A 57671-nucleotide genomic window follows, 5' to 3' on the forward strand; every position below is an offset into this window, starting at 1 on the left:
TTAGATATTTTAGCAAAATTTATGATTGGAGCTTTTGATAGTGAATCATGGCCAGCAGGTCCTAACTTGCCCAATGTCTTTATTGGTAGTTTAGCATTATTTGGTTTCGGTGCTTTTTTTGCTAATAAATCCATTTCACGTAAACAAAAATGGGCAGCTGCTTTGGTAATGTTTGTGTTCTTCATTGCGATTGTCAATGAATTTTTCAATAAAGTATGGCATATGAGTCAAACACCAGCTGGATTTTTCTATCGTTTTTCTTGGATTATTTCATTCTTCATGGTGTTATTGAGTTATCGTGCTCTGCATAATTGGCAAGGAAAAAGTTGGCGATTTGTAAGTTTAGGTGCAGCATTCATCTATTTATCGGCTGAATGGGTGTTTCGTAATGAATTTTCGTTTTTCAATTATCGTCAAACGAATGAAATTATGTTGGTATTAGAAAATTATTTAGGTTTAGCGTTTCGATTGTTGATTATCTTATTTGCTTTTTCAGCCTTACAATATAAAGGTAACAAAGAAAAACGTAAACGGTATATCATTATCGGTTCGTCTGTATTAGTCTTTTTATTGATTAGCATTTTAAGTTATTTTAAAGTGCTGGTTACTTTGCAGACGCTATCTCTTGTGACATGGTGTGTGACTTTAATAGTATTGTCATTTGGTTTAAAACGTGTGACTTGGGCAATGATTTCGGCATTGACTATTTTTGAGTTAGGGTTTAATGCGTATGTTTCTCAAAGTCGCATGGGATATGATAATGCCAATCATTTCAAAGATGCACAAGTATCCGTTAAGCCAGTCATCGACCAAATTCGTCCGTCAAAACAAGGGGAATTTTATCGTATTAATAAGTTATTTGAACGTAGTAAAAATGACCCGTTCATGTATGATTATCCTGGTTTAACGCATTTTAGTTCCAATATGGAACGCTCGACATTGAGTTTTATGACGAATATGGGTGATTCAGGAAGTAATGCGTCTAGTTTTTATGGGAACGGAACAGCCTTTATGGATGCTTTTTATGGAGTTAAATATGTCGTTGATTTCCTAAATTATACAAATGATGATATGTTGAAATATCCAGAACGTCGTTTCTTTAGTCGCAATACTACTCGAACAGATTTAACCGATTATTATACGAAAATTTGGGAAAACGACCGTTATGCAATTTATGAAAATCCGAATGTATTACCAATTGCCTTTGGAGTTAATGCTGAAGTGACTGATTTGACTTTCTATGCGAATCAAATTGTGAAGACTTATAATGAGCTATTCTCAGCATTGAGTGGTCAAACGGAAGATATTTTTAAATCGGAACCATTAGCAGATGCTACATTGACAAATGTGGAATTAGTACAAAATGGTAATAGTAAGATTTATCGTAAAATTGATAAAACCCAAAATGGAACGATCGAGTTTAAAATAATTCCTAAAAATAATGATACGCACTATTTGAATGCACCACTGTCATTAAAACGTAAAAAGGGGGGAGCCATTGATATTCGATTAAATGGACGCTGGTACGAGTATCAACATTCATTTGACGGACAACAATTATGGAATATCGCTCATAAGCAACAAGGGGAAGAGATTATCTTTTCAATTACATTGGGTACGAGTGAAGAAGTTGATTTGACCGATTTATATTTAATTACGGCAAATCAACAATTGACTGAACCACTTATTCAAAAAAGAGCAGCACAAGGGATGAAAGTGTCCGAATGGGGTAATAATTTCGTTAAAGGTAATGTGAATATTACTGATAATAGCACTTATATGATGACATCTATCCCTTATAATTTAGGTTGGCATGTGCTAGTGGATGGTCAAGAAGTAGCAATAAAGGAAACATGGGGAGCATTTTTATCATTCCCGATTACGAGTGGTCAACATACTATTGAAATGAGATTTAAACCGGATGGTTGGACTGTTGGTTTATTATTAAGTGGTGTATCCATTGTATTGTTACTGGCACTTCATTTAATAGAAGAGCGATACAGACGAGGAGTTTAGTTCGATGCAAAAATTAATTCAACAAATCGTTAAATTTGGGATTGTTGGTGTGATAGCTACTCTGATTGATTGGGCTATTTTCTATTTTTTATTTGGCACCTTTCATATATGGTATTTATTAGCTAAAACGATTGCTTTTGCGATTTCAACGATTTTTAATTATTACTTGAGTATGAAGTATGTCTTTGTTAGTCGCTTTGAGGCAAAAGAACGTTCAAGAGAGTTTCAATTATTTGTTTTGTTAAGTCTTATAGGACTATTGTTGACTTTAGGATTGATGTGGCTAGTGGTGGAATTACTAGCAATTAATCCAGCGATTGCGAATATTTTAGTTGCGATTGTCGTGATGATAACCAATTTTGTTTTACGAAAATTAGTGTTAGAAAAACGCAATTAAGCAAAAAGGAGAGAGCAAGTGTTAGCTCTCTCCTTTTTTTGTTATTAAAATAGTATTGCATCTAAGTCAGATAATGTTGTAATCTCGTAATCAATTTTATAGTTATCAGGAGCTGTGACTTGATTAGGATTCATCCAACAAGTCGTTAATTGTACATTATTCGCTCCCTGAATATCAGATGTTAAACTATCACCAATCATAATGGCACTCTTTAAGTCAAAGTTATTAATTTTTGCAAAACTCTGTAAGAAAAATTCAGCGTTTGGTTTGGGTACTCCTATCTTTTCGGAGATAAAAAGCTCGTCAAAGTAGGGCAGTAAGCCAGTTTTTTCTAAGCGTGCCAGTTGTGTATGATAGACACCATTTGATGCTGCATAAATCTTTTTGCCAGCTGCTTTTAATTTTTCTAATATTTCCAAGCTACCTGCAATTAAATCACCTGAAACAGTCAATTGATGTCGATAATAATCATCTAAATTCTCATCGGGTAGCGTATCTGTATAATCTTTGAAAAAATTAGGGAAACGTTGAGCTAACAGGGCATCTTTTGTAATTTTACCTAGTTCAAGGTCTTTCCACAGTGCAACATTGTATTGTTCAAATTGTTGAAACAGTTCATCACTATCGGTTAATCCAAGTTTTTCAGTTAAGGCTTTAAACGCAAAACGTTGACTCTTTTTAAAATCAAAGAGAGTGTCGTCTAAATCGAAAAAGATATATTGATACATAAAATCTCCTTTATTTTGATTGTCTGTGCTTGTACTAATTGGATAACGGCTCCAACGAGCTGAAATGACGTCCAACTTCACAAAATTTCTCTGTGTGTTTCACACACGCCGTAATTTTGCAAAGTGATTCATTTTAAAACGCTTGTTGTCAATTCCGGTTCGCTTGGGTTGACTTGACGTCCACTTCTAAGACCTTTTCTCCAGTGATTCAAGTCAGAACACCCTCGCTCATACTATTTTTTACATCAGTGGTGCGAATATTTTTAGTAGCCAGCCAGTCATTTTTTGTGTGAATGAAATTTTTCTTAATTTGTCATATAAGATTAATTCACTTTGTTGAATGGTTTGGTCAAAATCTTGTTTAATATCTTTAATACAAGGCACTTTATATAAATATGTCCCACATTCAAAGTGGTGATATAAACTACGATAATCTAAGTTAATTGTACCGACGACTGCGGTTGTGTCATCACTGATAAACATTTTAGCGTGCATAAAGCCTGGGGTATATTCATAAATATCAATTCCGGCATTTAACAAGGACGCATAGTGCGTTTTTGCAATGGCATAAGGTATTTTTTTGTCGGGAATACCAGGTAAGATAATTTTAACATCTACACCACGTTTGGCAGCGAATGTAAGGGCATTTTCCAATTCGCCGTCCAAGATGAGATAAGGTGTCATAATATATACATAATCAGTCGCACGATTGAGTATATCAATATAGACACTTTCGCCAACTTTATCATTATCAAGTGGTTCATCAGCATAGGGGATAAGGTATCCTTGTTCTTCTTGCTCGCATGGATACGATACTAAGTAAGGTTCAAAATTCAATTCTGATTCATTAATACTCCATAATTGTAAAAACATCAATGTATAACTTTTAACGGCATCACCTTTAACCATAATTGCTGTGTCTTTCCAGTGGCCAAAGGGGCTATTAATATTGATGTATTCATCGGCTAAATTAACACCACCATTAAATGCAGTCCGTCCGTCAATAACTAAAATTTTACGGTGGTCACGATAGTTATAATGCGTTGATAAAAATGGTGTAATCGGTGCAAATGTTTTACATTGAATACCTAAAGCACGAATGCGTTCTTCATAGTCTATTGGTACTTTTGTAAAGGCACACGTTCCGTCATACATGACACGCACTTCGACACCAGCTTTTGCTTTTCTAGCTAAAACATCTAAAATACGGCCCCACATTTCACCTTCTTGAATAATGAAATATTCTAGGAAAATAAATTTTTCAGCTTTTTCTAATTCTTTTAGCATAGCTTCAAATTTTTCTTCACCAGAAGCAAAATAGGTGGTGTGGCTCTGATTATAGACAGGATAATTACCATTTAAGCGTAGATAGCGAGCTAAACTAGCGACTCCGTCATTTTCTTGTTTGAGAGATTCCATTACATTCGGTTGTTGAACTAGCAAATATTCCGTCTTGGCAATGAGTTGATTAATACGTTTGACTAATAGTCGGTGTCCAATATTGCTTTGAGTATAGGCATATAAGGCTGCACCAAAGATTGGAAAGGCAGTAATTACGGCTAGCCAAGTTAATTTTGCAGTGTAATTCATTTGATTGTTGACAATGTATAGCCCAATAACGTAAGAAAATAAAATGGATAAACCATAGATATGTGGAGATAAGTCACTGAACCAGCTAAAAGCTGCTATAAAAAATAATATCTGTAAAAAAATTAATAGTATCATAATACCAATTCGGCTAAACAGCATTCTAAAAATACCTTTTCGGCCCTTATCTTTCACAAGATATAATGCTCGTGAACTTTTTGATTTCATATAATCTCCTTTCATAATTAAAGAGTATTTATAAGCTTATTATACTGGTATAACAATATTCTTTTCAACTCTAAAGAAAAATTAATCTGATTGTAATACCTTTTTATTGCAAACTATTGTGATTTTTCATAAAATAGTAAGAGATAAAGATGAAAGAGGTGCAATATGGATATTTGGATTTTAGTTATTGCTTTTCTAGCGATTGCAATAGTATTGTTAATTGCGTCATTTTACGCAAGTGATGATAATGAAGTGCTAGAACAATTAGAAAATTTACAAACTCAACATTCACAAGAATTGTTTGCAATCAAAACAAGAATTTCTGAGATTGAACAAGAATTAAGTGAACCGATGATGTTAAATTTTGGTGGACAAGATTCTGAACCAGTTGAAGAAGTTCCATTAGAAATCATTGAATTAAATGAAATTTCAGATTTAACAAAAGAAGAAGTAATTCGTTTGTATTCACAAGGATTCACAATGAAAGAAATTGCTAATGATGTTACCTTAAATGTTAAAACCGTTCAATTGATTGTCGACGATTACATTGAAAATCGTTAGAAAGGACGGAAAGAGTATGAATAAAAAAACATTAAAGACATTAGGGATTGCTTTTTTATTGGCAGCTATTTTCACGGGAGCCTTTGCGATTTTTGGACAAGGGCATGTACCAGTTTCAGGTATTAAAGTCAATTCGTTATTTAGTCAATCTCAATCAAATGATGAGGAATTGACTAAATATCGTGACCAGATTAGTAAGTTGCAAGAAGAAAAGGCGACTTTAGAAAAAGAGCGTGATTCGCTTAATGAGAAATTGACAAAAAATAATAATACATCATCAAGTAATTCAATTGCAGCAACAAATGGTAGCGAAACATCTACAAGTAGTGATAATTCATCTGAAACACCTAGCGAGCCAGCTAAAGTCGGAACCTTTACTGTTAACAGTGGTGAAGCGTCGTCTGAAATTGCGAGTCGTTTAGAGTCAGAGGGATTCATTAAGAGTGCAGCTGAGTTACAAGAGTTAATCTCTCAATGGGATTTAGATTCGAGAATAGTGGCAGATAGTTATGAATTAAATTCAGATATGTCTATTCATCAAATCGCAGAAATCATTACAAATGGTGCTTATTACTATATTCCGTAAAATATAGAATGTAGTAAACCATTACTTTAAATACAATTTTTGGGTATGAAGTTCTAATTAGAGCATGATTTGCTGCTAGAACTTTGTACCCAATTTGTTTTATCAAAGAAAATTCAAATTTTTCGCAATATTGTCATGATTTTTTCGAAATTTAATTATATGATAGAATGGAGAACGATTGAAAGGTGGTGTCACTGATATGAGAGCGAATCGAAAAGGCTGGCGACATTATTGGAATGGTATAAAAAATGTGTGGCGATATTATCGTGGTTGGAAGTGGCTTATATTTATTGGCATGAGTGTGACATTAATGATGTCATCTTACTTAGTTTTAATCGCAAAGACGACAAGTGTATCAACATTACAAGAAGCGTTAAGGTCACATACAACGATTTATGATAACAGTGATGAAATGGCTGGTTCACTTCAAGACCAAAAAGGAACTTATGTTAGTTTAGAAAATATTTCACCTGCAATGCGAGAAGTAGTTGTCGCAACCGAAGATAAACGATTTTATCAGCATAATGGGTTTGATATTGTCGGTATGGGACGTGCAGTTGTCCGTTTATTAGTGAATCGTAATACATCAGGTGGGGGAGGAAGTTCAATTACCCAGCAACTTGCAAAAAATGCGTTTTTAACGCTGGACCAAACAATTCAACGTAAGTTAAAAGAACTTTTTTTAGCCTTAGAAATTGAAAAGCAATTTACGAAAGATCAAATTTTAGAAATGTACTTAAACCATGCCTATTATGGTAATGGTGTATGGGGAATTGAAGATGCTGCGTTAAAATATTTTGGACATAGTGCCAATAGCTTGGATTACGCTGAAAGTATGGTATTAACTGGTATGCTAAAAGGGCCAAGTTTGTATAATCCAATCGATGATTATGAGGCTGCGATTAAACGTCGCAATGTAGTGGCTGATTTAATGGCGAGTGAGGGCATTGTTAGTCAAAGCGATGCAGAAAGTATTAAAGCGACTAGTATTAATGTGTATGACGGTTATTACGAAGACCCTAGTCACGAATATCCAGCATATTTTGATGCTGTGATAACAGAAGCAGTGAATAAAATTGGCATCCCAGAAGAAGATTTATTATCAAAAGGATATAAAATCTATACTCATTTGGATACTGCATATCAAAATGTATTAGACAATGCGTATACGAATCATTGGATTTTTGGTGATGACGGAACGGAACCAGTGGTTCAAAGTGCGAGTGTAGTCGTCAATCCAAGTAATGGTGGAGTTATGGCGATTTATGGTGGTCGAGGCGAATATACTTATCGTGGCTTTAATCGTGCAACGGATATGCATCGTTCACCGGGGTCAACGATTAAACCTTTAGCTGTTTATGTGACAGCGTTAGAGCGTGGTTATACCATTCACTCGAATGTTCCTGACGTTGTAAAAGGATATGGCACGAATAATTATGCGCCGGAAAACTATGACCGTCAAACAGCTGAAAGTGGTGAAGTACCATTATATTATGCATTGGCTCAAAGTAAAAATACGTCTGCTGTTTATTTAATGGATAAATTTGGAATTGATACGGCTGTGAATAAATTGTCACAATTTGGTATTTCATTGCCAAATGAAGATAAAGCCTTAACATTAGCTTTAGGTGCACTGCAAAAAGGGGTGTCGCCTGTTCAATTAGCGACTGCGTACGCAGCTTTTGCAAATGACGGAATTCGTTATGAGAGTAGTTTCATTCGTAAAATTGAAGATGCGAGCGGTAAGGTTGTCTACAATAATGAGCGTCCGACTAAGTATAAAGTTATGACACCAAAGGTTGCAGCTGATATGACGAGTATGATGTTGGATACTTATGGTGGCTATGGTACAGCTTATGGTGCTGGACCAGATGCTGGTTTAATTGCCGGTAAGACTGGTAGTACCGAAGTGAGTGAGGGAAATATGCAAACTCGTGACAAATGGATGGTTGGTTACACACCAGATTTTACGATTGTCACGTGGGTTGGTTTAGATAATGTCAATGACGGTAATCTCGATGAATTAATGCCGACAGGTATGGGGAAATTATTTAATATTCAGACAACTAATTTGATGTATAATTCCCCACAAACAAGTTTCTCAGTTGGCATGGCATCACAAATGACCGAAGATACGAATCAGTCGATTGCGAATAATCTTGACTTCTCAAATTTATTTTCAGATTTTGATTTTTCATCATTTTTTGATAATGCTGGTAATTGGTTGGGTGAGAAAGCTGGTAATTTGAGTGACGGTGCTGGTCAGTTACTGCATGATGTTCGAGAGTGGGCAAGTACTTTACAATGGCCATTTTAAACATTGTTGAGTAGCTGAAAGAATTTTATAAATATTTTTACATTTTCATTGTAGAAATGGCATGATTTTGTTATGATGATTAATAGAGATAGACAAACATTTGCGTGCGATTAATTGTCTAGTTAAATCGTTTTATAAGACAATTTAAGATTTAGAAGACATGCAAAAAATATAGTGAAAACTAGAATAAGGAGTAGTATATGTCACAAAATAATATTTACGATACAGCGAATCAATTAGAACGAGATTTAAGAAATTTGGATGCTTATAAAACATTAGTTAGTTCAATGAAAGCTATTCAAGAAGATGAAGCATCAAATGCTTTGTTTGAAGAATTTAAACAATTAACACAATCATTCCAAATGAAACAAATGACTGGCGAACAACCAACCGAAGAAGAAATTAAACACTATCAAGAATTTTCTGAAAAAGTAGTGGCGAATGAATCCATTAAAAAATTAATGGAGAGTGAACGCCAATTAAGTCAAGTGATGGAAGATATCAATCGTATTATTACAGTACCATTGCAAGAAGTTTATGCAGGTACAAAGGATAATGCGTAGTTGTTAAGGAGGAGTATTCAGAGATAGTTTAAGCTGTCTACTGTCTATTTCACTGAACAGGTGTTTTGTACCAACTGTATGTTAATCGGTTTACGATTTACGGCAGTTGGTATTTTTTAAGAAATCAGCGAAAAAATTTTAGAGGAGGAAAAGTCGCATGAAGATTTTACACGTTGCAGATTTACATCTTGATACACCCTTTGCTGGCATAGCAAAACAAGATGCGACTTTACAGCAAATGCTGATTCAAGCTCCATTTTTGGCATTTGAACGATGTGTTTCCATTGCGATTAATCAAGCAGTTGATGTAATGGTGATTGTCGGTGATTTGTATGATGCAACGAAACAAACCATTGCAGCTCAACACTTTTTTTATCAGCAGATGCTGCGCTTAAAGCAAGCTGAAATTCAAGTTGTTTTGTCGCATGGCAATCATGATTATATTGATTTAGAAAAGGTGTCACCAAAATATCCAGAAAATGTTTATGTATTTGCTGATGAAACGATTCGTGCATTTGATTTTACTAGTAAAACAGGTGAAACGGTTCGATTCTATGGGTTTAGCTACACTAAACGTTGGATTAAGGAACAAAAGGCAAAAGATTATCCTGTAAATCCTTATGAAACGGATTTTACTATTGGTTTATTGCATGGAAATGTCGAAGAACAAGGTAATTATGCCCCTTTTTCAGTAGGAGATTTGGTTGGTAAGCAATATGACTATTGGGCATTGGGTCATGTACATCAAGCAAAACTATTATCATCTGTGCCATTGATTCAATATTCAGGCACGATTCAAGGGCGTCATCGTCTTGAAATGGGAGATAAAGGTGCGTATATCATTGAATTAACAGCACAACAACCCGTTCGCAGTGAGTTTATTTCACTAGCTCCAGTTGTGTGGGAACAGGCAAGATTAGAGAGTCAATCGAATTGGCAAGTTATGGATTTGGTAAATGAAATTCGCCAAATTATTGATAACTATCGCAGTGAATCGATTGGTACACAACAATCTTATTTGGTGACAATCGAGTTAACACAAGCCCAACGTTTGAGTGAAGAAATTTTAGCAGCATTAGCGAGTAAAGAAGTTATGGATTTCTTTGAGCAAGATACGGATAATAGCCATTTTGTTCAAATTATCAAAATTATTCAATCGAGTGATGTGTCGTTACAAGTGTTCAATTATGATGATGAACTACAAGAAAGCTATACGCAAGCTATCTCGGAATTGGAAACTGGGACACTTTATCAAGACGTTATGAGTGAATTATTTCAGCATAGTCTATTGAAAAAATATCAGCACGCTTTGCAATTAGATGAGCATTTGAAGCATGAAATGAAGCAGTCTGCTAAAAATTTATTGGTGCAGACATTTGGTATGGAAGAGAAAGGTGGTGAAGTGGATGAGAATTAAGACCCTAGATATTTATGGATATGGAAAGTGGGTCAATCAGCAATTCGAAATTAGTGAGCAATTACAATTGTTTTATGGTGCAAATGAAGCAGGAAAATCCACTTTACAGTCTTTTATCCGTAGTATCTTATTTGGATTTCCAACGAAACGCAAACGAGTCAATCAGCAAAATAGGTATGAGCCAAAGCAGAGCGACCGATATGGTGGGCGTATTTTACTGGTGGATACGCCGTATGGTGATATTTGGATAGAACGGACATTGCAAGGTTTATCCATTCAATCTGCAAATGGTGATGTGTATGAACCGGAATTATTAGATACTTTATTGTCAGGACTTGATGAAACATTATTTGATACTTTTTATGCATTTAATTTGAAAAATTTGCAAGAATTAGCAAAACTCGATGCAGAACAAATGAATGATTATTTTTTGAGTATCGGAACAGTTGGGAGCGACCAATTTTTAAAAGGTGCTAAACAATTTGAAAAAGAATCGGATGATTTGTATCGACCACAAGGACATAGCCGTCCACTTAATCAGTTGTTAGTCGAGTATGATGAGTTAGCACAGCGAGTTGAAGAAGTAAAACGGACTTTATCTAAGTATGACCAATTAAAAATACAACGTGATGAAGAAATTGCTCAAATTCAAGCACTTGATGAGCAGATTAAGCAATTGGATTTGCAAATGCGTGAACAAGACAAGTTAATTGGTCGTTATGATAGTTATTTAAAACATCGTGCTGCCACTCGTGAATTAGAGGGCTTGGTTTATACGGATATTCCAGTAGCTTTTCCGGAGCAATTAAAAAATGCTTTAGCAGAAATGAAAAAAAATGAGCAGGAAATAGCCCAATTAAAAGAAAAAATTACGCTGATTGAGGGCGAAATTGGCACGATGACACGTTATAATTGGGCAGTGAATCATGAGACAGAACGTAAAAAATGGTGGGCAGAAACCCAACAGGCGAAAGAATTACAATCGAAAATTGAACAATTAATCGAACGTATCTCTGAGCAAAAAACACTGATGAATGAGTTAGCCATACGTGGTCAGTTCTATCCAGAAAAAGTTTCGCAAGAGGCAGAGTATTTGCAAAAGGTCGAAACAGGATTGAATTTACAGGCTCAAAAATTGGAGTTTACTAAGCAGGAAGAAAATTTAAAAGCTGAACGTAAAGTTTATATTGAGCAACGTAAAGAGCAGCAAAATTACAGTGCTATCGTTCGTTCACAAGTCGCAAAACTTGAAAATCAAAGAATGAATGAAGAAGCAATCCTTTTTGAAGAAACTAGTTTAAATCATTACTTTTTAGGAGCTTTATTTTTTGTAATTGGTCTTTTTATCGCTGTTAGCCAATTTATTGCACAACATGATGAGTTAACGGTACTGTTTTGGGTCGGTATTGTAGGAATCTTTATTGGGTTAGCAAGTCTATTATCGATTTTTTATAATCATCGTAAAAAGTTTAACCAATTTCATAATAGTCCGATTTTGAAGAAAATCCATGAGCTGCGTGAAAAGGATATCGCGTATCAAGAACAAAGCAAATTAGTAGGCATTCAAATTAATCAGCGTGAAGAAGCATTAGAAGCGATTGTGTTAGAGCAAAATAATATTGAGCATCTATTAAAACAGTGGCTCGTAGGCATTGGTTTTTATCCTACTGCGGATGCAGAATGGGTACTGAAAACTAATCCAGTAAAAACTTATTTTGATGCTAAAAAATTACATGAGAAATTTGAATTGGAAAAAGAAGAGTTAGAGCAAAAAATTACACAGTGGCTGATTTTACTACAACCATTCTTTGAGCGATTTCCACCGGAAGAAGATAGCACAAGAGCGAAAATAAGATTTGTGGAAGAAATTGAAGCACAATTAAAAGTAACGCAATTACGAGGGCAGTCATTAAAAGAAAAAATTAGTGATGCACAACAACAAATCGAGCAATTAGTCGGAGAAACTACTGCACATCAGCAATTAGTAAATGAGATTTTAAATCAGACGGAATGTCAAAATGAAGCTGAATTTTCACAAAAAGTTTTAATCAATGAGCGAATCGAAGAATTGAAAGAAAAACAGGTGCTCTATCAAGACCAAATGGCTGGTTTCGAAGAGGCATTGGCATTGGTAGAAAACAAGCAAACATTGGTAGAGGATTATAAGCGTTTAGAATCTGCTTTAGAGCAAGCTCGTCTTCAATTATCGCCACATCATACGCAACGAGCTAATTTAGAAGTGGAAATTCGCTACTTAGAGCAAGACGGCACATATCAAAGTTTAATGCAGCAATTAGCGAATAAGAAAGAAGAAATTCAACGAGCTATTTTAATGTGGGGAACGAAACGTTTAGCGATGAATATTATTTACAAAACATTGCGACATGGAATTGATAATCCAGTGTCAACGATTGTTGAACGAGCGAATCAAATTTTTGAGCAATTAAGTTATGGTCGCTATAACCAAATTAAGTTGAATCAAACAGGTGTGAAAGTCATGCAGTTTAGTGGAATTTTATTTGAGCTACATGAACTTTCTCAAGGAACATTGGAGCAACTATATGTTGCCTTACGATTGGCATTTGTAGAAAGTGCTACGGCAATGGTAAAATTACCAGTAATGATTGATGACGCATTTGTTAATTTTGATGAATATCGTAAGACAAGTATGTACCAAGTTTTATTGGCGTTCAGTAAAACAACGCAAGTATTGTTCTTTACATTTGACCCACAAGCGAATGAAACATTTGCAGAGTTACCAGTCATCAAATTAGAGGAATCAATCGCTATTTCAGGAGAGGAGGTAAATTAGTGAGCTATTTATTGAAAGATGTTCAAGTAGGAGAAGAATTTGCATTATTTGTATTATTAAAGAGTGCAGATGTACGTGTTGCAAAAAATGGTAATCCATTTATCGCATTTAGTTTTCAAGATTCGTCTGCTACGATTGAAGGAATGTATTGGTCAGCGACTGAGGAAGAAATAGATCGCTTTAAAGCTGGACGTGTTGTCTTTTTACGTGGAGAAAAAGATTTATATCAAGGTAAGCCACAAGTAAAAATTAAGCAAATTCGTTTAGCTGAAGCAGGTGAGCCGGATGATCCTACTTTATATGTTGAACATATTGGTGTAAAACGTTCCGAAATTGAGAGTGAGATTAATGAAGCTATTTTTCTGATAAAAGAACCAAATATTATTCGAGTCGTACATAAAGTTTTGAAAATGGTGGATGAAGATTTCTATGTCTTTCCAGCTGCAAAACGTCATCATCATGCAATGGCTGGTGGCTTAAGTTTCCATACAGTTTCGATGTTGCGTATTGCACGTGCTTTGCTAAAAATTTATCCAGACCTTAATGCCAGCCTGTTAATTTCTGGTGTGATTTTACATGATATTGGGAAAACGATTGAGTTGAGTGGAGCGATTTCGACAGAATATACGTTAAAAGGCAAGTTAATGGGGCATTTAGTATTGATGAGTGAGCTAATCGACCGTGCTTGTACGGAGATTGGTATTAATCCTGAAATGGAATCCATTATTTTGCTAAAACATGTTGTGCTAGCGCATCATGGTAAACTGGAGTTCGGTAGTCCAGTTGTCCCACAAATTTTAGAAGCTGAATTGGTACATCAAATCGATTTAATGGATGCTAATATCAATATGATGTTAACAGCTGTCAATAAAGTTGAAGGTGGCGATTATTCAGAACCAGTTTATGCATTAGACAGACGCCAATTTTATAAACCAAAATTTAAATAAATAGTGCGACAATGAGCGCTTTGAAATGAACCACTGGAGAAAGTTTCCGGATGTGTGAAACGCATCAAGGGAACTTTTGAAGTGGATGTCATTTCAGCTCATTGGAGCCGGAATAAAAATAGGCGAACGAGAGTGATCAAAAAAAGATAGGAGTTTTAATTATGTCAACAGAAGAAACAAAACATCAACACGGTGAACATTGTCATTGTGGACACGACCACGGACACCATTGTCACCACGACCACAGTGAACATTGCTGTGGAGGGCATGACCATGGACATCATCACCACCATGAGCATGGTCATCAGTGTGGTTGTGGACATCACCACCATGAAGGACATCATCATCATGGTTTAACAATTGACTTTGACGGTGAAGTAAATGTTTCAGCTGATTTCTTGTGGAATATTATTGTGAATGAAACTGAAAAATGGTTTAGTGAGTTAGAGTGGACTGATTTCCGTGCAGGTGGAACGCTCGAATATCGAAGTGATGATGCAATGGCAGATTATATGATTTTAGATGTTGAAGCACCTGAATTAGTTGCTTTTACGTGGGACAATAGTACAATAGCAATTGAATTAATCGCAAGAGAAGAAAATGTGACGACATTGCGTTTCACTAATTGGATTGAAGCGATTGATGAGTCGACAGCTCACTATTTAACACGTTGGATGTTGGCACTCCAAAATTTAGCTGCCTATGCTCAAGGTGAGCCTGTAGAAGAAGATATGTTAAATGCGTATGAAGAAATATTACCAAAAATGCGTGAAATGCTTGAGATGCACCAAACAGATGTAGAGTTTGAGTAAGAGTGTCATTCTCAATGTAAATTAATCTCTAGGGGTAATACTTTTAACTGTATCATTCGTCAACTTATTGATTGCCTCGTATAGTCGATTAACAACATCGTTTAACGAGTTAAAACATTCATTTTTATATCCCATAGTTCGTATTTGTTCCAGATATGTTCTATGGGATTCCTTTCGGATGTATAGGGTGGTATGCGTGTAATACCAATGTTTTCAGGAATAACAAGGATTTTTGATTTGTGCCAAGTCGCACCATCGTAAACCAAAAAATGACTATTTTTCTATAGGAACTGGTCAAAGGTTGTAAATTCTAACAAATCGATGGATAAGATTGTTGATAAATCAGTATCTTTAATTCCAGTTGTTAAAATTTATGGACATTCTGCTTAGTTCCATGATTATTGTTTCCTGAATATGGAGCCTATACTTTGTCGAATTTTAGAAGTTTTCATTTACTTAATAAGACGTTTAGTATCAATGAATTAAAGGATAGATGATTGGAGGGGAAATATTGTTAATTGAGTTAAATAATGTAAATAAGAGCTATATAGATACTGAGAATCAATTAAAAAAATCTGTATTAAAGAGAATCTTCTCGAGGAAAATGAAAAAATTAATTATTGATGATTTATCATTCAATGTAAATTCAGGTGAAATAGTAGGGTATATTGGGGAAAATGGTGCGGGGAAATCCACTACAATCAAAATGATTTTAGGTATTATGCCTCCGGACTCAGGTTCTATTATGGTTTTTAATAAATTCCCTTTCATAAGTCGAAAAAAGAATGCCTTAAATATTGGAGTATTATTCGGTCAAAAATCACATCTTTGGTGGGATTTACCTCTAATTGATTCGTTTTATTTTTTGCAAAAAATTTATAAAAAGTATACTCAAGAAGATAAAGAATGGTTAAATTGGTTAATTGAAGAACTAGAAGTGAAAGAATTTGTTGAACAGCCAGTGAGAGAATTGTCTTTAGGACAGAGAATGAGAGCAGAATTTATATGTTCTATTTTACATTCTCCGAAGTTAGTCGTATTGGATGAGCCTACTATTGGTTTGGATGTGAAAACTAAACAAAAATTAATGGAAATTATTTTAAAAGTCAATCAAGCTAAAGGCACAACATTTTTAATTACAAGTCATGATTTTCAAGAAATTGAAAAAGTATGTAATCGAATTATTCTTTTAAGTGAAGGAAAAAATGTATTTGATGGAACTGTGTCGGAGTATAAAAATCGATATAGTTTCTATCGAAAGGTTACGATTGAGACAGTAGAAAAGTTTGAATATAGTTTAAGCGAACTCAAATTATTAACAGAAAATATTTCATCAAAAGAATATTATTTTGATGAAAGGGTTATTTCAGAAGAACAGGTAAGAAAATTAGTAGAGAAAATGTTTGGAGATAAGAAATTTGTTTTTGCGCCACTAACTTTCTCTGAAATTGTCATTATTACGAGGAGATAGAAGCATGAATCAAATTTGTACGTATGCTTATTACCAATTTAAAGTTAATATTCGGTACAAGATGAATAATATCTTTAGTATTATGAGTACTTTTGTAGCGATACTGGTACAATTTTATGTATGGAAATATGTTGAACAAGTTGAACATATAGACACAAATATTATTTCTATTTATACTTTATTCGCTTTAACCTTTTCAATATTGTTACCGATATTTTCCTCTGCTGATTTTATATCTAGTAAAATTTTAAAGGGAGATATTGCAATACTTTTACAAAGACCTCAAAGTCTATTATTTATGAATTTTGGTATTCAATGTGGTCATGTGCTGTATCGATTTTGTTATCGTGTTTTACCAATTTGGTTATTATATTTTGTATTTTTTTATAAAAGCATTTATTATTGGGATAATCCTCAATTTTCAATATTAATCATTTTATCATCACTGTTCAGTTGGATATTAAGCTTTATTTTAGGATACATTGTAGGTCTCCTTTCTATACAATTAATCAGTATTAGTGGTTTGAAAAGTTTAGTATCTGGATTACTATTACTATTTGGTGGCGGATTACTGCCAATTGATTTATATCCTGTATTCTTACAAAAAATCGTTTTATTCACACCATTTGCCTCCATCAATTATTATCCTGTAGCTATGCTTAGTGGAATTGCTACTTTTAATGCTATTACTGCAATAAAAATCCAATTATTTTGGCTGGCGTTTTTTTCTATCGTTTTAATTATAGTACATAAAAGCATTTATCAAAAAATTGAAATAATGGGAGGATGACTATGATTAAAGAAATTTGTTTTCATATTTCGCTATATAAATCGTTTGTGAGGATGGATATTAACAGAATAAAACTGTATCCGGTGGATTTTCTTTTAGGTAATTTAGGATTTTTTGTTGATACGATTTCTAATTTGTTTGTACTATATATTATTATGAATACGACAAATCTATTAGGGGAATTTAATGGGTATCAGATGCTGTTATTTTATAGTTTTATTATGTTATCTAATTCAATCTGGGAAATCTTTTTTGTAACAGTTTTGGAAATTCCTTATATGATTCATACCGGAGAGTTAGATATTTTCCTTTTAAGACCGCTAAACATATTATATCAATTTGTTATTTTTCAATTAGATGAAGAGTCGGTCTTCGAAGCGATTTTTTCTTTTGGATTATTAGTATTTTCACTCATTCAAATGAATGAAATAATCAATGCGATTTTTCTACTAAAATTAGTAATTTATTTAATTTCTGCAATTTTAGTAAAATACGCTATTTACTTGTTTTTGAGTAGTCTTTCTTTCTGGTGGCTTTCCAACGACGGTTTGAAAAGTATTATATGGGAAATTTCGCAATTAGCTAATTACCCTTTGTCAATATATCCAGCCTTTATTCGTAATTTATTAGTAATCATACCTTTTGGATTTATTGGTTATTTTCCTGTAAGAGATTTATTATTCAATGATAGGCTGATTAACACCTCATTTTTTATCAATAGTTTAGTAGGTATTGTATCTTTTGTACTAGTATATAAAACAATTTGGACTTTAGGATTAAAAAAATATAAGAGTGCAGGTGGATAAAAAGCTTTTTAGTGAATGGATATTGTGGAGTAAGGTCGTTTCATATAATTACAGTTATTGACACTTATTGAAATTATTCCAAAATAGACTGTTTAATTTAGATTATTAGATAATGTTCACAATTCAACTCGTATCTTGTGTTCTGTCAAACGCAGGCGAGTGACCAAAGTAGTCGTTGTAATTTTTATAAAAATAGGTTCGGTTGGAGTAACCGACTTGTTGCGCAATCTCATTAATTGGCAATTTTGTCGATTGAATGAGTAATTGCGCTTTTTTTAATTTCTTCTCATTAAGAAGTTCTGTAAATGTTTTGCCACTCTTATCTTTTATCAAATTACTCAAATAGTTTTTATTAAAATTAAGTATGCGAGCAGCGTCATTTAAGGTTAACTGAGCATATTGACGGTCAATTAAGTCCAATGCCTTATAAAACGGTTCATGTGTAGCCTGTTCAAATTGGTCGCTCGTTAATTCAGGTAAGTGACGAGCAATTTCATACAAGAGAATCGGAATATAATGTGAAATAATTGACTCTGAGAAATCAGACGGCAAGAAATATTCCGTCAGCAATTGCTCCATGATACGTTGAATTTGATTATCTTCATTTGCTCTGATTAAGGCAAAACGTTGTCTTTTTGACGATGACTGGTGCAGTAATGCTTGGTACAATAGACTGTTTTTACTTTTTAAATCCCCTAACCATTCTAAAGATAAGTGATTATTATGAAAGAGTAGATTACATAAAATATCCTGTTCGCCGAGTGGTTGTATGGAATGCGTACTTCCTGTATCCATTAAGAGTAAATCGCCAGCTGACAAAGTAATCGGTTCGCCATTAATAATTTGTTGGCATTCACCTTGAACCATGTAATTAAATTCTAAAAATTGATGTGAATGCTCTGGGTATGCAGCGTAACGGCTATGTTTACTAATAAAGACATCTTTATTTTGAAAGAATAAGGCATCTTGTAAAATCGGTACATGTCCAGTAGGAACATCTGAAATACCAGGTATATCCGGAATAAAGCGATTCAGACGTCTTTGTTCAATTTCATGTTGTGTGTTTTGTAATAAATAGTTTGTAATTGTGTTCATCATTCACCTGTATATTTGATACTTTTATACTGTTTAACTGATATTGTAACACAAATCAATTTGCGATTAAATAGATATATAGAAAGCTAGAACAAGGAGGGAATCACATTGTCTTATCATGTAGCAGTAGATATTGGTGCATCGAGTGGTCGTTTAATTTTAGCGAATTACAATGAGAGTATTGAGTTTACCGAAGTGCATCGTTTTAAAAATGGATTTAGTTATCGAGACGGAAAAGAACGTTGGGATATTCAGCATTTATGCCAAGAAGTGTTGAATGGTCTGAGAAAAGTTAAGGAATTGGGCATTGATAGCTGTACAGTTGGGATTGATACATGGGCAGTTGATTATGTGTTATTAGATGAAGACGGAGCCTTATTAGCCAATCCAGTTGCGTATCGTGATAGCCGTACACAAGGTGCGATTGAGTCTTATACTGAGTCAGTAAGTGCAAAAACTATTTATGAAAAAACTGGCATCCAATTTTTAGAATTTAATACATTGTATCAACTTTATCGTGAAGAGCCAGCATTATTAAGTCAAGCTGACCGTTTGTTATTTATACCGGACTATATCGCTTATTTTCTTACAGGAAAAGCAGTAGGTGAAGTAAGTAATGTTTCAAGTTCGCAATTTTTAAATTTACGTAGTCGTGATTATGACCATGAATTATTAGTGGCAGCCAATGTTCCTGTAACGATTTTACCAACTCTAGTGGAGAGTGGGACAGTGGTAGGGCCTTTGAAACAGTCCTTGAGCGAACAAGCGATTTATCCAGATTGTACAGTGATTGCTGTCGCAACGCATGATACGGCTAGTGCTGTGGTCGGAGTTCCTGCAACGGAAAATAGTAAAAATTGGGCATACTTGAGTTCAGGCACTTGGTCTTTAATCGGTATTGAAACGACTACACCGATAAATAGTGAGGCAGCACGTTTAGCTAATTACACGAATGAGTGGGGAGCATACGGCACCTATCGTTTCTTGAAAAATATTACTGGTATGTGGAGTATTCAAGAAATTGCTCGCATGACGCAATATGAATTGACTTATGCTGAAATGGCAGAAGCTGCGTCAACGGTTGCACCATTTCAACAATTTATTAATCTGAATGATGACCGGTTTACGAATCCAGACAATATGATTGAAGCGATTCGCTCATATTGTCGTGAGACTAATCAAGTTGTTCCCCAAACAATTGGTGAACTGGTAATGGCAGTGTATTCCAATCTTGCCTTGTCTTATGTCTATGAAATCAAACGGATTGAAACATTGTCTGATCAAACTATTGATACCTTACATATTGTTGGGGGCGGCTCAAATGTAGCCTTATTAAATCAATTGACTGCTGATTTGTTAAATCGCAAAGTCATAGCAGGGCCTGGCGAAGGAACAGCATATGGAAATATACTTGTTCAAATGATACAACAAGGACATTTTGAAGATGTACAAGCAGCACGAGAGTTTTTAAGTGCAAAAATTGAAGTAGTAGAATATTTACCACAAACACAATATGATGCGACAATTTTAGAACAATTTACAAAAGAAATGGAAAAAATATAGTGTGACAAGGAACGCTTTGAAATGAATCACTGGAGAAAGTCACCGATATGCGAGAATCGCATAAAGGGGACTTTTGAAGTGGATGTCATTTCAGTTCCTTGGAGCCGGAAAAATATAGTGTGAGAGAGGGCGTTTTGCCTCGAAACACTGGAGCAAAATACCGACGTGCATGAAATGCACAGAGGGATTTTTTGAAGTGGACGTCGAGGCAGCCCAAATGAACCGGAATAGAATAGTGTGACAAGGAACGCTTTGAAATGAATCACTGGAGAAAGTCACCGATATGCGAGAATCGCATAAAGGGGACTTTTGAAGTGGACGTCGAGGCAGCCCGAACGAACCGAAATAGAATAGTGCGACAAGGAACACTTTGAAATGAATGGCAACTCAATACAAACGAATCAAAAAAGGAGCAGAAAAAATGGCAACAAAAGAACAAATTGTACAAGCGTATGAATTAGCAAAAGCACGTTATGCTGAATTAGGTGTGGACACAGAAGAAGTATTGAAACGTCTAGCGAATGTAAAAGTATCAATGCATTGCTGGCAAGGTGATGATGTGAAAGGATTTCAATTTCCAGACCAAGAATTAACTGGAGGAATTTCAGTTAGTGGAAATTATCCAGGTGCTGCTCGTACGCCAAAAGAATTACGTGATGATTTAGATAAAGCTTTTAGCTTAATTCCAGGTAAACATAAATTAAATTTACACGCAATCTATACTGATACAGATGAAAAAATTGATTCTGACCAAATCGAACCAAAACATTATCAACCATGGGTTGATTGGGCAAAGAAAAATGGATTAGGACTTGATTTTAATCCAACCCTATTCTCTCATCCAAAATCAGCAGTCACAACACTAAGCTCTGCTGATGATGAGATTCGTGATTTTTGGATTGAACATACACGTCGTAGTCGTCGTATTTCAGAGTATTTTGGTAAAGAAACAGGTATTTTATCTGTCAATAATATTTGGTTACCTGACGGCTCAAAAGATAATCCAATTGACCGAGTGGCACCACGTCAACGTTTATTAGCAGCATTAGATGCAGCGCGAAATGAAGAGATTAATCCACAATATTCAGTTGATGCCGTAGAAGGTAAAGTATTTGGTATGGGAGCAGAATCGTTTACTGTTGGAACGCATGAATTTTACTTAGCGTATGCCTTAACACGTGGTTTATTATGGACGATTGATTCTGGGCATTTCCACCCAACAGAAGACCCGGCAGATAAAATGGCAGCTGTTAAACCATTTAATCAAGGCTTATATTTACACGTTAGCCGTCCTGTGCGTTGGGATTCAGACCATGTTGTTATTATGGATGATGTATTGCAACGCATTACTGAAACGATTGTTAATAATGATTTGTTGGAAACAACGCACATTGGTTTAGATTTCTTTGATGCGACAATCAACCGTGTTGCTGCTTGGGTAATTGGAACACGCAATACGATTAAAGCAGTTTTATTAGCATTATTAGCACCACTTGATACATTAAAAGAAGTCGAGTTAGCTGGTGATTTTACAAAACGTCTAGCATTAACAGAAGAATTAAAATCATTGCCATTTGCGGCTGTATGGGATTATTATTGCTTACAAAACAATGTACCAGTCGGTACTGATTGGATTGCTGAAGTCGAGCAGTATGAAAAAGATGTGTTGAGCAAACGTTCGTAAGAAATGTGTTATAATATGTTATAACATAGGAATAGTTAAGTAGAACTAAAATAAGGAGAAGTCAAATGAAAAATATTTTAGATGCAAAATTTGTTCGTGAAATGATGGATACAACTGCCAACTTGTATCGTTTAGGTTGGGACGAACGTAATGGTGGTAATATTAGTTACTTATTAGATGAGAGTGAAGTAGCTGAGTATTTGGATATTAACCACGTTGAACGTGTCATTCCAATTGATTTTGAGGGAGATGCGTTAGCAGGACGTTACTTTATCGTTACAGGTTCAGGTAAATATTTTAAAAATGTTGAAAAAGACCCAGAAGATAGTTTAGGTGTAATTCGTATCGGTAAAGACGGCAAATCAGTAGAATTACTATGGGGCTTTGTCAATGGTGGTCGTCCAACTTCAGAACTACCGTCACATTTAATGAGTCATATTGCACGTTTATCGGTTGACCCAGAAAATCGTATTGTAATGCACTGCCATGCTAGTCATTTATTAGCAATGACCTTTACGCATTCTTTAGACGAGCGTGAATTTACACGTACTTTATGGCAAATGTGTACTGAATGTTTAGTGGTATTTCCAGAGGGTGTAGGGATTATCCCATGGTTAGTACCTGGTACAAATGAAATTGGCGAGGCAACAGCTGCTAAATTCAAAGAAAATCGTTTAGTGTTATGGCCACATCATGGAATTTATGGTGCAGGACGTGATATGGACGAAACATTTGGTTTAATTGAAACAGCTGAAAAAGCAGGGCAAGTCTTTACTTATGTGCGTGCACAAGGAGAAATTTTACAAACGATTACGGACGAGCAATTACAACAATTGGCTGATGCTTTTGGTGTGACTGCACGAGAGGGCTATTTAAATATTTAATGACAAGATGAAGTGGGGCATGATTGCCCCATTTTTGCTTATACAGGTAGGTGTTCATTTTTGGTAATATATTTGTTATAATGAGAAAAAATAGTAAAAACGAGGAAATGAATATGGCACAAGATAAAATCGCCATTCCCCACCATATTGGAATCATTATGGACGGTAATGGTCGTTGGGCTAAAAAAAGATTATTGCCACGAATTGCAGGACATAAACGTGGTGTCGAAACAATCAAACAAATAACAAAGCATGCCAGTCAACTAGGTGTCAAAATTATAACACTTTATGCTTTTTCGACTGAAAATTGGGGCAGACCTGAGGAAGAAGTAAAATTTTTAATGAGATTACCGAAAGAGTTCTTTAATGCTTTTTTACCGGAACTAATTGAAAATAATTGTCGTGTTGAATGTATTGGTGATATTTCAAAATTACCAGAAGAAACGCAAAATATTTTGCAACAAGCAATTCAAAAAAGTCAGCATTGTACAGGGCTAATTCTAAATTTTGCGATTAATTATGGTGGGCAACAAGAAATTGTTGATGCTGTTCGCAATCTTGTTCAAGATGTACAGTCGGGGCAGTTGGAGATTACAGATATTGATGTATCGCAAATTGCAAATCGTTTAACGACTGCTCGCTATGGAGAGTTTGCTAATCCAGATTTGATTATACGAACAAGTGGCGAACAACGATTGAGTAACTTCTTATTATGGCAATCAGCGTATAGTGAATTATATTTTACGGACGTGTTGTGGCCAGATTTTTCGACAGAAGATTTTGACAAAGCTCTGTTAGCGTATAGTAAACGTCAAAGACGTTTTGGTAAGTTGTAAGAAAATGTTAGAAAGGGTGGTAATTTGAGAGTTCGAACATTGAGTGCTGTCATCGGATTAGCAATTTTTATACCATTTATTTTATTAGGCAATCAATACTTTGCTTTTGCGATTTTTGTACTTGCAGTAGTTGGATTGTTTGAAATCGCTAGGATGAAACATATTCCATATTTTAATTTAATCGGAGTAGTTGCGACATTAGCATTGACATTGATTGTATTGCCACCATATTATACATTGAGTTGGATTACGCTCACTAATTCGCAGTTTTTATTCTATTTATGTGGTATGGCACTATTAATTATGATGGTATATCGCTATAAAAATTTGAATTTTGAGAATGTTTCCTTATTGATGTTTGGAGCACTTTATGTTGGTTTTGGTTTTCGATTCATCATTGTGATTCGTGATATGGGATTAGGGACATTGATGTATTTATTCTTTGTCATTTGGGCGACAGATATTGGTGCCTATTTGGTGGGGCGATTTTTTGGTAAACGACCTTTAGCACCTGAAGTCAGTCCTAATAAAACGGTAGAGGGGTCTCTAGGTGGCGTCATCATTGCGATGTTAGTAGGGATTTTATTTTCACGCATTGTGAATCCTAACTTAGGTTTAGTTGAACATGTATGGTTGTTGAGTGCGATTTTATCGATTGTCGGTCAATTCGGAGATTTAGTTGAATCTTCGTTAAAACGTCATTTTGGTGTTAAAGATTCTGGAAACTTTTTACCAGGACATGGTGGAGTGTTAGATCGATTCGATAGTTTGATTTTCGCAAGTTTCATGTTTATGATATGGCTCAATTTATTTAGAAGATAAGTCGGTGGACTTGTCTTTTTTTCGTTAAATGGGGACTGGGCAATAGAAGGTAGAAATTGTGAATAAAAGATATAGAGAAGGTATTACTCTCTATCTATTGTTAATAATGATAGTCTATTTTTGAACTATTACTGGTTGAGGTGATTTGATTATAATGTTTTAAAGAAGGTTTTAGCAATTAATGAGATATAAAAAAGTATTTATGTTTATAAACATGTATTGTCTTGAAAGATAATGGCGTCTATAAATTGCTTTGTTCTATTAATTATTAGAATAGAACAAAAATTAGTGCTTACCTATAGATTATCTAAACCAATTTCATAAAAAAATTTAATGAAAAAATTTTTCAACGAAGTGAAAAATTTGCTTGTATTTTTTTAACAGTCGTTGTATAATGCTGTTAAAGGGCTTTCATAATATGTTTTTAATGGCTAGTGGATATTATTCTGCAAATCACTACTCACTGAGAAACTTTAAAGCCATAGTGATTAAGCGCTTAATCGATTGTTGTTGTCGCATTGGAGAGAAGAGAAGGAGTTTAGTTAGATGAAAAAAATTATTTTATCATTTTTAGCTTTGATGCTAGTGTTAGTATCATATGTACCAACTCAAGTAAGAGCTGAAGGCAAAACCTATGAAATTGGTGTTGCTATTTATCAATACAACGATAATTTCATGACATTATTCCGTAATGAATTAGCGTCATACTTTGAAGAATTAGGTAAAAAAGATGGCAATACATACAATTTAGAATTCCAAGACGGTAAAAATGACCAAGCTACTCAAACTGAGCAATTAAATAACTTTATTGCACAAGGTAAAGATTTATTAATCGCTAACTTAGTAGACCCAACTGGTGCAGACCAAATCATCTTGAGTGCACAAAGTGCAAATATTCCAGTAGTATTAATCAACCGTGAACCAGCATCTTCAACATTAGAATTATGGCCTGGTAAAACAGCTTATGTTGGGGTTGATGCTCGTCAATCAGGAGTTTACCAAGGTGAAATTATTGCAGGTTTAGAAAATCATGGTGATGTTAACGGCGACGGCGTTGTTAAATATATCATGATTCAAGGTGACGCTGGTAACGTTGATGCAGAACAACGTACTAAATACTCAGTTGAAACTTTAGATAAAACAATCAAAACAGAAATTCTTGGTGAAGCACAACGTGGTAACTGGGATCAAGCAAAAGGACAAGAAATTGCAGCGAACGCTTTAAGCCAATATGGTGATGACTTAGAAGTTATCTTCTCCAACAATGACGGTATGGCATTAGGTGCTGTTCAAGCAATCAATGGTGCTGGTCGTGAAATTAACAAAGATATCTACGTTGTAGGTGTTGACGCATTACCAGAAGTTGTAGAATTAATCGGTAAAGGTCAATTCACAGGTACAGTATTAAATGACCACTTCAACCAATCACATACAGCTGCTGAAGTAGCTATCAAATTATTAAATGGTGAAGAAGTTTCTCCATACTTCTGGCATGATTATGTTAAAGCAACTAAACCAGAAGATGCTCAGTTAAAACGTTTAGACTATCGTGAAGAAACGATTGAACAATATCAAACACGTATTAAAGAAGCATATGGTGAATAATTTTAAATAAGTGACTGAGGGCTTCTGATCAAGCATTTGAGCAGAAGCCCATTTTTAATCAAGGTGATATGTAAATCATCATGAGTGAAAATGACGCAAAAAAGGATGTGATAAACGTGGAAAAACAAGTGTTGCTAGAAATGAAAGACATTGAAAAAGTTTTCCCAGGTGTTAAAGCGTTAGATAAAGCACAATTAACAGTAAAAGCCGGTACAGTTCATGCTTTAATGGGTGAAAATGGGGCAGGTAAATCTACTTTAATGAAGTGCTTATATGGAATTTATTTTCGTGATAATGGTTCAGTGGTACTAGAGGGAAAAGAAGTAAATTTCACAAATTCTAAAGAAGCATTGGACCATGGTGTTGCAATGATTCATCAAGAATTACAACCTATTCCGGAGATGACAATTGCTGAAAACATGTTTTTAGGAAATTATCCGAAAAAAGGCTTATTGGTTGACCATGAGAAAATGGAAGAAGAAGCTAAGAAGTTTTTAGATATTATTGGATTAAATGTTTCACCAAAAATGAAATTAGGTGAGTTGACGATTTCGCAACAACAATCCGTAGAAATTGCGAAAGCCGTTTCTCATCGGGCAAAAATATTAATCATGGATGAGCCTACTTCATCATTAACGGCTGCTGAAGTTGAAAATTTATTTAAAGTTATTGATGCGTTAAGAGAAACAGGAATGGGAATTATTTATATATCACATAAGATGGATGAAATTTTACGTATCTCTAATGAAATAACGATTATGCGTGACGGTCAATATGTTGGAACTTTTGACTCTCAGGAAATTACCATTAATGAAATTATTAAGCACATGGTAGGACGTGAATTGGTTAACCAATTTCCTATTAAAGATTTTGGGCCAGGTGAAAATAATATTTTAGAAGTGAAAAACTATACATCGCCTAATCCACTTTCGTTTAAAGATTGTTCATTTGAATTGAAAGAAGGAGAAATTCTTGGTGTTGCCGGTTTAGTAGGGGCACAACGTTCAGAATTAATGGAAGCTATCTTTGGTTTAAGAGAAAGCTTACCAGGTGCTGAAATCATTCACCGTGGTAAAACGATTCATATTAATGACCCTAAAGAAGCGATTAAAAATGGTTTTGCTTTAGTGACAGAAGATAGACGTGGTTCAGGAATTTTTGGTGTGCTATCTGTCAGTGATAATACGATTACGGCATCTTTAAATAATTATCGTTCAAAACTTGGTTTATTAAGTGAAAAACATATCGCTGAAGTTGTAATGGACGGTATTAAGAGTATGCGTACGAAAACGCCAAGTCCAGAAACTGCTATTCAAAACTTATCTGGTGGTAATCAACAAAAAGTTATTTTAGCCCGTTGGTTAGCGACTAATCCAGATATTTTGATTTTAGATGAGCCGACACGTGGTATTGACGTGGGTGCCAAATATGAGATTTATGAAATTATTAATCGACTTGCCAAACAAGGAAAATCAATTATCGTTATTTCATCAGAAATGAGTGAAATTCTCGGGTTGTCTGACCGTATCATGGTAATGTGTGAAGGAAAAATTTCTGGTTTCTTAGATGCTAAAGAAGCGACACAAGAAAAAGTAATGGACTTAGCAACTAAGTTCATGCAAAGTTAGGAGTGTTACAGATGAGTGAAAAAATAAATGGAATAATTAAGCCTAAACGCAGTTTTAAAGAACAAGTTATTGAAAATGCCTTAATTGTAGTTATCATTTTAATGGTGATTTATACAGCGTTTAGTGCTAAAAACTTTATTAGTTTTAACAATTTAAAAAATATTTTAGCCAATGTATCTGTACGTTTTATTATTGCATTGGGGATTTCAGGGCCACTGATTATTCGTGGTACCGACTTATCTGCAGGGCGTATCGTTGGGATTACTTCCGTAGTGACAGCTATCTTCTTACAAAGATCAGATGCACCGGGGGTTATGTATCCAAATATTGCAGGTTCTCCGATTATTGTAGCATTATTAGCGGCTTTAGCTGTGGGTCTTTTATTTGGTGCGATTAATGGTTTGATTATTTCACGTTTAAATGTACCACCATTTATTGCGACATTGGGTACACAAATTGCTATTTACGGTTTGAATATGATGCTTTCACAAAATGCTCCAATTGGTTCATTAAATCAAACGTTTACTCGTTTTGGAGCACAGGGTGTTAAAATTGGTGGACTTCAAATACCATATCTTTCATTTGTGGCAATTGTTGCCGGTATTGTAATGTATATTTTATATCGTTATACAGTTTATGGTAAACAAATGTATGCGATTGGTGGTAATGAGGTTGCGGCTGAAGTATCTGGGGTTAACACTGGAAAATCTAAATTAATGATTTACTGTTTAGCAGGTACGCTGTATGCAGTCGCTGGTTTCTTATTAACTGCAAAAACTGGTTCTTCAGCTGTAACAGCTGGTACTGGGTATGAGTTAGAAGCCATTGCTGCCGCTACAATCGGTGGGGTTTCAACTGCCGGTGGGGTTGGTCGTGTACCAGGTATTTTAATTGGGGTTTTAGTCTTTGAATTATTAAAAACATGTTTACAATTCTTGGGAATTACACCAGAGATGACAAACGTGTTCCAAGGTATTGTTATTGTGGCAGCTGTATCATTAGATATTCGTAAAACAATGCGTAAAAAATAATAACAATTATAATGGACTTTCCTTTTTGCCAAAGGGTAGAAAGGGAGTTCATTTTTTGATGTATCTACTAAACAGCAAACCCCTACTGGAGTATCAAATCAGTAGGGGTTTTTAAAAATTATAAATTAAAATAGTGTGTTAAGTAATCAGCTAATCCGTCTTCATCATTAGTATAGCGAGTTACATCATTGGCAACAGCTTTGACTTCTTCGGTCGCATTTTTCATGGCAACACCTAAGCCTGCAAATTGAATCATTTCAATGTCATTATTTTCATCGCCGAATGCTAAAATATTATCGACTGGAATACGGTAAAATTCAGCAATGCGTTGTACACCATAGGCTTTATTGATTTGTTTATTGACTACTTCTAAACAAGGTAGGATACCACCCCATGTTCTTACATAAACTTCGTCACCGTAGTGCTTAGTAATATTTTGTTCAATTTTTGACATTTTCTCTTCGGATGAAAAGATTGTAATTGCCGTTGGGTCATAGGTTAATGATTCACGATTCAGTCGATCTACCATTGCCAAGTCAACAGGATAAAAGGGGCTATCCGGTAAATTCATTGAAGTGGTAAATAAACGGTCACGTCCCTCAGCACAAAGTAAGTCAATTTCAAGTGCATCTTGGTTGGCAATCAAGTCAAAAGCAATTTCTTTGCTTAAAGGCATATGATAACTCGGAATGAATTTTTCTTTACCTGGGAAATGGCAAAGAGCACCATTAAAGTTAACGATTGGTGCTGCGATACCAATTTCATTATAGATGTTTTCACTATTGCGAAATGGACGTCCTGTCACAATACAGACAAGATGACCTTGCTCGCTAACAGCTCTTAATGCTTGAATGGTAGCAGGTGATAGCTGAGATTGGTCATTCAATGTTGTACCATCTAAATCAATTGCAATTAAATGTTGTTTCATAAGAACCCCCGAGTAAGAATGATTTATTTTTCGTGATAGCCGTCAAGATGTTGATAAAATTATATAATGGACTATCGTGTTAAGAAGAATCTTATCTTGGCTATTATATCTAAAATTACTTTAACTTGCAAAAAATTTGAGAAATAGTAAACTAGAAGTTAGTGATTAAGGAATAGATGAGGTGAACAGTTTGTCTGAATGGCAGGAAAATGAAGAAATAGTTGCTGCACTGGAAACGGTTATTGACCCAGAATTAGGGATTGATTTGGTGAATTTAGGATTGATATATCATGTAACCATTGATGATGAAGGTGTATGTTTAGTTGAAATGACATTAACTACTATGGGTTGCCCATTAGCCGATATTATTGTGGCTGATGTCAAGCAAGCCTTAATGAAACTTGATTTTATACAAGAAGTGAATGTGGAATTTGTATGGTATCCAGCATGGGGGCCAGAACGAATGTCACGTTATGCAAAAATATCATTGGGTATGCCATTTTAATGTGAAAAGGCAAAAAGGGGAGTTGATGACAGCATCTCTTCCCCTTTTAGTTATGAATATTATTTTTTCTTAGGAATATATTGATAGCTTGGGTCAATTTGGGCGTCTAATTGTTCAAATTGAGTAGCGATTTGTTGGTCAATCTCTGCTAAAACAGTTTTATCGTATTTAATATCTGGATTGTACATAATTGGTGTACCGAATGCGATTTTAGCTTTTTTTCGTGTAATAAATTGCCAAAAACCAATAGGTGGTTGAATCGCTACTGGAACAATCGGTGCTTGACTTAATTTTTGGATAAATGCAGTTCCCCCTTTAATTTCAGTCGTATGACGAGAGCCAGAGGGGAAAATACCGAGTGTGGTTCCGTCTTGTAACACTTTGACTGCATGTTTAATTGAAGTAGCAGACGGTTTGTCACGATTGACTGGAAATACTTTGCCGGCTGTTAAGAGTTTTGCCAAAAATTTATGTTTAAAGAGCGAACTTTTCGCCATAAAGGCAACTTCTCTAGGGTAGACTATTTCGGCAATGAAAAATGGGTCGGTCTGTGAACGATGTGTTCCAGCGATAATGACTGGTTGATTACTTGGGATATTTTCAAGCCCTGTTACAATGGGACGACCATTGAATAGACGAAAGATAATTTTAATTAAATGAACAGCAAATTGATAAAATGACAATGTGTTGACCTACTTTCTTTAAAATATGCACCAATATTTTACCAATTTTAATAACAAATGTATAGGTGGATGAAAAAATGAAACAATGGAAACAAATGATTGCTCTTTTTGGGAGTATCATCGGATTAATTAGTAGCTCACTTTCAGTCTTTGCTATAGGTGAGGCGATTCTTGTTGAGAGATTACCGAGTGACGAATCAGCGTTTGTACAAGGATTTGAATTATTAGATGACGGCACTTTATTAATTTCGACAGGTTTATATGGACAATCTCGCATTCAAACTTTGTCACCTAAAAATGGTAAGGTTAAAATTCAAGCAAAATTAGATAGTGATTTATTTGGTGAGGGTATCACGAGTACCGATACGGCGATTTGGCAATTAACTTGGAAAGAGGGGGTTGCCTTTAAGCGTGACAAAAAGAATTTATCGCATTTCACTCCATATTATTTTGACGGAGAGGGTTGGGGTTTAGCTTATGATTCGAATGAAAAAGTACTATGGCATTCGGACGGTACTAGTCATTTGATGAAACGTAGTGCAGATAATTTTGAATTATTAGATACGATTACAGTCAAAGACGGTTTTTTAGAGTTGGGTAATATCAATGAATTGGAATTTGCGAATGATGCGATTTATGCGAATATTTGGCATACAAATACTATTGTAAAAATTGATACGCAGACCGGTGAAGTGGTTAAAAAATGGGATTTAACGAGTTTAGTGCAAACATTGAAGTTTGAAGAAGAAAATGTTAATCGAGTGTTAAATGGTATTGCCCATATCGAAGACAATCTCTTTTATGTGACTGGAAAACTTTATCCAGAGATTTGGAAAGTGAATTTACAGTAGGGAGCTAAAGGCAATTAGTTCCATTGTGTTTGTAATGAAAACTTGTTAAAATGATAATTAAGAAAATGAAAAGAGGCGAAAAGTTTGAGTGAACCAGTTATTCGATACGAATTAATTAAAGAAGAAAAATATACAGGAGCTCGTCTTGGTAAGTTGCATACTCCACATGGCACATTTGATACGCCAATGTATATGCCAGTAGGAACATTAGCAACGGTTAAAGGATTATCTCCAGAAGAATTAAAAGATATGGGTGCCCAAATTGTTTTGAGTAATACCTATCATTTATGGTTGCGTCCTGGAGAAGATTTAGTAGCTGAAGCAGGTGGCTTGCATAAATTTATGAATTGGAATCGTGGTATTTTAACGGATTCAGGTGGTTTCCAAGTATTTTCATTGAGTGACATTCGTCGCATTGAAGAAGAGGGAGTGTATTTTAGAAATCACATCAATGGTGAGAAATTATTTTTATCTCCTGAAAAAGCGATTCATATCGAAAACCAATTAGGTGCTGATATTATGATGAGTTTTGATGAGTGTCCACCATTCGACCAAACGCATGATTACGTTGAAAAATCAATTGCTCGTACGACACGTTGGGCTGAAAGAGGATTAAAAGCACATGCTCGTCCACATGACCAGGCTTTATTTGGTATTTTACAAGGTGCTGGGTATAAAGATTTACGTTTGGCACATGCTCGTGACATGATTAGTTTGGATTTCCCAGGATATTCTATTGGAGGATTATCCGTTGGCGAAACCAAAGAAGAGATGAATACTGTATTGGATTACTTAACACCAATCATGCCTAAAAATAAACCACGTTACTTAATGGGAGTTGGTTCACCTGATTCATTGATTGACGGTGCGATTCGTGGTGTGGATATGTTTGACTGCGTATTAGCAACTCGTATTGCTCGTAATGGGACAACGATGACGAGTACTGGTCGTTTAGTGGTAAAAAATGCTGCTTATGCACGTGACTTTAGACCATTAGATGAGCATTGCGACTGCTATACTTGTCGTAATTATTCTCGTGCTTACTTACGTCATTTATTTAAAGCTGATGAAATGTTTGGATTGAGATTAGCATCAATTCATAATGTTCATTTCTTGCTCAACTTAATGAAACAAGTGCGTGAAAATATTAAAAATGATACTTTATTAGAATTTCGTCAAGATTTCTTTGAACGCTATGGCTATAATAAAGAAAATGCACGTGCATTTTAGTCAATCTATTGATATAATGGAGAAGTCAGAAATTTAACTCATTGGAGTTAGAAAAGGAGAGGGTATAATGGAAGCATTAATCGGAACATTTTTACCATTTTTATTAATTATGGGTGTGATGTGGTTCTTAATGATTCGTCCACAACAGAAGCAAGCAAAAGCACGTCAAGCGATGATTGACGGAATGCATCCAGGAAATCACGTAGTGACAATCGGTGGTTTACATGGTGTACTAGAAGAAGTTAATCGTGCTACACAAACGGTTGTTATCGATTGCGAGGGTGTTTACTTAACATTTAATTTATCTGCTATCAGTACGGTTAAAGAAGCAACATCAACACCTGAAGTTGAGGAAGTTGCAGATGTTGAAGAAATGCCAGTTGATTCAGATGTAGTTGCTGAAAGCTAATTGTTAATCAAATAGATTATTTTTGAAACTGAGTAGGTTTTTGGGCTACTCAGTTTTTTTGGCGTGGTATTTTTAAAAATGCTAAACGCCATTGCGCTCCAGCAATCAATAATTGCTCGCTAAGTAAAGCATTAAGGCTTATAATAAAGGTGAGAGTAACCACTGGAAACCATAGTGCGAGTGAGGGCGTTCAACCTCGAACCACTAGAGAAAGTCAGCGGCGTGCGCAAAGCGCATAGAGAGGACTTTTGAAGTGGATGTCGAGGTTGTCCGAGCGAGCCAGAATAACCATAGTGCGAGCGAGGCTGCTCTGGCTTGAACCACTGGAGCAAAATTCCGTTGTGTGTAAAGCGCACAGAGGGATTTTGTGAAGTGGACGTCAAGCCAAGCCGAGCGAGCCAGAATAGGAGGCAACAGTCATGAAACCAATAGGCGAATTAATTAAAGCATTACGTCAACGTGATTTAATGTCACAAAAACAATTAGCACATAGATTACATGTGACCCGACAAGCAGTTTCTAATTGGGAAAATAACAAAGCGCAACCAGATGTGGAGCTATTAACGGAATTAGCGCGCATTTTTAATATTACATTGGATGAATTAGTGAATGGATTTTGTGATATTAATACGCAGAAGAGTCCATCTAGCGATTGTCATGTCAAATCACTGGTTGAATTACCGACGACAGAGGTTTCAATGAATCAAACTTTCAATCGCTCAAAAAATAATCCCTTATTATCAGCAAAAGAAAAGTTGGTTTTGATGACTACCCCTCTGATAATAGCAGTTATTCATTGTGTTTTGGCTGTACTTGGTTTCAATCCTTTCATAGGTGTGATGATTGCGCCAGTTTTTTCAGTTATTGTAATGCTATTTATGACATTTAGTTTTGAAAATAGTATCAAAACAAATGATTTCTCACTGATTGCTGGCTTCAAATCAGATGCTTATCAGGATATTGAAAGCTATGTAAGACAATTACGTTCACTGCTACTCTTAGTAGGTGTTTGGACACTGTTAATTAATATATTATATTTTCTTCTTTATACAATTGATTCCGCTAATCAAATGCAAGTAAGCACCATTATTTTGTTGGTTTATATAGTAGGAATAGGTAGTTTTACAGCAATTGTAAGCTTTAAATATAAAAAGTAATGTCGGAGTTTGCTGACAGCATTTAGAGTCTTGAATTGAAAAAATATCCCATAGAAGAATAAGTACTTCATGAGTATCCATTGAGTCGTGATTTAATTTGGAATTATATTGATATTGGTGATATGGATACTGGCTATGAAATCTTTTTTAAAGGGCTTGGATTTACGATGCTATTATTTATTGGGGTGGCATTAATCTCGATTGTTACCAATAAGGTTATGAGCAGAATTATCAATTATTTGTTGCATCTATTTCACCGCATAAAGGAAATCGTCGTTTGATAAGATGTTGAAATCATACGGGTAATTTGAAATATTTGCTATCAAGGCTCTGTTATGGTAAACTGTAAGAGTAAAGGTAGTAAGTCGCAAAGGAGTGAACGGAAACGTTCGCTCCTTTGTTACGAATAGAAGTATAAATGAGGTGAAATATGAGTGCAATTATTGAAAAAGTAACGCCAATCGTGACGCCGATTGTTGAGTCACTTGGCTGTGAGTTAGTGGATATGGAATATGTGAAAGAGGGTAAAAATTGGTATTTACGAATTTATGCCGATAAACCAGGACGTATTGATATTGATGACTGTGCAGCAATCAGTGAAAAATTAAGCGAAGCCTTAGATGCGATTCAACCTGACCCATTTCCAGAGGCATACTTTTTAGAAGTGTCATCTCCAGGTGCTGAAAGACCATTAAAAACACCGGAAGCTATCGCACAAGCGATTGGGGAATATGTTCATTTTGATTACTATGTACCCCAACATGGTGAAAAGCAACATGAGGGGTTCTTGTTGGAAATAACTGATGAGACGTATGAATTACAAGTTCGCATTAAAACCGTAACCAAACAATTAAGTATTGATAAAAAAGCAGTCGCAAAAGCACGATTAGCTATTCAATTTTAGTTAACTGAGAGGAATTTTTGAAACATGAGTAAAGAATTAGTAAAAGCAATGCAAGTGCTAGAAGAAGAAAAAGGCATTTCGAGAGAGATTATCAAAGAAGCACTTGAGTCTGCATTAGTATTAGCATATAAAAAGAATTATGACCAAGCTCAAAACGTAGAAGTGGAGTTTGATGAGAAAAAAGGAACAATTAAAGTATTCTCTGTAAAAGAAGTTGTCGAAACAAATTATGATAGTACTTTAGAGATTAGTTTAGAAGAGGCATTAAAAATTCATCATGCCTACGAAATCGGTGATAAAATTCGTTTTGAAGTAACACCAAAAGATTTTGGACGTATTGCGACTCAGACAGCTAAACATGTGATTATGCAACGTATTCGTGAGGCAGAACGTGAGATTGTTTATAATGAATATAGCCAATACTTAGATGAAATTTTAACAGGTACAGTTGAGCGTCAAGATTACCGTTATGTATATGTAAACTTAGGTCGTTCAGAAGCGGTAATGCCAAATACGGAACAAATTCCAGGTGAGCAATTTACAATGGAAGAACGTATCAAAGTATATGTATCTAAAGTTGATAAAACAACAAAAGGGCCACAAGTCATTGTTAGCCGTGCACATGAAGGATTTTTACGTCGTTTATTTGAACAAGAAGTACCTGAAATTTATGACGGTATCGTTGAGATTATGAGTATTGCTCGTGAGGCTGGTGACCGTTCTAAAATTGCTGTTCGTTCACGTGATAAAAATATTGACCCAGTTGGTACATGTGTTGGACAACGTGGACAACGTGTTCAATCAATTGTCAATGAATTACATGGCGAAAATATGGATATTATCGAGTGGGATGAAGACCCAACGATTTTAATTAAAAATGCGATGAGCCCAGCAGATGTTGAGCAAGTGATTTTTGACGGAGAAGGTGCATCATGTATCGTTGTTGTTCCTGACCATCAATTATCATTAGCGATTGGTAAAAAAGGACAGAATGCACGTTTAGCAGCTAGATTAACAAAACATAAAATTGATATTAAATCAGTATCTGCTTATGCCGAGTATTTAGCAGAACAAGCAGCTAATGCTGAGTTATTAGCTCAACAAACTGATGAAAGCGAAGAAACAGATACTGTTAATGAAGAAGTTGTACCAACATCGGTTGAATTAGAAGAAACAGTAATCGAAGAAGAAAATATGGAAGGTTAACCACATGAAACAACAACCAAAACGTAAAATACCATTGAGAAAATGTATTGTTTCCGGCGAAATGTTTCCCAAAAAAGAACTGGTAAGGGTTGTTAAAACAAAAGAAGGAGAAGTATCAATTGATCCAACTGGCCGCCAAAATGGTCGTGGAGCATATATTGGACTAGAACCTGAATTAGCGTTATTAGCGAAGAAGAAGCGAACATTTGATTCTGCATTCGGTATGAAGATTAGCGATGAATTTTATGATGAATTGTATCGCTACATTGACCACCAGAAAGCGCGTAAGGAAATATTATAATGACGCCAGAACAAAAGAAATTAAATTTACTTGGATTAGCATTGCGTGCACGCCAATTAGTAAGTGGCGATGAATTAGTAGAAAAAGCCGTAAAAAATGGCAGTGTCAAACTGGTAATTTGTGCTAAAGATGCCAGTGATGCTACATTAGAGCGTTATACCGGTCTTTGCGAGCGTCAACAAATTCAGTTAAATACTGAATTTACTCGTGAAGAAATAAGTCATGCGATTGGAAAAAGTCGAACGATTTTAGGACTAACCAATCAAGGTATGATTAAGACATTTTTAGGCTACTAAATGTGAGTTAATCCGATGAAACAGTTGAATAAGAAAGAGTAAAGAATGGCGTTTACCGTCGTATTCTTTACTTACTAAAGAGTGAGCCGTTTAAGAATGACGGTACAGGAAGGTGAAATATATGACAGGTATTCGCGTATATGAATTTGCGAAAGAGCATAAATTAAGTAGTAAAGAGATGTTGACAGTGGCTAAAAATAATGGAATTGAATTTAGCAGTCACATGTCAATGATGAATCAAGAACAACAAGCAGCCTTGAACAATATCTTAGCGAAGAAAAATGAACCAGCTGCTAAACCTAAAAAACAAGAAAATAGTGACAAGCCAACTGAGCATCGTCATGAAAAGGCTGAAAAACCAGCTAAGCAAGGGAAAAAACCAAAGCATTTACGAAATGACGAAGATGAAGTGGAAGAAATTGCACCGAAGAAATCAGCGAAATTGGCTAAACACAATAAGCAAGCAAAAAGCTTAGTTGAAGAACATAACGAAAATGGAGATGATCGTGGTCGCCGTGGACGTCGTAATCGTCGCAATCGTGATAAGAAAAATCAACAGCCAGTATCAAAAGGAATTACAGCTCGTAAACATAAAGATTTACCAGAAAAATTAGTTTACACTGAGGGCATGAACATTCAAGATATTGCCAAATTGATTCACCGTGATGCATCTGAAATTATCAAGAAATTATTGATGTTAGGTGTTATGGCGAACCAAAACCAAGCACTTTCAAAAGAAGTTATTGAATTAATCGCAATGGAATATGGTATTGAGCCAGAAGAAAAAATCGTAGTGGATACTTCTGATTTAGAGATTTATTTCCAAAATGAATCAGCAACTGATGAAGAAAAATCAACTCGTCCACCGGTTGTAACGATTATGGGGCACGTTGACCACGGTAAAACGACTTTACTTGACCAATTGCGTAATTCACGTGTTACTGAAGGAGAAGCTGGAGGTATCACGCAACATATCGGTGCTTATCAAGTAGATATCGAAGGTAAAACAATTACATTCTTAGATACACCAGGACATGAGGCATTTACAACAATGCGTGCACGTGGTGCAGATGTAACGGATATTACAATTATTGTAGTAGCAGCCGATGACGGTGTTATGCCACAAACAGTCGAAGCGATTAACCATGCTAAAGCAGCTGATGTACCAATCATCGTTGCAGTTAACAAAATTGATAAACCAGCGGCTAACCCTGACCGTGTAATGCAAGAAATGACAGAACATGGTTTGATTCCAGAAGCATGGGGTGGGGAAACAATTTTCGTTCCGATTTCTGCTAAATTCAATCAAAATATTGAAGAATTATTAGAAATGATTTTATTAGTTGCTGAAGTTCAAGAATTGAAAGCTAATGCGAATCGTCTTGCAATCGGAACGGTTATTGAAGCACGTTTGGATAAAGCGCAAGGTTCTACGGCTACTTTATTAGTTCAAGAGGGAACATTAAACGTTGGTGACCCAATCGTTGTCGGAAATACTTTTGGTAAAGTTCGTACAATGGTTAATGACCAAGGTCGTCGTATTCGTCACGCTGGCCCAGCGACACCAGTTGAGATTACTGGTTTAAATGATGCACCACAAGCAGGTGACTTGTTTGTAGTATTTGCTGATGAAAAATCAGCTCGTGCAGCAGGGGAAGAACGTGCTAAGCGTGCACAAGTTGAATTGCGTGAAAGCAAGAAAAAAGTAACTTTAGATAACTTATTTGAGAGCTTACAAGAGGGTGAGCTAAAATCAGTTAATGTTATCATTAAAGGTGACGTACAAGGTTCTGTTGAAGCATTGAGTGCATCACTTCAAAAAATTGAAGTGGAAGGTGTTCGTGTCAATACGATTCACCAAGCCGTTGGGGCAATTAATGAAAGTGATGTGTCATTAGCAGCTGCATCAGGTGCAATTGTTATCGGATTTAACGTACGACCTACACCACAAGCTCGTGCTCAAGCTGAGCAAGATGAGATTGATATTCGTTTACACCGTATCATCTATAATGTTATCGATGAGATTGAAACAGCGATGAAAGGTATGTTAGACCCTGAGTATGTTGAAGAAATTACTGGTCAAGTTGTGGTTCGTGAAACATATACAGTATCTAAATTAGGTACAATTGCTGGTTCTTATGTATTGGACGGTATGATTCAACGTAATAGTAAAGTTCGTATTATTCGTGATAATATTGTGATTTATGACGGTGAATTAGCGAGCTTGAAACGCTTTAAAGATGATGCTAAAGAAGTAACTAAAGGTTTCGAATGTGGTATCATGATTGAGAACTATAATGATATTAAAGTTGATGATATTATCGAGCCATATCGTATGGTAGAAGTAAAACGTGTTTAAACATAAATAAACATGGTGTGAGTGAGGCTGTTCTGGCTTGAATCACTGGAACAAAAAGCACAGGAGTGCGTTAAGCACTATGAGCATTTTTGCGAAGTAGACGTCATGCCGAACGAACCGGAATGGAACATGGTGTGACAACGAGTGCTTTGAAATGAACCACTGAAGAAAAGCAACTGCGTGTGTAGGACGCAAAAAAGTGGCTTTTTAAGGGGAGTCATTTCAGAAAGTTGGGAATAGGAGGACATTAAAATGGCAAATTATCGTCATGGACGTGTACGACAAGAAATTATGCGTGAAGTGAATCGTATTTTGATGCGAGAAATTAAAGACCCACGTATCGAAGGTGTGACGATTACTGATGTGGAGTTGACTGGCGATTTGCAACAAGCAACGATTTTTTACAGTACTCTATCCGATAAAGCTGGTGCTAGACAGAAAACGCAAGCAGGTTTAGAGGCTGTAAAAGGAAAAGTTCGCAGTGAATTAGGAAAAGCAATTCAATTATACAAAGTGCCAGAACTGACATTTGAACGTGATTCATCGATTGATTATGGAAATCGTATTGATGCGTTATTGAATCAATTGAATACATCAAAAGCAGAAGAAGTAGAAGAAACGGAAGACACATTCGAAGAAGAGTAAGACTACATTTTCTGTTCAGTGAAGAGCATTCGTTAAATCAAGTATGATTTGCGAATGCTTTTTCGTATTGGCTATGTCAAAGTGTATAATGTCGTACTATCAGTATGGTATAACTGTTAGGTGCTTAAATCATGGGAGTATGCTATAATTAATCAAGAAAAATTCTGATTTTATAACGTGATGTCATATGGTAGAAATGGAGAAGATAAGATGAGAGTATTGCATATTATGAGTGGTTTTGGTGGGGGGATTTCATCATTCATTCAAAATAAAGCGATTGGCTTACTAGATAGCGATATTATTTTTGATGTTGCCACTTATGATGAAGTGTCACCTGCATTTAGAAACAGTATTGAGCAAATGGGAGGGACGATTTATCCTTTAATCAATCCTAAAAAAGAATCTTGGAATGCTTTTGTGCAGTCTTTCGATACTATTTTTCATCAACATCACTATGATGTGGTGCATTGCCATATTGTAGGGTATCGTGCCATTGCGTATTATGCCATTGCTAAGAAATATGTGTCTCGCTTTTATATTCATGCACATGATACTCGTCCAATGACGCAAACTGGATTGAAAAATCACTTACTTCACTGGTTTAATCGTCGCTTAAATCATTACATGAGTGATGTGGCACTAGGTTGTGGAGATTTAGCTATTCAATCTCATTATGGTTTGGTCAACAAAAATCATGCTATGGTATTGACCAATAGTATTGAAGATGAGCGTTTCCTAATGGACGATGACCAACGCTTAACGCTGCGACAAGCATTGCGTGAGCAATATCACATCAATGATTCGACAGTGGTAATTGGTCAAGTAGGACGTTTAGAAAAAGTGAAAAATCTATCCTTTACCTTAAATTTAGCTCGTTATATTAAAGAGCAAGATTTACCAGCAAAAATTTTTCTAGTGGGTAATGGGGCATTAAAAGAATCTATTCAGACTACTATTGAACAAGAACAATTGCAGTCAGTTATTGAGTTGTTAGGACGGCACAATCAAATTGAGCAGCTCTTACCATTATTCGATGTTTTATTATTGCCGTCATTTGCTGAGGGATTACCAACGATTGCTGTTGAGGGACAGGCATTAGGTGTGCCAATTTTAACGAGTGATAATGTCACAACCGAAGCTGATTTTGGGTTGGGAATGTTTCAACAACTCTCACTCGATGAAAAAATGAATGCTTGGTATGTAGCACTTGAAGCACTAGCTCATGAACCTGTACCAGTATTGTCAAGACGCCTAGAAGTGTTAAAAGGTGTTAAATTTACCGAAGCAGCGTCAGCTGAATTATATCAAGAGTTTTTACTGGGCGAGATAAATCATTATCATATTAACCCACATAGTTAGGAGTCAATAATGAAACATTTTTTAAAACGCTTATTAGGTTTCAGCATGGGACCGATATTTGGTGCGATTATTTCATTTATCCAAGTGCCAATATTAAGTTATTTTTTAGCTGAAGCAGAATATGGTCGTGCGAGTTTATTTCAAACCTTAATGGTGACTTTACCGAATTATATTTACATCGGTTTGGATCAAGCCTATACACGTGAGTATCAGCAACATAAAAATAAACGTGAATTGTTACAACAAGCTGCGTTATTACCGATGATTGTGGGGCTATTATTATTCATTCTGATGTTATTTTTCAGTGGTGATTTATCTTTATGGTTATTTGATAATCGTGAGTATTATTATATTGTTTGGTACGGTGGTATTTGGGTATTATCGACGATTTTGGAACGCTTTTTCTTATTAGCCATTCGTATGGAAGAAAAAGCCTTTGAGTTTTCTTCTTTTTCCATGTTGTTAAAAATAAATGTTTTCCTACTATCCATGTTTTACATTTTAATCGGTTGGCGTGACTTTAAAGTCATTGTCTATGGTCTGATTTTCGGACAATTATTAGGTGATTTAGTTTTATATGTCCGTTACCGTAATTATTTTGATGTTTCAGATTTTAAAATTGATTGGTCATTAATCAAGCAAATGTTAAAATTTGGATTACCGATTATGGTGGCAGTTTCTTTAACTAATTCACTTTCTGCTGTCGATAATATTTTCTTAAAGCAATTTCGGACTTTGGAAGAAGTCGCTATTTATTCAGTGGCTGCTAAAGTGATGATGGTAATCGGTGTAATTAAAGGTTCCTTTACTAGTTTTTGGGTACCGACTGCTTACCGTTGGTATGAAGAAAAGAAAGAAATGCGATATTTTCAGTATATTAGTGAGGCAGTGCTCTTTATATTAACAGGTGTATTTTTTGGATTATTATTATTTAAAGGTGTTGTTGTGATGTTATTTGCAGAACGCTATCAAAATATCCAATATATTCTTGGCTTAATGGCATTTCCGCAAATTATGTATACTTTATCGGAAACTACCAATTTAGGCATTGTATTTTCACGGAAAACACATTTTAATATTTTAGTAAGTATTGCGTCTTTTGTTCCGAGTGTGGTATTGAACTATTTATTGACACCTAGCTTTGGTTATAAGGGGGCAGCCGTAGCATCGTTTGCTGCCTATACGATGTTCTATTTTTCAAGAACTTATTTCTCGAATAAAATGGGGTTTAAGTTTCCACAATTAAAGGCAACATTATCTATTTTAATTATGGCATTTGCAGCTTTATTGAATTTACTGGATTTACCGTTTATTGAACTCTATACTTTATTATTAGGTTTAGTGGCTCTAGTCGTTCAATGGAGTACCGTTCGAAAAACATTGGATATACGAAAAAATAGCTCACAATGGGACTTTACTTAAGCGAAAGGAGTCAGCATGTTTTATTATTTATTAATGCTTGTAATGAGTGTTTTTTTAGGAACAAAATTATTTGCGATTCCGACACCTGTTGCTCAATTAACACTTTATCGATTGTTAGTTTTTATGGTTCCGTTAATTTTAGCACAGCAATATTTTCGTAAACAAGATTCGGTTAAGCTATTAGCTAAATCGGATGCAACACGTGCGTGGTTGATGTACTTATTTTGGTGGTTTATAGGTGTCGTTTCTGTTATTTGGGTTAAAGACATAAAACTTTGGTTCCAAGCTGTATTTTTATTAAGTATCGGTGTATTCGTTATTACGGCATTGTATCTATGGTTAAATAAATTAGAAGATTGGTACCGGATTATTTATGGTGTCTGGGTGATGATGTGCTTTCAAATTTTATGGGGATACTATGAAATTATTACCGGAAATTATTTATTTGCTGATTTGGCAAAATTAGATAAATACCGAACCTTTAATTCGCAACCGATGACACGGATTCCGATTACTTATTTTGCAAATCAAAATGATTATGCAACGTTTTTATTAGCGAGTTTGTCCATTATGTTAATTTGTTATCATCGTGCTCAAAATATATGGCTACGCTTGACTATTTTATTGAGTGGTGTGGCGAGTAGTTATTTAATTTATCGTTCAGGTTCTCGTATGGCGTTATTGATGCTAGGAGTTTTTATTATTTTATTAGTCCTATTTCAGTTTAAAATTACTTTTAACCGAAAAATTATCACAACTGGATTGATTACTGGAATAGTTGGGCTAATTACAATATTTATTATCAAACCAGCTTTATGGCATAAACTATTGACAATGTTATTATCAACGCAATCTGGTGCGATTACCGGTGACAGTGCTCGAGTTAATTTATATAAAAATGGCTTAATTTTTATTGGTGAAACATTCGGTCGAGGTGTTGGAGCAGGTAATGTGGAATATTGGATGGGGAACTTTACGTATTATTCAGTAGGTAGTTTAGTCAATATTCACAATTGGTGGCTTGAAATATTGGTGGGCTACGGCATTTTCGTATTTGCTAGCTATTTAGTCGTGTATATTTTATTAATACGACGCTTGTTTATTATGACAAAATATAGTTCACAGCGAGAGCAATATACAGCTCGTGCCTTGTTAATTTTCATGCTAATTTTTATTTTTTCAAGTATTACGAGTGCATCGAATATGTTGATTGAGTGGCATTGGTGTATATTTGCCTTATTAATTAGCTATATTAAAATACACGAGTCAATTAATAGAAATAGAGTATGAACGAGCATTTTATGGAACCAAGATAAAGGAGAAAAGAAATGAGTATAGTAACAATGATTTCAGAATTTACACGATTTTTAAAAGATTACTTGGTAAAAATCGTTATTGGTGCAGTACTAATCAGTATTGCGTGCATGGGATTTAAATATTTTGATGAAAGTATGACATCTGATGATTCAGCTGCTTATCAATCGTTAAAAACACGTTATGAACAAGAACCTGCTGAAGTCCAATTTATCGTATCAAAAGAAGACGGAACTTTTTTCAATAATGGGTTTGTATTTGATGAGTATTTTAGTTTACCTGAAATTATTTCAGCAGTAGAAAAAGAAACAGGAATTGAGTTTCATCAGTTTAAGGAAGATGAAACAACATTGGAATTTGAAAAAACTTCGATTTTTCGTGGGGGTCTAAGTGCTTGGCGTAATCCGTCAACTGATGTAATTACATTACGGATACTGGTTGGAAAGACAGCTGAAGAAAATTTAGCGATTGCTCAAGCCTATCAAAAAATATTAACAATGGGTAATATTCCATTTTTACAAAAAAATGAGATTACGATTATTTCAGAAGCTGCGATTGGTGAACAATTATCAGCGGCGATGTTTCCATATTTGACAACGCTAGATAGCTTAAAAGCAGTGAATACTTTAAATAAACGTTCATTGATTATTATTGGGGTAGCGGGTTTTATTGCTGGAGCTATTTTAGTTGCAGGGGCAATCTTCTTATTACGCTTATTTCAAACGAAAATTACTTATGCCTTTGATTATTCATGGGCAATGGAAGATACTCATTTATTATATAAGCAAGAAAAGAGCGATAATTTAGTTTTACAAGATATGATTCAAACACCGCAATTAGCACATCGTTATGTGGTTTCGCAAATGGAATCAGAAACAGTTTTACCGACAGAAGTGGATTGTGTCACACGTGTGCAAGATATTACAGTACCAGTTGAAGAAATCGTACTCGTACTTTACGCTAATCAATCAGATAAGGCTTGGTTTAATGCACAATATACTTTAGCGAAACTATATAAAGTACCTGTGAAAATTATTCATATCATTTAAAGAGAGTGGGAAGTCGAATGAATGAACAATTGGTATCGATTATTACGCCAGTCTACAATGCTGAGCGTTTTCTCGAAGCAATGATTGAAAGTATTGTGAATCAAACCTATCAAGAATGGGAATTAATCTTAGTTGATGATAAGAGCCAAGATGATAGTGTTCAAATTATGGAAAAATGGCAAGAAATAGATAGTCGTATTCGCTACATTGAATTGGAGGAAAATAGTGGGGCTGCAGTTGCACGAAATCGTGGTATGGCAGCTGCTAGAGGTCGCTGGATTGCTTTTATTGATAGTGATGATTTTTGGACGCCAGATAAATTATCATTTCAACTCTCTTTTATGCAAATGACGAAAGCTGCTTTTACTTATACGGATTTTGCATTAGTTGACGAAAATGGCAATGTCATTAAGCCGCAAGTCTATGTACCTGACCGTTTGGATTATAATGGATTGCTAAAAAACACTGCGATAGCCTGTTCGACAGTAATTATCGACCAATCGGTTGTTGGGCCATTTCGTATGCCGTTAGTACGCAAAGGACAGGATACTGCAACTTGGTTAATGCTAATGCGTGAACATGGTATTACCGCTTATGCTGTTCCTAAAGTATTAAATTACTATCGTCAAGTGCAAGGTTCAGTGTCAAGTAATCGTGTGGCAGCATTAAAACGCACATGGCATACTTATCGTTATTTGGAACAATTACCATTACCTAAAGCGATGTATTACTTTGCATCGTATGTCCTAAATGCGATAAAAAGACGCTTATAATATTGACATTTTAACAGATTATCCGTTAAAATATGGCATAAAGGTCATATCGTATTACACTAACAGAGAAATATTGATAGGTGAAACAATATTGCGTAATAAGATGCTCCCTTTAGGTTTTCTACTTGAAAAAGTAGCGTGTTATCTGCGTTATCAGATTATTGAAGAAATAATGATGAGTCGTTATAAGTAAGGTGGTACCGCGATGAAACGCCCTTACATATAAGGACTCTTTTTATATAAAAACCTAGTGTGAGAGAGGGCGTTTTGCCTCGAATCACTGGAGCAAAATACCGACGTGCATGAAATGCACAGAGGGATTTTGTGAAGTGGATGTCATTTCAGTTCCTTGGAGCCGGAATAAACCTAGTGTGAGAGAGGGCGTTGAGATAGCCCGAACGAACTGTAAAATATTGGAGGGAACTATGAAAAAATTAACGAGTGCTCAAATTCGTCAAATGTATTTAGATTTCTTTAGTGAAAAAGGTCATGAAATTAGACCGAGTGTGTCATTAATTCCAGTTAATGACCCGACTTTATTATGGATTAACTCAGGTGTTGCGACTTTAAAACGTTATTTTGACGGAACAGAAATTCCTGAAAATCCAAGAATCGCTAACTCACAAAAATGTATCCGTACAAATGATATTGAAAACGTAGGATATACTGCTCGTCACCATACCTTATTTGAAATGTTAGGAAATTGGTCAATTGGTGATTACTTTAAACATGAAGCAATCGCTATGGCATGGGAATTTTTAACAAGTGAACGTTGGATGGCATTTGACCCAGAAAAATTATATGTCACTTACTATCCAGAAGATACAGAAACTCCTGAAATTTGGAAACAACAATCTAATTTCATCGCTGACCATTTAGTGCCAGTGGCAGACAACTTTTGGGATATTGGGGCTGGTCCATGTGGTCCAGATACAGAAATTTTCTATGACCGTGGTGAAGCATATAGTAATTTAGCTGAAGATGACCCAGAAAATTATCCTGGTGGCGAAAATGAACGTTGGTTGGAAATTTGGAACTTAGTATTTTCTGAATTTAACCATTTACCAGATGATACTTATGAACCATTACCGAATCAAAACGTCGATACGGGTATGGGATTAGAGCGTATGGCATCTATTTTACAAGATGCACCGACAAACTTTGAGACAGACTTATTTATTCCAATTATTGAATCAATTCAAGCCTTAACAAATGGGATTGAATATGCTACTGCTGGGGATAAGAAAGTAAGTTTTAAAGTGATTGCTGACCATATTCGTGCTGTATCTTTTGCGATTAGTGACGGAGCATTACCGTCAAATGAGGGTCGTGGCTATATTATTCGTCGCTTAATTCGTCGCAGTGTGATGCATGGACGTAAATTAGGTATTACTCGCACATTCTTATCAGAATTAGTTCCAGTTATCGTAGATATTATGGGTGCGTACTATCAAGAATTAAGTCAAAATGTCGCATTTGTTCAAAAAGTGATTTTAAATGAAGAAGAACGTTTCCACGAAACAATTGAAGAGGGCGAAAAACATTTATTATCATTATTGGAGCAAGCAAAAGTGGAAAATGTGAATCATGTGAGCGGTTCGCAAGCATTCCAATTGTATGATACATTTGGTTTCCCATTAGAATTGACGGAAGAAATGGCAAGTGAACAAGGCTTTACTGTTGATAAAGACGGATTTGAAGTGGAAATGCAAGCACAACGTGACCGTGCTAGAGCAGCTCGTACACGTGAAGAAAGCATGAATGTCCAAACTGATGTGTTTCATCATATTACATCTGACTTTGAATTTGTGGGACATGAATTATTGTCAACGAATGCAACGATTAAAGCTATTGTATTAGATAATGAACGAGTTGAGCGTGTTCCAGCTAATTCTCAAGCATGGGTTATTTTCAATCGCAGTCCATTCTATGCTGAAATGGGTGGTCAGATTGCTGATACCGGTCTTATCTTTGACGGTGAAGAAATTTTAGCTGAAGTACAAAATGTTAAAAAAGCACCAAATGGTCAATTTATGCACCTAGTTCGTACAAAAGAATTACCATTGTCGGTGGAACAATCGTATACTTTAGCCGTTAATCGTCAAGACCGTATTCGCACGAACCAAAACCATACGGCGACACACTTATTGCATAAAGCATTAAAATCAGTGTTAGGTGAACATGCAAATCAAGCTGGTTCTTATGTTGGACCAGACCGTCTACGTTTTGACTTCTCTCATTTTGGTAAAGTAACAGATGAAGAATTAGTAGCGATTGAACAAAAAGTGAATGCATTGATTCAAGAAGCGATTGATGTAGATATTCAAGAAATGCCGATTGATGATGCGAAAGCAATGGGTGCAATGGCACTCTTCGGTGAAAAATATGGCGATGTAGTGCGTGTTGTTAATATTGGTTATCAATCAATTGAATTATGTGGTGGAACACATGTTTCAAATACACAAGAAATCGGTACATTTAAACTGTTATCAGAGTCAGGTATCGGGGCTGGTATTCGCCGTATTGAAGCTGTTACAGGAGCACAAGCGATTGCTTATTATCAATCACAAGAGCAATTATTGAAACAAATTCAAGAGCAATTAAAAGTAGCTCAAACAGACCAATTATTGCACCGTATTGAGCAATTACAAGTGGAATTAAAAGAATCACTTCAAAAAGTAGAATCATTAAATGCGAAGATGTTATTACAAGATGCTGAAAATCTCTTTAGAGATGTGGTAATGTTGGATAATGTCAAAGTAGTTAAAACAGTTCTACAAGGTCAAGATATGGATTCAATGCGTCAATTAGGTGATGTATGGCGTCAAAAAGCTGTATCAGACATTTTAGTGCTTGTTTCAACGGTTGCTGAAGATAAAGTGAATTTAATGGTATTTGTTGCTGATGAGGCAGTGAAAAATGGCATTAAAGCTGGTGATTTAATTAAACCATTAGCAAAAGTTATCGGTGGTGGCGGTGGTGGCCGACCACAAATGGCTCAAGCTGGAGGTAAGTTAGCATCTGAAGTCCCGACATTATTAGACCAAGCTGGCGACATTATCGCGAGTGTTATCGGCTAAATAATTCAGTTAAAGGAGTAGCGTGTATACGTTAACTCCTTTAAATTTTTTGTACTTTTGGCATAGATAGTGTATAATGAAAGCAAATGAGAGAAAGGGTGAGGAACATGCAATCACTAGACGAAACAATTATGTTTAAACTAGATGATTTAAATAAAAAGACAGTTCGTGAAACGCTTGAATTAGTATTTGCAGCGTTAGAAGAAAAAGGCTATGATCCAATTAATCAAATTGTCGGTTATTTATTATCAGGAGATCCAGCATATATTCCACGTCATCAAGATGCACGTAATTTAATTCGTCGTCATGAACGTGATGAAATCTTAGAAAAAGTGTTAACTTATTTCTTAACTCATCAAGATAGTGAATAAATGAGTCAATATAAACGAATAATGGGCTTAGATGTGGGCAGCCATACCGTAGGTGTTGCAGTCAGTGACTTACTCGGTTGGACAGCTCAAGGTGTTGAAACCATTCGCATTGATGAAGCACAAGGAAATTTCGGCTTTGAGCGTTTATGTACACTAATTGATGAATATGCTGTTAGTACAGTAGTCATAGGGTTACCTAAAAATATGAATAATACGATTGGCCCACGTGCCGAAGCAAGCCAAGCTTATGGCGACAAATTATTAGCCTTAAAGCCAGAGTTAACAATTGTCTATCAAGATGAGCGTTTAACAACATCACAGGCTGAACGCATGTTAATCAATGAGGGAAATGTGTCACGTAAAAAACGCAAACAAGTCATTGATAAATTGGCAGCTGTTATTATTTTGCAGCACTATCTCGATGCGAATAATCGCTAAAAATACAAGAAAGAGGTCATAATATGACAGAACATCATCACGAACACGCACAAGAATTTATTACCATTGTCGATGAAGAGGGTAATGAATCATTATATGAAATTTTATTTACTTTTGAATCAGAAGATTTTGGAAAGAGCTATGTATTAGTCTATCCAGCTGGAGCTCATGATGACGAAGATGTTGAATTACAAGCATTTTCTTATGTTGAAAATGAGTCAGGTGACGCAGGCTCACTTGATCCAATTGAAACAGAAGCTGAATGGGATATGATTGAAGAAGTATTAAATACTTTTTTAGCTGACGAAGAAGAATAAATGAATCAATAGTCTTGTAAGGTCAAATGACTTTACAAGGCTTTTCTATTTAGGTTCAGCAAATAACTTGTAATCAGTTCTTAATAGCTATAAAGGTCAAATTCTGATATAATTTACCAAAAGACCTTTTGGGAGGTATGATGTGAATAAGTTAGATTGGGAAAAATTAAAACTTGAGGCTAAGGAACGTGAGCAATTAAGTTTAAAGGAAGATAAGTGGACTTCAAGAATTGTTAAAATTATTTTATTAGGTTTAACGCTAGTATTCTTAATTGGTGTATCCGGTACTTATTGGTATTTTAAACAATCACTCAGTCCGGTTGATCCCAATAATCAAAATACACTGGAAGTAGTGGTACCAATTGGGAGCACCAGTCGAGATATAGCAGAATTATTAAAGCAAAACGGTATTATCAAAAATGCTGATATTTTCCGCTACTACATGCGTTCAAAAAACGTATCAGATTTACAAGCTGGGACGTATGAATTTAGTCAATCAATGGATGTAGATGCGGTGATTAAGCAACTACAAGCAGGTGGTAAGCCAATTCAAGAAGATGTTGATACTAAGATAACCGTTATCGAGGGAATGCAATTAAAAGAAATCGCTGAATTAGTGGCGAAACATACATCCATTTCAGCAGAAACTTTTATGTCAGTTGTCAATGATGAAGCATTTATTAAAACATTAATTAATAAGTATCCGTCACTTTTCAAAGGTTTATTGGAAGTAGAGGGCTTACGCTATCGTTTGGAAGGCTATCTATTCCCAGCGACCTATGATTATGTAGCAGGTATGAGTGCTGAAGAATTGATTACCAAAATGGTCGATGCAGCGAATATTCGTTACCAACAAGTTCGTGAATTAGTCGATGCCCACTGGTTAACCTATCATCAACTTTTATCATTAGCTTCAATTGTGGAGCGTGAGGGAGTAACTACTGAAGATAGAAAATTGATTGCTGGTGTATTCTTTAATCGTATGGAAGCTGGTATGGCATTACAAAGTGATATTACAGTCTTATATGCCTTAGATAAGCACAAAGAATTTGTTACTTATGATGATTTGGAAGTAAATTCACCTTATAATTTGTATCAAAATACAGGTATTACACCTGGACCGGTTAATTCACCGAGTTTAGATGCGATTATGGCAGTATTAGAGCCGACATGGAGTGAATATTATTATTTTGTTGCCGATTTAGATACGGGAGATATTTATTATAGTAGTACACTAGAAGAACATGAGGCACTCGTTGAAAAATACGTTAACAAACGTCAAGAGCAGCTTAATGAAACGACTGTGTCAGATGATACAGAAAATGAGGCGGTTGACGAATCAGCAGAATAATGGTTTAATTATGTGAATAGGATAGGACCTAATCATGTTAAACCTGCATAACGGACAGTTAGCAAAACTATCAAAAGTTATTTCTACTTTTGATAGTTTTTACCTGTGCAGTTAATGAATGTTCCAAAATGATTTTTATTATTGTTGTAACATTCAATTATGAAAATAGAATAGGGGAATTAAGTCATGGTAAAAAGACCCATCGTTATTGGGGTAACCGGTGCATCAGGAAGTGGAAAATCTAGCGTAAGTAATCGTATTTTAGACATTTTTTCTGAATTATCAGTGTTATTGTTACAACAGGATTATTATTACAAGGATCAAACGCATTTACCTTTTGAAGAACGTCTTAAAACGAATTATGATCATCCATTCGCATTTGACAATGATTTATTTATTGAACATTTACAAGCGTTGTTGCGAGGCGAAACGATTGAAAAACCTGTTTACGATTACGCAAATCATACACGCAGTCAAGAAATTATTGTTCAAGAGTCACGAGATGTTATCATTGTTGAGGGAATTTTAATTTTAGAAGACCCACGTATTCGTGAATTATTAGATATAAAAATTTATGTGGATACTGATAGCGATATTTGTTTGGCACGACGAATTTTACGTGATATTAATGAACGTGGTCGTACGATTGAATCGGTTATTAATCAATATGTTGAAGTGGTTAAACCGATGTATCATCAATTTATTGAACCGACAAAACGTTATGCAGACTTAATTATTCCTGAAGGTGGATATAATCAAGTTGCGATTGATTTATTAGCTACAAAAGTACGTTCAATTTTAGAATCTGAATAATTTTTATTTGCAACTTTGTTAAGAACGTGGTATGGTAGCATTATCATTTTGACAATTAAGTATTGATTGGTTTGTATAGGAGGGAATCAGTTGGAAGAAAAAGTATTTCCAATGACATTAGAAGGTAAAGCAAAATTAGAAGCTGAATTAGAAGATTTAAAAGTAGTTAAGCGTAAAGAAATCATTGAACGTATCAAAATTGCACGTAGTTTCGGTGATTTATCTGAAAATTCAGAGTATGAGTCTGCAAAAGATGAGCAAGCATTTGTTGAAGGTAGAATTTCAACATTAGAGAATATGATTCGCTTTGCAGTAATTATTGATGATAAAGATATTGCGGAAGACGAAGTATCATTAGGTCGTACGGTAACGTTTATTGAATTACCAGACGGTGAAGAAGAAACTTATACGATTGTAGGTAGTGCAGAAGCAGACCCTATGGAAGCAAAAATTTCTAATGAGTCACCGATTGCGTTGGCTGTATTAGGTAAAAAAGTTGATGATATTGTCACAGTCAATACACCTGGTGGTGCATTCGAAATTAAAATTACAAAAGTTGAGAAAAAATAATATGAATGGGGCTGAATTGAAATTCAGTCCTTTTTTAGTTTATAGCTCAGCTGAGTGTAAAAATTGGAAAGTAATGACAAAATTTCAGTCTTTAGTCTATTGATATTTGACTGCAAAATGGTCATAATTATGGACATAGCAGTGGAAAAGGAGGAATTATTTTGCGTGAAAAGTTAAAAAAATATAGTTGGATGATTTTAGCCTTTTCATTATTAGGGTTAGCCGTTGATATTTTTAATCAGCTTTCGACCTTTATTCCGTTTATCTTGAGTGTTGTCATGGTAATTGGTGCTTTATTTATTACAAAGCGTCCGATACAAATACTCATTTTTTGGATAGGTGTCTTTATATTAACCAATGTTCTCATTAATTCCTATGCGTTTTTAGGCTTTCTTATTGTTTTGTGGATAATCTTATTAGTATTTCAAACAAAAGCCGGCAATGAATTGGTGTGGTTTCATGAAGCCTTTTTGCATCCATTTAGTAAGCAGCAAACTTATGTCGGAGTTAAAGTTATTCAACCACAAATTCATCAACGTAGTCGCATTTATAAGCAAACTTTACCAAAATATTATGAAACAAAAGATGTTTTTGAATGGCAAGATATTAATATTGCGGCAATCGGTGGCGATTCGATTATTGATTTAGGTGCTACCTTATTACCAGAGGGAGAGAATGTGATTGTTATTCAAAAGATTTTTGGACGCACACGCATCATTATTCCACATGGCATCGGCTTATTACTCAATATTAGCCTTATCAATGGTAAGGTACTCTATGAACAAGATATTTTTCCCTTAATCAATGATAATTTCCGGTGGCAAAGTCAAGATTACTTGCAAACTTCACGAAAAATTAAAATTGTCGTTTCATCTGTTTTTAGTGATGTGGAGGTGATTCGTATATGATTTTAAGATTATGGTTGCGTTTAGCCTTATATCATTTGATATTACTTTTCAGTATCGTCAGTCTGTTATTATTGATTTTCATTGAGGGCATCGGATATTTTACATGGATATCATTTTTTAGTGCTAAGTTCTATTACTGGCCAATTTGGGCGATTATCGTTGCATTCATTTTAGTCTTGTCATTCGGCTGTGCATTTTTCTTTGCGAGAGGACTGAGTGAACCGTACGAACAATTACATGCCAAAGTTAATTGGCTAATCTTAGGTAAATATCGTCATCATTCATTTGAAAAAATTAAGAAAACACCGAATTGGTTTGAACCGTCAAGTAATGTCGACCAAGATTTAGTGGCATTACGTGATAAACTATTACAGTTAACAACTGATTTACAAGAATTTTCAGCTGCTCCTACTTTTGTCGGACATGAAACAAAAGAAGAAATCATTGAACAGGAGCGTCAACGGATTGCACGTGAATTACATGATTCGGTCAGTCAGCAACTATTTGCGTCCATGATGATGTTATCAGCAATCAATGAAACGAGTGCGAAAAATTTACCTGAAATGACGCAAAAGCAATTGGCTAAAGTAGAAGAAATTGTCAATAATGCTCAGACTGAAATGCGTGCCTTATTACTTCATTTACGTCCGATTGCCTTAGCAGATAAAACATTAAAAGAAGGTATCTATCAATTACTCAATGAATTAAAACCTAAAATTCCACATGATGTACAGTGGCAATTAGAAGATATACGCATGGAAAGTGGAATTGAAGACCATTTATTTCGCATTGTTCAAGAAGCGATTTCTAATACATTACGTCATGCGAGAGCGTCTAAATTTGAAGTGAATTTACATGAAATTGACGGTAATATTCAGTTGAAAATATTAGATGACGGCAAAGGGTTTGATACGAATGCACATCAAAAAGTGGGAAGTTATGGTATTCTAAATATGAAAGAGCGAATTGCTAGTTTAGGTGGGGATATTCGTATTATGAGTTTGCCACAGCAAGGAACTGTAATTGATATAAAAATTCCGATTGAAAGGAAGATAATAGATGATAAAAGTATTAGTAGTTGATGACCATGAAATGGTGCGTTTAGGCGTGACATCGTATTTAATGGTTCAACCGGATATAGAAGTAATCGCAGAGGCAGAAAATGGGCTGCAAGGATACCATAAAGCATTGGAATACAAACCAGATGTTATTTTAATGGATTTAGTCATGGACGTAATGGACGGTATCGAAGCGACGAAAAAAATTATTAGTGAATGGCCAGAGGCAAAAATTATTATTGTCACGTCCTTTTTAGATGATGAAAAAGTATTTCCAGCGATTGAAAGTGGGGCAAGTGGCTATTTATTGAAAACATCATCAGCCAATGAAATTGCACAAGCGATACGAGATACATATGCCGGTAATCAAGTCATTGAAAAAGAAGTAACGGATAAATTATTGGATAAACAATATCAAGATAGTTTGCCGAAATTACATGATGAATTAACAAGTCGAGAATTAGAAGTGCTATTATTAATTGGAAAAGGATACTCCAACCAAGAAATCGCCGATGAGCTATTCATTACACTCAAGACAGTTAAAACGCATGTAAGTAATATTCTTTCAAAATTGGAAGTAGAAGACCGAACACAAGCGACTATATATGCGTTTAAACATAATTTAATTGAACCATAGTACTGCTGAATTGGGAGCGAAAATATATACAACTATTTTGAATTGAAGTATAATACTAATGAATTTGCTATTAAATGTCTTGAAAGGGAGGCAAAGTATCGTGAATATTATTGTCAATGCACAAGCTGCAGAGTGGTTTAAAGAAGAAGTAGGTATTCGAGAGGGCGCTGGCATTCGATTTAAATCAAAAATTTATGCAAATAGTCCAATTAATGAGGGATTCGGTTTAGCGATGGAAGCAGATGAGCCAATGAAGCCGATTGCGAAAACCACAACAGATAATGGTATTTTATTTTTTGTTGAAGAAAATGATGAATGGTTCTTCAATGGGCATGACTTATTAGTTGACTTCGATGAAAAACGTAAAGAACCAGTTTATTTTTATTTAAAAGACGGAAAACCAGTAGAGTAATAAAATAGTGCGACAATGAGCGTTTTGAAATGAACCACTGGAGAAAGTCGCCGGAGTGCGTGACAACGCACAGAGGAGACTTTTGAAGTGGATGTCATTTCAGCTTATTAGAGCCGTTATCCACACAGTGCGAAGTGAACGTCAATCCAAATTATCCGTTAACAAGGGGGGAAACAATGCAAACCTATACAAAAAATCGGACAGGAGAATTAGTTCGATTAGCATTATTTTTATCATTAATTATGATTCAAACATGGGTTCCATTTTTAGGGAACATTAATATTGGCTTGTTGTCGATTACCTTTATTCATGTAACGGTTATCGTGGCAACACTTTGGTTAGGCTTGCGAGAAGGCGTTATGGTTGGGACGATGTGGGGAATTAATAGTTGGATTCGTTCATTAGCCATGCCAACTTCTCCATTAGCAACCTATGCACTCTCATCGCCGATTGTCAGTGTTTTACCACGTATTTTGATGCCATTAATTATCGGATTAATATATATGAATTTACCGAAAAAACATCAACAATCAAAAATCACGTTATTTATCTTAGGGGGATTAGGTGCTATTTTAAATACTGTTTTATTACTTGGTGCAATCGGACTATTTCGTTCGTCAGGTGGTGCTATTGCCATGGGCGTTATTAAAGAAGCATCAGAAGCAACTTCTGCTACAAGCTTTGCATTATGGAAAATACTAGGTGGTATTGTGATTTCAAATGGCATACCAGAAATGATTTTCTCAGCCCTTGTCACCCCAACATTAGTCACAGCATTACAATTTAGTCAAAAACGCATGAACCAATAAATAAAGCATCACGTTTAGTATGAATCTACTAAAACGTGATGCTTTTTGCTTAAAAGAAACTTTGTAAACTGAAGTATAAGCTTAGGATTAGTGATGCGAGCATCGTAATAACCATTAAAATAGCTGTAAATCGTACGATGTGTTCCATACGAGTTAATTTTTTCTTTTTCTTTTTACTCATCTATATAAATCCTTTCATCAATGCTAGTGGAACGGTATTGAATTCCTATCTCTTTACAATGATACACAACTCTCTATATATTTTCAATAATTATGTATGCAAAAACCTTTTATCTAGCTGCATAATTTGGTAGAATAGTGGGGTGAAAT

Annotated in this window: 57 protein-coding genes (1 of these 57 running past the window's edge); 50 read left to right on the forward strand and 7 right to left on the reverse strand. The window is 35.2% G+C overall.

All coding sequences use genetic code 11. The features are described 5' to 3' along the window. On the forward strand, positions 1-2016 hold the 3' portion of the coding sequence (locus JDW14_04410; protein QQD66344.1) for a YfhO family protein. The gene continues 861 nt to the left of window position 1, outside the view; 2016 of the gene's 2877 nt are visible here — the last part of the coding sequence; its start codon lies beyond the left edge, outside the window; the stop codon is at positions 2014-2016. 4 nt (positions 2017-2020) lie between these two features. Continuing rightward, a complete protein-coding gene (locus tag JDW14_04415; GenBank protein QQD66345.1) occupies positions 2021-2413 on the forward strand; it encodes a GtrA family protein in 393 nt (130 codons plus the stop codon). A 44-nt stretch (positions 2414-2457) separates the two neighbouring features. Here JDW14_04415 and JDW14_04420 read toward each other — a convergent pair whose 3' ends face one another. Next, entirely contained in the window at positions 2458-3141 is a 684-nt protein-coding gene (locus JDW14_04420; protein QQD66346.1) for a YjjG family noncanonical pyrimidine nucleotidase, read from the reverse strand. Between the two features lie 240 nt (positions 3142-3381). Continuing rightward, a complete protein-coding gene (cls, locus tag JDW14_04425) occupies positions 3382-4956 on the reverse strand; it encodes a cardiolipin synthase (protein ID QQD66347.1) in 1575 nt (524 codons plus the stop codon). 165 nt (positions 4957-5121) lie between these two features. On the opposite strand from cls, the gene JDW14_04430 reads away from it, so the two are divergent. The 8 genes from JDW14_04430 (at position 5122) to JDW14_04465 (ending at position 14971) form a co-directional block, all read left to right on the forward strand. Next, on the forward strand, positions 5122-5517 hold the full coding sequence (locus JDW14_04430; protein ID QQD66348.1) for a hypothetical protein: 396 nt from the start codon (positions 5122-5124) through the stop codon (positions 5515-5517). 16 nt (positions 5518-5533) lie between these two features. Beyond that, positions 5534-6103, forward strand: a complete 570-nt coding sequence (locus JDW14_04435; protein ID QQD66349.1) for an endolytic transglycosylase MltG — start codon at positions 5534-5536, stop codon at positions 6101-6103. Between the two features lie 199 nt (positions 6104-6302). After that, complete coding sequence (locus JDW14_04440; protein QQD66350.1) at positions 6303-8420, forward strand: PBP1A family penicillin-binding protein; 2118 nt, start codon at positions 6303-6305, stop codon at positions 8418-8420. Positions 8421-8620: 200 nt separating this feature from the next. After that, a complete protein-coding gene (locus JDW14_04445; protein QQD66351.1) occupies positions 8621-8983 on the forward strand; it encodes a YlbF family regulator in 363 nt (120 codons plus the stop codon). A 157-nt stretch (positions 8984-9140) separates the two neighbouring features. Next, positions 9141-10400, forward strand: coding sequence for a DNA repair exonuclease (locus tag JDW14_04450; GenBank protein ID QQD66352.1), 1260 nt, complete (start codon positions 9141-9143; stop codon positions 10398-10400). Then, a complete protein-coding gene (locus JDW14_04455) occupies positions 10390-13212 on the forward strand; it encodes an AAA family ATPase (protein ID QQD66353.1) in 2823 nt (940 codons plus the stop codon). The genes JDW14_04450 and JDW14_04455 overlap by 11 nt, the downstream gene beginning before the upstream one ends. Positions 13213-13223: 11 nt before the next feature. Beyond that, on the forward strand, positions 13224-14159 hold the full coding sequence (locus tag JDW14_04460; protein QQD66500.1) for an HD domain-containing protein: 936 nt from the start codon (positions 13224-13226) through the stop codon (positions 14157-14159). Between the two features lie 161 nt (positions 14160-14320). After that, positions 14321-14971: a hypothetical protein gene (locus tag JDW14_04465; protein ID QQD66354.1), complete on the forward strand. Its 651-nt coding sequence runs from the start codon at positions 14321-14323 to the stop codon at positions 14969-14971. Positions 14972-15072: 101 nt separating this feature from the next. Here the strand turns inward: JDW14_04465 and JDW14_04470 are convergent, their stop codons facing one another. Then, the gene (locus JDW14_04470) at positions 15073-15237 is read right to left on the reverse strand and encodes a hypothetical protein (protein QQD66355.1); all 165 of its coding nucleotides are present in this window, start codon (positions 15235-15237) and stop codon (positions 15073-15075) included. 245 nt (positions 15238-15482) lie between these two features. On the opposite strand from JDW14_04470, the gene JDW14_04475 reads away from it, so the two are divergent. Genes JDW14_04475 through JDW14_04485 form a run of 3 tightly spaced genes read left to right on the forward strand, consistent with a single transcriptional unit; the run spans position 15483 to position 18038 of the window. Continuing rightward, on the forward strand, positions 15483-16442 hold the full coding sequence (locus JDW14_04475; GenBank protein ID QQD66356.1) for an ATP-binding cassette domain-containing protein: 960 nt from the start codon (positions 15483-15485) through the stop codon (positions 16440-16442). 4 nt (positions 16443-16446) lie between these two features. Then, positions 16447-17232: a hypothetical protein gene (locus JDW14_04480; GenBank protein ID QQD66357.1), complete on the forward strand. Its 786-nt coding sequence runs from the start codon at positions 16447-16449 to the stop codon at positions 17230-17232. Positions 17233-17234: 2 nt separating this feature from the next. Further along, positions 17235-18038, forward strand: coding sequence for an ABC-2 family transporter protein (locus JDW14_04485; GenBank protein ID QQD66358.1), 804 nt, complete (start codon positions 17235-17237; stop codon positions 18036-18038). A 123-nt stretch (positions 18039-18161) separates the two neighbouring features. Here JDW14_04485 and JDW14_04490 read toward each other — a convergent pair whose 3' ends face one another. After that, a complete protein-coding gene (locus JDW14_04490; GenBank protein ID QQD66501.1) occupies positions 18162-19133 on the reverse strand; it encodes a helix-turn-helix domain-containing protein in 972 nt (323 codons plus the stop codon). A gap of 108 nt (positions 19134-19241) precedes the next feature. On the opposite strand from JDW14_04490, the gene rhaB reads away from it, so the two are divergent. From rhaB to JDW14_04530, 8 genes are all read left to right on the forward strand, one after another. Continuing rightward, positions 19242-20696: a rhamnulokinase gene (gene rhaB, locus JDW14_04495; protein ID QQD66359.1), complete on the forward strand. Its 1455-nt coding sequence runs from the start codon at positions 19242-19244 to the stop codon at positions 20694-20696. Between the two features lie 421 nt (positions 20697-21117). Continuing rightward, on the forward strand, positions 21118-22380 hold the full coding sequence (locus JDW14_04500) for an L-rhamnose isomerase (GenBank protein QQD66360.1): 1263 nt from the start codon (positions 21118-21120) through the stop codon (positions 22378-22380). A gap of 65 nt (positions 22381-22445) precedes the next feature. After that, a complete protein-coding gene (gene rhaD, locus JDW14_04505) occupies positions 22446-23264 on the forward strand; it encodes a rhamnulose-1-phosphate aldolase (GenBank protein ID QQD66361.1) in 819 nt (272 codons plus the stop codon). A gap of 80 nt (positions 23265-23344) precedes the next feature. Then, positions 23345-24100 (forward strand): isoprenyl transferase, encoded by a 756-nt coding sequence (locus JDW14_04510; protein QQD66362.1) that lies wholly within the window; start codon positions 23345-23347, stop codon positions 24098-24100. Between the two features lie 24 nt (positions 24101-24124). Further along, positions 24125-24922, forward strand: a complete 798-nt coding sequence (locus tag JDW14_04515) for a phosphatidate cytidylyltransferase (protein QQD66363.1) — start codon at positions 24125-24127, stop codon at positions 24920-24922. 546 nt (positions 24923-25468) lie between these two features. Then, a complete protein-coding gene (locus JDW14_04520) occupies positions 25469-26527 on the forward strand; it encodes a galactose ABC transporter substrate-binding protein (protein QQD66364.1) in 1059 nt (352 codons plus the stop codon). 116 nt (positions 26528-26643) lie between these two features. Continuing rightward, on the forward strand, positions 26644-28155 hold the full coding sequence (locus JDW14_04525) for a sugar ABC transporter ATP-binding protein (protein ID QQD66365.1): 1512 nt from the start codon (positions 26644-26646) through the stop codon (positions 28153-28155). An 11-nt stretch (positions 28156-28166) separates the two neighbouring features. Further along, the gene (locus JDW14_04530) at positions 28167-29186 is read left to right on the forward strand and encodes a beta-methylgalactoside transporter (protein ID QQD66366.1); all 1020 of its coding nucleotides are present in this window, start codon (positions 28167-28169) and stop codon (positions 29184-29186) included. 118 nt (positions 29187-29304) lie between these two features. Here the strand turns inward: JDW14_04530 and JDW14_04535 are convergent, their stop codons facing one another. Beyond that, complete coding sequence (locus JDW14_04535; protein ID QQD66367.1) at positions 29305-30114, reverse strand: HAD family phosphatase; 810 nt, start codon at positions 30112-30114, stop codon at positions 29305-29307. Positions 30115-30304: 190 nt separating this feature from the next. On the opposite strand from JDW14_04535, the gene JDW14_04540 reads away from it, so the two are divergent. Continuing rightward, positions 30305-30619, forward strand: coding sequence for a metal-sulfur cluster assembly factor (locus tag JDW14_04540; GenBank protein QQD66368.1), 315 nt, complete (start codon positions 30305-30307; stop codon positions 30617-30619). 59 nt (positions 30620-30678) lie between these two features. On the opposite strand, the gene JDW14_04545 is transcribed toward JDW14_04540, so the two are convergent. Continuing rightward, positions 30679-31302 (reverse strand): 1-acyl-sn-glycerol-3-phosphate acyltransferase, encoded by a 624-nt coding sequence (locus tag JDW14_04545; protein ID QQD66369.1) that lies wholly within the window; start codon positions 31300-31302, stop codon positions 30679-30681. A gap of 77 nt (positions 31303-31379) precedes the next feature. Here JDW14_04545 and JDW14_04550 point away from each other — a divergent pair, with 77 nt between their 5' ends. The 28 genes from JDW14_04550 (at position 31380) to JDW14_04685 (ending at position 57341) form a co-directional block, all read left to right on the forward strand. Continuing rightward, the gene (locus tag JDW14_04550) at positions 31380-32153 is read left to right on the forward strand and encodes a glutaminyl-peptide cyclotransferase (GenBank protein ID QQD66370.1); all 774 of its coding nucleotides are present in this window, start codon (positions 31380-31382) and stop codon (positions 32151-32153) included. A gap of 84 nt (positions 32154-32237) precedes the next feature. After that, positions 32238-33383 carry a tRNA guanosine(34) transglycosylase Tgt gene (tgt, locus tag JDW14_04555; GenBank protein QQD66371.1) on the forward strand — a complete coding sequence of 382 codons (1146 nt, stop codon included), beginning with the start codon at positions 32238-32240 and terminating at the stop codon, positions 33381-33383. 67 nt (positions 33384-33450) lie between these two features. After that, positions 33451-33792 (forward strand): preprotein translocase subunit YajC, encoded by a 342-nt coding sequence (gene yajC, locus JDW14_04560; protein QQD66372.1) that lies wholly within the window; start codon positions 33451-33453, stop codon positions 33790-33792. Positions 33793-34211: 419 nt separating this feature from the next. Beyond that, the gene (locus JDW14_04565) at positions 34212-34949 is read left to right on the forward strand and encodes a helix-turn-helix domain-containing protein (protein QQD66373.1); all 738 of its coding nucleotides are present in this window, start codon (positions 34212-34214) and stop codon (positions 34947-34949) included. An 80-nt stretch (positions 34950-35029) separates the two neighbouring features. Beyond that, positions 35030-35230, forward strand: coding sequence for a hypothetical protein (locus JDW14_04570; protein QQD66374.1), 201 nt, complete (start codon positions 35030-35032; stop codon positions 35228-35230). Between the two features lie 149 nt (positions 35231-35379). Next, on the forward strand, positions 35380-35853 hold the full coding sequence (gene rimP, locus JDW14_04575) for a ribosome maturation factor RimP (GenBank protein QQD66375.1): 474 nt from the start codon (positions 35380-35382) through the stop codon (positions 35851-35853). Between the two features lie 24 nt (positions 35854-35877). Then, a complete protein-coding gene (nusA, locus tag JDW14_04580) occupies positions 35878-37059 on the forward strand; it encodes a transcription termination/antitermination protein NusA (protein ID QQD66376.1) in 1182 nt (393 codons plus the stop codon). Positions 37060-37063: 4 nt separating this feature from the next. Continuing rightward, the gene (locus JDW14_04585; GenBank protein QQD66377.1) at positions 37064-37360 is read left to right on the forward strand and encodes a YlxR family protein; all 297 of its coding nucleotides are present in this window, start codon (positions 37064-37066) and stop codon (positions 37358-37360) included. Continuing rightward, the gene (locus tag JDW14_04590) at positions 37360-37656 is read left to right on the forward strand and encodes a ribosomal L7Ae/L30e/S12e/Gadd45 family protein (protein QQD66378.1); all 297 of its coding nucleotides are present in this window, start codon (positions 37360-37362) and stop codon (positions 37654-37656) included. Before JDW14_04585 ends, JDW14_04590 begins: the two co-directional genes overlap by 1 nt. 121 nt (positions 37657-37777) lie before the next feature. Further along, on the forward strand, positions 37778-40015 hold the full coding sequence (infB, locus tag JDW14_04595) for a translation initiation factor IF-2 (GenBank protein QQD66379.1): 2238 nt from the start codon (positions 37778-37780) through the stop codon (positions 40013-40015). Between the two features lie 252 nt (positions 40016-40267). Continuing rightward, positions 40268-40660, forward strand: coding sequence for a 30S ribosome-binding factor RbfA (gene rbfA, locus JDW14_04600; protein ID QQD66380.1), 393 nt, complete (start codon positions 40268-40270; stop codon positions 40658-40660). A 210-nt stretch (positions 40661-40870) separates the two neighbouring features. Then, a complete protein-coding gene (locus JDW14_04605) occupies positions 40871-42019 on the forward strand; it encodes a glycosyltransferase (GenBank protein QQD66381.1) in 1149 nt (382 codons plus the stop codon). 9 nt (positions 42020-42028) lie between these two features. Beyond that, the gene (locus JDW14_04610) at positions 42029-43441 is read left to right on the forward strand and encodes an oligosaccharide flippase family protein (protein ID QQD66382.1); all 1413 of its coding nucleotides are present in this window, start codon (positions 42029-42031) and stop codon (positions 43439-43441) included. A 15-nt stretch (positions 43442-43456) separates the two neighbouring features. After that, positions 43457-44731: an O-antigen ligase family protein gene (locus tag JDW14_04615; protein ID QQD66383.1), complete on the forward strand. Its 1275-nt coding sequence runs from the start codon at positions 43457-43459 to the stop codon at positions 44729-44731. Positions 44732-44769: 38 nt separating this feature from the next. Beyond that, positions 44770-45804: a hypothetical protein gene (locus JDW14_04620; GenBank protein ID QQD66384.1), complete on the forward strand. Its 1035-nt coding sequence runs from the start codon at positions 44770-44772 to the stop codon at positions 45802-45804. Positions 45805-45821: 17 nt separating this feature from the next. Beyond that, positions 45822-46577 (forward strand): glycosyltransferase family 2 protein, encoded by a 756-nt coding sequence (locus JDW14_04625; GenBank protein QQD66385.1) that lies wholly within the window; start codon positions 45822-45824, stop codon positions 46575-46577. Between the two features lie 425 nt (positions 46578-47002). Next, positions 47003-49657 carry an alanine--tRNA ligase gene (gene alaS / locus JDW14_04630; GenBank protein QQD66386.1) on the forward strand — a complete coding sequence of 885 codons (2655 nt, stop codon included), beginning with the start codon at positions 47003-47005 and terminating at the stop codon, positions 49655-49657. Positions 49658-49764: 107 nt separating this feature from the next. Continuing rightward, a complete protein-coding gene (locus JDW14_04635; protein QQD66387.1) occupies positions 49765-50028 on the forward strand; it encodes an IreB family regulatory phosphoprotein in 264 nt (87 codons plus the stop codon). Next, positions 50029-50466 carry a Holliday junction resolvase RuvX gene (ruvX, locus tag JDW14_04640; protein QQD66388.1) on the forward strand — a complete coding sequence of 146 codons (438 nt, stop codon included), beginning with the start codon at positions 50029-50031 and terminating at the stop codon, positions 50464-50466. 23 nt (positions 50467-50489) lie between these two features. After that, positions 50490-50783, forward strand: a complete 294-nt coding sequence (locus JDW14_04645) for a DUF1292 domain-containing protein (protein ID QQD66389.1) — start codon at positions 50490-50492, stop codon at positions 50781-50783. A gap of 142 nt (positions 50784-50925) precedes the next feature. After that, a complete protein-coding gene (mltG, locus tag JDW14_04650) occupies positions 50926-52134 on the forward strand; it encodes an endolytic transglycosylase MltG (GenBank protein ID QQD66390.1) in 1209 nt (402 codons plus the stop codon). Between the two features lie 186 nt (positions 52135-52320). After that, positions 52321-52947, forward strand: coding sequence for a uridine kinase (udk, locus tag JDW14_04655; protein ID QQD66391.1), 627 nt, complete (start codon positions 52321-52323; stop codon positions 52945-52947). Between the two features lie 90 nt (positions 52948-53037). Continuing rightward, positions 53038-53517 carry a transcription elongation factor GreA gene (greA, locus tag JDW14_04660; GenBank protein QQD66392.1) on the forward strand — a complete coding sequence of 160 codons (480 nt, stop codon included), beginning with the start codon at positions 53038-53040 and terminating at the stop codon, positions 53515-53517. 161 nt (positions 53518-53678) lie between these two features. After that, the gene (locus tag JDW14_04665; protein ID QQD66393.1) at positions 53679-54425 is read left to right on the forward strand and encodes a cell wall-active antibiotics response protein; all 747 of its coding nucleotides are present in this window, start codon (positions 53679-53681) and stop codon (positions 54423-54425) included. After that, positions 54422-55507 carry a sensor histidine kinase gene (locus tag JDW14_04670; protein QQD66394.1) on the forward strand — a complete coding sequence of 362 codons (1086 nt, stop codon included), beginning with the start codon at positions 54422-54424 and terminating at the stop codon, positions 55505-55507. The genes JDW14_04665 and JDW14_04670 overlap by 4 nt, the downstream gene beginning before the upstream one ends. Next, positions 55485-56120: a response regulator transcription factor gene (locus tag JDW14_04675; GenBank protein ID QQD66395.1), complete on the forward strand. Its 636-nt coding sequence runs from the start codon at positions 55485-55487 to the stop codon at positions 56118-56120. Before JDW14_04670 ends, JDW14_04675 begins: the two co-directional genes overlap by 23 nt. A gap of 100 nt (positions 56121-56220) precedes the next feature. After that, complete coding sequence (locus JDW14_04680) at positions 56221-56532, forward strand: hypothetical protein (GenBank protein QQD66396.1); 312 nt, start codon at positions 56221-56223, stop codon at positions 56530-56532. Between the two features lie 176 nt (positions 56533-56708). Further along, a complete protein-coding gene (locus JDW14_04685) occupies positions 56709-57341 on the forward strand; it encodes an ECF transporter S component (GenBank protein QQD66397.1) in 633 nt (210 codons plus the stop codon). A gap of 49 nt (positions 57342-57390) precedes the next feature. Here JDW14_04685 and JDW14_04690 read toward each other — a convergent pair whose 3' ends face one another. Beyond that, positions 57391-57522, reverse strand: coding sequence for a DUF4044 domain-containing protein (locus JDW14_04690; protein QQD66398.1), 132 nt, complete (start codon positions 57520-57522; stop codon positions 57391-57393). Between the last annotated feature and the right edge of the window lie 149 nt (positions 57523-57671).

The organism is Aerococcaceae bacterium zg-252 (assembly GCA_016237705.1).
Taxonomy (GTDB): domain Bacteria; phylum Bacillota; class Bacilli; order Lactobacillales; family Aerococcaceae; genus Globicatella; species Globicatella yangjingiae.

What these genes read in the sequence shown, in the direction of transcription:
- JDW14_04415 (QQD66345.1), top strand. Translation starts at nt 2,021, where the DNA reads ATGCAAAAATTAATTCAACAAATCGTTAAATTTGGGATTGTTGGTGTG.
- JDW14_04420 (QQD66346.1), bottom strand. Translation starts at nt 3,141, where the DNA reads ATGTATCAATATATCTTTTTCGATTTAGACGACACTCTCTTTGATTTT.
- cls (QQD66347.1), bottom strand. Translation starts at nt 4,956, where the DNA reads ATGAAATCAAAAAGTTCACGAGCATTATATCTTGTGAAAGATAAGGGC.
- JDW14_04430 (QQD66348.1), top strand. Translation starts at nt 5,122, where the DNA reads ATGGATATTTGGATTTTAGTTATTGCTTTTCTAGCGATTGCAATAGTA.
- JDW14_04435 (QQD66349.1), top strand. Translation starts at nt 5,534, where the DNA reads ATGAATAAAAAAACATTAAAGACATTAGGGATTGCTTTTTTATTGGCA.
- JDW14_04440 (QQD66350.1), top strand. Translation starts at nt 6,303, where the DNA reads ATGAGAGCGAATCGAAAAGGCTGGCGACATTATTGGAATGGTATAAAA.
- JDW14_04445 (QQD66351.1), top strand. Translation starts at nt 8,621, where the DNA reads ATGTCACAAAATAATATTTACGATACAGCGAATCAATTAGAACGAGAT.
- JDW14_04450 (QQD66352.1), top strand. Translation starts at nt 9,141, where the DNA reads ATGAAGATTTTACACGTTGCAGATTTACATCTTGATACACCCTTTGCT.
- JDW14_04455 (QQD66353.1), top strand. Translation starts at nt 10,390, where the DNA reads ATGAGAATTAAGACCCTAGATATTTATGGATATGGAAAGTGGGTCAAT.
- JDW14_04465 (QQD66354.1), top strand. Translation starts at nt 14,321, where the DNA reads ATGTCAACAGAAGAAACAAAACATCAACACGGTGAACATTGTCATTGT.
- JDW14_04480 (QQD66357.1), top strand. Translation starts at nt 16,447, where the DNA reads ATGAATCAAATTTGTACGTATGCTTATTACCAATTTAAAGTTAATATT.
- JDW14_04485 (QQD66358.1), top strand. Translation starts at nt 17,235, where the DNA reads ATGATTAAAGAAATTTGTTTTCATATTTCGCTATATAAATCGTTTGTG.
- JDW14_04490 (QQD66501.1), bottom strand. Translation starts at nt 19,133, where the DNA reads ATGAACACAATTACAAACTATTTATTACAAAACACACAACATGAAATT.
- JDW14_04500 (QQD66360.1), top strand. Translation starts at nt 21,118, where the DNA reads ATGGCAACAAAAGAACAAATTGTACAAGCGTATGAATTAGCAAAAGCA.
- rhaD (QQD66361.1), top strand. Translation starts at nt 22,446, where the DNA reads ATGAAAAATATTTTAGATGCAAAATTTGTTCGTGAAATGATGGATACA.
- JDW14_04510 (QQD66362.1), top strand. Translation starts at nt 23,345, where the DNA reads ATGAGAAAAAATAGTAAAAACGAGGAAATGAATATGGCACAAGATAAA.
- JDW14_04520 (QQD66364.1), top strand. Translation starts at nt 25,469, where the DNA reads ATGAAAAAAATTATTTTATCATTTTTAGCTTTGATGCTAGTGTTAGTA.
- JDW14_04530 (QQD66366.1), top strand. Translation starts at nt 28,167, where the DNA reads ATGAGTGAAAAAATAAATGGAATAATTAAGCCTAAACGCAGTTTTAAA.
- JDW14_04535 (QQD66367.1), bottom strand. Translation starts at nt 30,114, where the DNA reads ATGAAACAACATTTAATTGCAATTGATTTAGATGGTACAACATTGAAT.
- JDW14_04550 (QQD66370.1), top strand. Translation starts at nt 31,380, where the DNA reads ATGAAACAATGGAAACAAATGATTGCTCTTTTTGGGAGTATCATCGGA.
- yajC (QQD66372.1), top strand. Translation starts at nt 33,451, where the DNA reads ATGGAAGCATTAATCGGAACATTTTTACCATTTTTATTAATTATGGGT.
- JDW14_04565 (QQD66373.1), top strand. Translation starts at nt 34,212, where the DNA reads ATGAAACCAATAGGCGAATTAATTAAAGCATTACGTCAACGTGATTTA.
- rimP (QQD66375.1), top strand. Translation starts at nt 35,380, where the DNA reads ATGAGTGCAATTATTGAAAAAGTAACGCCAATCGTGACGCCGATTGTT.
- nusA (QQD66376.1), top strand. Translation starts at nt 35,878, where the DNA reads ATGAGTAAAGAATTAGTAAAAGCAATGCAAGTGCTAGAAGAAGAAAAA.
- JDW14_04585 (QQD66377.1), top strand. Translation starts at nt 37,064, where the DNA reads ATGAAACAACAACCAAAACGTAAAATACCATTGAGAAAATGTATTGTT.
- JDW14_04590 (QQD66378.1), top strand. Translation starts at nt 37,360, where the DNA reads ATGACGCCAGAACAAAAGAAATTAAATTTACTTGGATTAGCATTGCGT.
- infB (QQD66379.1), top strand. Translation starts at nt 37,778, where the DNA reads ATGACAGGTATTCGCGTATATGAATTTGCGAAAGAGCATAAATTAAGT.
- rbfA (QQD66380.1), top strand. Translation starts at nt 40,268, where the DNA reads ATGGCAAATTATCGTCATGGACGTGTACGACAAGAAATTATGCGTGAA.
- JDW14_04605 (QQD66381.1), top strand. Translation starts at nt 40,871, where the DNA reads ATGAGAGTATTGCATATTATGAGTGGTTTTGGTGGGGGGATTTCATCA.
- JDW14_04610 (QQD66382.1), top strand. Translation starts at nt 42,029, where the DNA reads ATGAAACATTTTTTAAAACGCTTATTAGGTTTCAGCATGGGACCGATA.
- JDW14_04615 (QQD66383.1), top strand. Translation starts at nt 43,457, where the DNA reads ATGTTTTATTATTTATTAATGCTTGTAATGAGTGTTTTTTTAGGAACA.
- JDW14_04620 (QQD66384.1), top strand. Translation starts at nt 44,770, where the DNA reads ATGAGTATAGTAACAATGATTTCAGAATTTACACGATTTTTAAAAGAT.
- JDW14_04625 (QQD66385.1), top strand. Translation starts at nt 45,822, where the DNA reads ATGAATGAACAATTGGTATCGATTATTACGCCAGTCTACAATGCTGAG.
- alaS (QQD66386.1), top strand. Translation starts at nt 47,003, where the DNA reads ATGAAAAAATTAACGAGTGCTCAAATTCGTCAAATGTATTTAGATTTC.
- JDW14_04635 (QQD66387.1), top strand. Translation starts at nt 49,765, where the DNA reads ATGCAATCACTAGACGAAACAATTATGTTTAAACTAGATGATTTAAAT.
- ruvX (QQD66388.1), top strand. Translation starts at nt 50,029, where the DNA reads ATGAGTCAATATAAACGAATAATGGGCTTAGATGTGGGCAGCCATACC.
- JDW14_04645 (QQD66389.1), top strand. Translation starts at nt 50,490, where the DNA reads ATGACAGAACATCATCACGAACACGCACAAGAATTTATTACCATTGTC.
- udk (QQD66391.1), top strand. Translation starts at nt 52,321, where the DNA reads ATGGTAAAAAGACCCATCGTTATTGGGGTAACCGGTGCATCAGGAAGT.
- JDW14_04670 (QQD66394.1), top strand. Translation starts at nt 54,422, where the DNA reads ATGATTTTAAGATTATGGTTGCGTTTAGCCTTATATCATTTGATATTA.
- JDW14_04675 (QQD66395.1), top strand. Translation starts at nt 55,485, where the DNA reads ATGATAAAAGTATTAGTAGTTGATGACCATGAAATGGTGCGTTTAGGC.
- JDW14_04685 (QQD66397.1), top strand. Translation starts at nt 56,709, where the DNA reads ATGCAAACCTATACAAAAAATCGGACAGGAGAATTAGTTCGATTAGCA.
- JDW14_04690 (QQD66398.1), bottom strand. Translation starts at nt 57,522, where the DNA reads ATGAGTAAAAAGAAAAAGAAAAAATTAACTCGTATGGAACACATCGTA.